This window comes from Streptomyces sp. NPDC006997, assembly GCF_040635175.1.
Taxonomy (GTDB): Bacteria; Actinomycetota; Actinomycetes; order Streptomycetales; family Streptomycetaceae; genus Streptomyces.
On sequence record NZ_JBEYHH010000009.1, the window covers coordinates 169,536 to 227,206 of the forward strand.

Annotated in this window: 46 protein-coding genes and 2 tRNA genes (2 of these 48 cut by a window edge); 7 read left to right on the forward strand and 41 right to left on the reverse strand. The window is 71.1% G+C overall.

The features are described from left to right. The 4 genes from ABZ659_RS11760 to ABZ659_RS11775 all read right to left on the reverse strand — a co-directional run. A protein-coding gene (locus ABZ659_RS11760) for an LCP family protein (protein ID WP_360216753.1) crosses the window boundary here: on the reverse strand, nucleotides 1-1,315 show its 5' portion. The gene continues 359 nt to the left of window position 1, outside the view; only the first 1,315 of its 1,674 coding nucleotides appear in the window; its start codon is at nucleotides 1,313-1,315; the stop codon falls past the left edge of the window. 16 nt (nucleotides 1,316-1,331) lie between these two features. Next, nucleotides 1,332-1,967, reverse strand: a complete 636-nt coding sequence (gene nadD / locus ABZ659_RS11765; RefSeq protein WP_360216756.1) for a nicotinate-nucleotide adenylyltransferase — start codon at nucleotides 1,965-1,967, stop codon at nucleotides 1,332-1,334. Nucleotides 1,968-2,022: 55 nt separating this feature from the next. Then, complete coding sequence (locus tag ABZ659_RS11770; protein WP_360216759.1) at nucleotides 2,023-2,187, reverse strand: hypothetical protein; 165 nt, start codon at nucleotides 2,185-2,187, stop codon at nucleotides 2,023-2,025. A gap of 132 nt (nucleotides 2,188-2,319) precedes the next feature. Further along, the gene (locus tag ABZ659_RS11775; RefSeq protein ID WP_360216762.1) at nucleotides 2,320-2,481 is read right to left on the reverse strand and encodes a hypothetical protein; all 162 of its coding nucleotides are present in this window, start codon (nucleotides 2,479-2,481) and stop codon (nucleotides 2,320-2,322) included. A gap of 102 nt (nucleotides 2,482-2,583) precedes the next feature. On the opposite strand from ABZ659_RS11775, the gene ABZ659_RS11780 reads away from it, so the two are divergent. Continuing rightward, nucleotides 2,584-3,732 carry a M48 family metallopeptidase gene (locus ABZ659_RS11780; RefSeq protein ID WP_360216765.1) on the forward strand — a complete coding sequence of 383 codons (1,149 nt, stop codon included), beginning with the start codon at nucleotides 2,584-2,586 and terminating at the stop codon, nucleotides 3,730-3,732. Nucleotides 3,733-3,758: 26 nt separating this feature from the next. Here the strand turns inward: ABZ659_RS11780 and ABZ659_RS11785 are convergent, their stop codons facing one another. The 5 genes from ABZ659_RS11785 to proB all read right to left on the reverse strand — a co-directional run bounded on the left by ABZ659_RS11785 (nucleotide 3,759) and on the right by proB (nucleotide 8,878). Beyond that, on the reverse strand, nucleotides 3,759-4,832 hold the full coding sequence (locus ABZ659_RS11785) for a hypothetical protein (protein WP_360216767.1): 1,074 nt from the start codon (nucleotides 4,830-4,832) through the stop codon (nucleotides 3,759-3,761). Nucleotides 4,833-4,933: 101 nt separating this feature from the next. Beyond that, nucleotides 4,934-5,536: a hypothetical protein gene (locus ABZ659_RS11790; RefSeq protein WP_360216770.1), complete on the reverse strand. Its 603-nt coding sequence runs from the start codon at nucleotides 5,534-5,536 to the stop codon at nucleotides 4,934-4,936. Nucleotides 5,537-5,640: 104 nt separating this feature from the next. Next, the gene (locus tag ABZ659_RS11795; protein WP_360216773.1) at nucleotides 5,641-6,927 is read right to left on the reverse strand and encodes a glutamate-5-semialdehyde dehydrogenase; all 1,287 of its coding nucleotides are present in this window, start codon (nucleotides 6,925-6,927) and stop codon (nucleotides 5,641-5,643) included. A gap of 102 nt (nucleotides 6,928-7,029) precedes the next feature. Next, nucleotides 7,030-7,530, reverse strand: coding sequence for a hypothetical protein (locus ABZ659_RS11800; protein WP_360216776.1), 501 nt, complete (start codon nucleotides 7,528-7,530; stop codon nucleotides 7,030-7,032). A 187-nt stretch (nucleotides 7,531-7,717) separates the two neighbouring features. After that, entirely contained in the window at nucleotides 7,718-8,878 is a 1,161-nt protein-coding gene (proB, locus tag ABZ659_RS11805) for a glutamate 5-kinase (RefSeq protein WP_360216908.1), read from the reverse strand. Between the two features lie 318 nt (nucleotides 8,879-9,196). On the opposite strand from proB, the gene ABZ659_RS11810 reads away from it, so the two are divergent. Then, nucleotides 9,197-10,636, forward strand: a complete 1,440-nt coding sequence (locus ABZ659_RS11810; RefSeq protein ID WP_360216779.1) for a polysaccharide pyruvyl transferase family protein — start codon at nucleotides 9,197-9,199, stop codon at nucleotides 10,634-10,636. A 151-nt stretch (nucleotides 10,637-10,787) separates the two neighbouring features. On the opposite strand, the gene ABZ659_RS11815 is transcribed toward ABZ659_RS11810, so the two are convergent. From ABZ659_RS11815 to ABZ659_RS11915, 21 genes are all read right to left on the reverse strand, one after another. Further along, nucleotides 10,788-12,932, reverse strand: coding sequence for a hypothetical protein (locus tag ABZ659_RS11815; RefSeq protein ID WP_360216782.1), 2,145 nt, complete (start codon nucleotides 12,930-12,932; stop codon nucleotides 10,788-10,790). A 162-nt stretch (nucleotides 12,933-13,094) separates the two neighbouring features. Beyond that, a complete protein-coding gene (locus ABZ659_RS11820; protein WP_360216785.1) occupies nucleotides 13,095-14,378 on the reverse strand; it encodes a glycosyltransferase family 2 protein in 1,284 nt (427 codons plus the stop codon). A 190-nt stretch (nucleotides 14,379-14,568) separates the two neighbouring features. Next, on the reverse strand, nucleotides 14,569-16,656 hold the full coding sequence (locus ABZ659_RS11825; protein ID WP_360216788.1) for a hypothetical protein: 2,088 nt from the start codon (nucleotides 16,654-16,656) through the stop codon (nucleotides 14,569-14,571). 169 nt (nucleotides 16,657-16,825) lie between these two features. Continuing rightward, nucleotides 16,826-18,322, reverse strand: coding sequence for a bifunctional cytidylyltransferase/SDR family oxidoreductase (locus ABZ659_RS11830; RefSeq protein WP_360216791.1), 1,497 nt, complete (start codon nucleotides 18,320-18,322; stop codon nucleotides 16,826-16,828). Between the two features lie 210 nt (nucleotides 18,323-18,532). Beyond that, nucleotides 18,533-19,801 (reverse strand): hypothetical protein, encoded by a 1,269-nt coding sequence (locus ABZ659_RS11835; RefSeq protein ID WP_360216794.1) that lies wholly within the window; start codon nucleotides 19,799-19,801, stop codon nucleotides 18,533-18,535. Nucleotides 19,802-19,877: 76 nt separating this feature from the next. Next, nucleotides 19,878-21,314, reverse strand: a complete 1,437-nt coding sequence (obgE, locus tag ABZ659_RS11840) for a GTPase ObgE (RefSeq protein ID WP_360216797.1) — start codon at nucleotides 21,312-21,314, stop codon at nucleotides 19,878-19,880. 126 nt (nucleotides 21,315-21,440) lie between these two features. Beyond that, nucleotides 21,441-21,695, reverse strand: coding sequence for a 50S ribosomal protein L27 (gene rpmA / locus ABZ659_RS11845; RefSeq protein ID WP_351064556.1), 255 nt, complete (start codon nucleotides 21,693-21,695; stop codon nucleotides 21,441-21,443). Nucleotides 21,696-21,709: 14 nt separating this feature from the next. After that, nucleotides 21,710-22,030, reverse strand: coding sequence for a 50S ribosomal protein L21 (gene rplU, locus ABZ659_RS11850; RefSeq protein WP_004931419.1), 321 nt, complete (start codon nucleotides 22,028-22,030; stop codon nucleotides 21,710-21,712). Nucleotides 22,031-22,281: 251 nt separating this feature from the next. Next, the gene (locus tag ABZ659_RS11855) at nucleotides 22,282-26,553 is read right to left on the reverse strand and encodes an Rne/Rng family ribonuclease (protein ID WP_360216801.1); all 4,272 of its coding nucleotides are present in this window, start codon (nucleotides 26,551-26,553) and stop codon (nucleotides 22,282-22,284) included. 263 nt (nucleotides 26,554-26,816) lie between these two features. Continuing rightward, a complete protein-coding gene (locus ABZ659_RS11860) occupies nucleotides 26,817-27,623 on the reverse strand; it encodes a TIGR03936 family radical SAM-associated protein (RefSeq protein WP_360216804.1) in 807 nt (268 codons plus the stop codon). A 494-nt stretch (nucleotides 27,624-28,117) separates the two neighbouring features. After that, nucleotides 28,118-30,058 carry a TIGR03960 family B12-binding radical SAM protein gene (locus tag ABZ659_RS11865; protein WP_360216807.1) on the reverse strand — a complete coding sequence of 647 codons (1,941 nt, stop codon included), beginning with the start codon at nucleotides 30,056-30,058 and terminating at the stop codon, nucleotides 28,118-28,120. Between the two features lie 70 nt (nucleotides 30,059-30,128). After that, nucleotides 30,129-31,661 (reverse strand): CYTH and CHAD domain-containing protein, encoded by a 1,533-nt coding sequence (locus tag ABZ659_RS11870; protein WP_360216810.1) that lies wholly within the window; start codon nucleotides 31,659-31,661, stop codon nucleotides 30,129-30,131. Nucleotides 31,662-31,751: 90 nt separating this feature from the next. Beyond that, nucleotides 31,752-32,951: a rod shape-determining protein RodA gene (rodA, locus tag ABZ659_RS11875; RefSeq protein WP_360216813.1), complete on the reverse strand. Its 1,200-nt coding sequence runs from the start codon at nucleotides 32,949-32,951 to the stop codon at nucleotides 31,752-31,754. Then, nucleotides 32,948-35,194, reverse strand: a complete 2,247-nt coding sequence (mrdA, locus tag ABZ659_RS11880) for a penicillin-binding protein 2 (RefSeq protein WP_360216816.1) — start codon at nucleotides 35,192-35,194, stop codon at nucleotides 32,948-32,950. Before mrdA ends, rodA begins: the two co-directional genes overlap by 4 nt. Nucleotides 35,195-35,351: 157 nt before the next feature. Next, the gene (gene mreD / locus ABZ659_RS11885) at nucleotides 35,352-36,029 is read right to left on the reverse strand and encodes a rod shape-determining protein MreD (protein ID WP_360216819.1); all 678 of its coding nucleotides are present in this window, start codon (nucleotides 36,027-36,029) and stop codon (nucleotides 35,352-35,354) included. Nucleotides 36,030-36,043: 14 nt separating this feature from the next. Further along, complete coding sequence (gene mreC, locus ABZ659_RS11890; RefSeq protein WP_360216822.1) at nucleotides 36,044-37,033, reverse strand: rod shape-determining protein MreC; 990 nt, start codon at nucleotides 37,031-37,033, stop codon at nucleotides 36,044-36,046. A gap of 150 nt (nucleotides 37,034-37,183) precedes the next feature. Further along, nucleotides 37,184-38,203 carry a rod shape-determining protein gene (locus ABZ659_RS11895; RefSeq protein ID WP_121888712.1) on the reverse strand — a complete coding sequence of 340 codons (1,020 nt, stop codon included), beginning with the start codon at nucleotides 38,201-38,203 and terminating at the stop codon, nucleotides 37,184-37,186. 270 nt (nucleotides 38,204-38,473) lie between these two features. Continuing rightward, entirely contained in the window at nucleotides 38,474-38,887 is a 414-nt protein-coding gene (gene ndk / locus ABZ659_RS11900; protein WP_360216825.1) for a nucleoside-diphosphate kinase, read from the reverse strand. 153 nt (nucleotides 38,888-39,040) lie between these two features. Continuing rightward, on the reverse strand, nucleotides 39,041-39,397 hold the full coding sequence (locus tag ABZ659_RS11905; protein ID WP_360216828.1) for a DUF4233 domain-containing protein: 357 nt from the start codon (nucleotides 39,395-39,397) through the stop codon (nucleotides 39,041-39,043). A gap of 6 nt (nucleotides 39,398-39,403) precedes the next feature. Continuing rightward, nucleotides 39,404-40,906 carry a folylpolyglutamate synthase/dihydrofolate synthase family protein gene (locus ABZ659_RS11910; protein WP_360216831.1) on the reverse strand — a complete coding sequence of 501 codons (1,503 nt, stop codon included), beginning with the start codon at nucleotides 40,904-40,906 and terminating at the stop codon, nucleotides 39,404-39,406. Between the two features lie 183 nt (nucleotides 40,907-41,089). Next, complete coding sequence (locus ABZ659_RS11915) at nucleotides 41,090-43,714, reverse strand: valine--tRNA ligase (protein ID WP_360216834.1); 2,625 nt, start codon at nucleotides 43,712-43,714, stop codon at nucleotides 41,090-41,092. Nucleotides 43,715-43,850: 136 nt separating this feature from the next. On the opposite strand from ABZ659_RS11915, the gene ABZ659_RS11920 reads away from it, so the two are divergent. After that, nucleotides 43,851-44,807: a hypothetical protein gene (locus ABZ659_RS11920; RefSeq protein ID WP_360216837.1), complete on the forward strand. Its 957-nt coding sequence runs from the start codon at nucleotides 43,851-43,853 to the stop codon at nucleotides 44,805-44,807. Nucleotides 44,808-44,870: 63 nt separating this feature from the next. Here the strand turns inward: ABZ659_RS11920 and clpX are convergent, their stop codons facing one another. The 5 genes from clpX to ABZ659_RS11945 all read right to left on the reverse strand — a co-directional run bounded on the left by clpX (nucleotide 44,871) and on the right by ABZ659_RS11945 (nucleotide 49,735). Continuing rightward, nucleotides 44,871-46,157 (reverse strand): ATP-dependent Clp protease ATP-binding subunit ClpX, encoded by a 1,287-nt coding sequence (clpX, locus tag ABZ659_RS11925; protein WP_360216840.1) that lies wholly within the window; start codon nucleotides 46,155-46,157, stop codon nucleotides 44,871-44,873. 179 nt (nucleotides 46,158-46,336) lie between these two features. Then, the gene (locus tag ABZ659_RS11930; protein ID WP_360216911.1) at nucleotides 46,337-46,987 is read right to left on the reverse strand and encodes an ATP-dependent Clp protease proteolytic subunit; all 651 of its coding nucleotides are present in this window, start codon (nucleotides 46,985-46,987) and stop codon (nucleotides 46,337-46,339) included. 163 nt (nucleotides 46,988-47,150) lie between these two features. Further along, on the reverse strand, nucleotides 47,151-47,762 hold the full coding sequence (locus ABZ659_RS11935) for an ATP-dependent Clp protease proteolytic subunit (RefSeq protein ID WP_360216913.1): 612 nt from the start codon (nucleotides 47,760-47,762) through the stop codon (nucleotides 47,151-47,153). Between the two features lie 270 nt (nucleotides 47,763-48,032). Next, on the reverse strand, nucleotides 48,033-49,457 hold the full coding sequence (tig, locus tag ABZ659_RS11940) for a trigger factor (protein ID WP_360216843.1): 1,425 nt from the start codon (nucleotides 49,455-49,457) through the stop codon (nucleotides 48,033-48,035). A 201-nt stretch (nucleotides 49,458-49,658) separates the two neighbouring features. Continuing rightward, nucleotides 49,659-49,735 (reverse strand) — tRNA-Pro (locus ABZ659_RS11945). A gap of 173 nt (nucleotides 49,736-49,908) precedes the next feature. Between ABZ659_RS11945 and ABZ659_RS11950 the strand changes: the two genes are divergently transcribed. Next, nucleotides 49,909-49,979: transfer RNA gene (locus tag ABZ659_RS11950), tRNA-Gly, on the forward strand. 90 nt (nucleotides 49,980-50,069) lie between these two features. Here ABZ659_RS11950 and ABZ659_RS11955 read toward each other — a convergent pair. After that, nucleotides 50,070-50,264: a hypothetical protein gene (locus ABZ659_RS11955; RefSeq protein WP_360216846.1), complete on the reverse strand. Its 195-nt coding sequence runs from the start codon at nucleotides 50,262-50,264 to the stop codon at nucleotides 50,070-50,072. Between the two features lie 221 nt (nucleotides 50,265-50,485). On the opposite strand from ABZ659_RS11955, the gene ABZ659_RS11960 reads away from it, so the two are divergent. Then, nucleotides 50,486-51,610: an acyltransferase family protein gene (locus ABZ659_RS11960; RefSeq protein WP_360216849.1), complete on the forward strand. Its 1,125-nt coding sequence runs from the start codon at nucleotides 50,486-50,488 to the stop codon at nucleotides 51,608-51,610. Nucleotides 51,611-51,632: 22 nt separating this feature from the next. Here ABZ659_RS11960 and ABZ659_RS11965 read toward each other — a convergent pair whose 3' ends face one another. Together ABZ659_RS11965 and ABZ659_RS11970 are read right to left on the reverse strand one after the other, a co-directional pair. Next, entirely contained in the window at nucleotides 51,633-52,112 is a 480-nt protein-coding gene (locus ABZ659_RS11965) for an HD domain-containing protein (protein WP_360216852.1), read from the reverse strand. After that, the gene (locus ABZ659_RS11970; protein ID WP_360216854.1) at nucleotides 52,109-53,341 is read right to left on the reverse strand and encodes a PP2C family protein-serine/threonine phosphatase; all 1,233 of its coding nucleotides are present in this window, start codon (nucleotides 53,339-53,341) and stop codon (nucleotides 52,109-52,111) included. The genes ABZ659_RS11965 and ABZ659_RS11970 overlap by 4 nt, the downstream gene beginning before the upstream one ends. Before the next feature lie 162 nt (nucleotides 53,342-53,503). On the opposite strand from ABZ659_RS11970, the gene ABZ659_RS11975 reads away from it, so the two are divergent. Continuing rightward, the gene (locus ABZ659_RS11975) at nucleotides 53,504-54,775 is read left to right on the forward strand and encodes a GNAT family N-acetyltransferase (protein WP_360216857.1); all 1,272 of its coding nucleotides are present in this window, start codon (nucleotides 53,504-53,506) and stop codon (nucleotides 54,773-54,775) included. 7 nt (nucleotides 54,776-54,782) lie between these two features. Here the strand turns inward: ABZ659_RS11975 and ABZ659_RS11980 are convergent, their stop codons facing one another. The 3 genes from ABZ659_RS11980 to ABZ659_RS11990 all read right to left on the reverse strand — a co-directional run bounded on the left by ABZ659_RS11980 (nucleotide 54,783) and on the right by ABZ659_RS11990 (nucleotide 56,898). Next, nucleotides 54,783-55,592, reverse strand: a complete 810-nt coding sequence (locus tag ABZ659_RS11980) for a DNA-formamidopyrimidine glycosylase family protein (RefSeq protein WP_360216860.1) — start codon at nucleotides 55,590-55,592, stop codon at nucleotides 54,783-54,785. Between the two features lie 34 nt (nucleotides 55,593-55,626). After that, complete coding sequence (locus ABZ659_RS11985) at nucleotides 55,627-56,112, reverse strand: ribose-5-phosphate isomerase (RefSeq protein ID WP_360216863.1); 486 nt, start codon at nucleotides 56,110-56,112, stop codon at nucleotides 55,627-55,629. A 204-nt stretch (nucleotides 56,113-56,316) separates the two neighbouring features. Continuing rightward, a complete protein-coding gene (locus ABZ659_RS11990; protein ID WP_360216866.1) occupies nucleotides 56,317-56,898 on the reverse strand; it encodes a biotin transporter BioY in 582 nt (193 codons plus the stop codon). Between the two features lie 284 nt (nucleotides 56,899-57,182). On the opposite strand from ABZ659_RS11990, the gene ABZ659_RS11995 reads away from it, so the two are divergent. After that, a protein-coding gene (locus tag ABZ659_RS11995) for an amino acid permease (RefSeq protein WP_360216869.1) crosses the window boundary here: on the forward strand, nucleotides 57,183-57,671 show its start. The gene runs 915 nt beyond the window's last position; 489 of the gene's 1,404 nt are visible here — the first part of the coding sequence; it begins with the start codon at nucleotides 57,183-57,185; its stop codon lies off the right edge, out of view.

Consider the following 57,671-nt stretch of genomic DNA (forward strand, 5'->3'; position numbering starts at 1 on the left):
TGCCGTCGTCCTGGACGGGCAGCAGCGCCGTCCTGTGGTCGCCGCCCTTGGCCAGCTCGGACATCTTGGCGAGGAAGGCGCCGAGGTCCTTGTCGGTGAGGGACGGGTCGAGGATCTGCGCCAGCGTCTGCACGGTGACCGTCGCGGCCTGCTGGTCCGACGACATCTTGCGCAGCACGCCTTGCATGACCTGCCCGAACCGCTCCAGCTGGGCGTTCTGGGCCTCGCCGGAGGCGCGGTAGGTGGCGTAGGTGACGGCCATCTTGCCGCTGAGGGTCTGGTCCTCGCCCTTGCTGACCAGCGGCGAGCTGCCCTTCTTCTTGGCGGCCGGATCGGGCACGTCCGCGTTGGTGTCGATGTCGATGTTGCCGACGAGGTCGACGAGGTTCTGGAGGTAGGGGGTGTCGAGGCGCCAGGTGCCCTCGATGTCGGTCCCGAGGGCGCCGTCGAGGGCCTCGCGCGTGCCGGAGGAACCGTCGTCCTCGACGGACTTGGCGAGGGTGGTCGTGGTGCCGTCCTCGCCGGTCAGGGCGAGGGAGTTGGGCAGCAGGACGGTGGTGCCCTGGCCGGTGGTGGTGTTGTCGACGAGCAGCGCCGTGGAGGTGCCGCCCTTCTTGGTGTCGTGCAGGTGGACGACGACCACGTCACGCTTCTGGGCGCCCACCGCGGTCGTACCGCCGGTCTTCTCGTCGGACGAGGACAGCCCGGGCAGCTTCCCGGCGTACCAGAGATAGCCGACGCCGCCGACCGCGGCCAGCGCGAGGACGACGACCAGGGCGATGACGCGGCTGCGGGCGCGGCGCCTGGCCTCCTCACGGCGCTCGGTGCGGTTCTCGGTGAACTTCAGCCAGTCGATGACGTCCTCGGAGTCGCCGTCGGGCTCCTCCACGAACGCGAACTGCTCGGTGCGGTAGTCGCGGTCCTCCCGGCCGTCGCCGGGGTCCTCACCGGTCTCGGGCGGGTACTCCGGCGGGTACTCCGGCGCCGGTCCCGCCTGCTGCGGGATGTAGGCGGTCTGCTCGGCGACCCGGGGCTGCTGGCCGGTGCCCGCGGACTGCCCGTAGGGGTCGTACGGGTCGGGGGTGCCGTACGACGACGGCACGGGCGGCTGCTGGCCGGTGCCGTAGGGGTCGTAGCCCGGGGCGGCGGAGGCGTACTGGTCGTAGCCGTAGTCCTGCTGTGGGGCGTAGGTGTCGTACGCCTGCTGCGGGGTCTGCTGGGCCGGTACCTGCCGGTACACGGGTTGCCCGTACTCGTCGTAGCCGACGAGTTCGTACTGGTCGCCCCCGTAACCAGCGTCGTATCGGTCGTTCACCGGTGCCCCTCTCGGCTCATTCGCCGCGGTACAGCTCACGTTTGGCGATGTAGCGCACGACTCCGTCCGGCACCAGATACCAGATGGGGTCGCCCTTGGCGACTCTCGCACGGCAGTCGGTTGAGGAGATGGCGAGCGCGGGGACCTCGACCAGCGAGACCCCGCCCTCGGGGAGCCCGGCGTCGTTGAGGTGGTGGCCGGGCCGGGTGACGCCGATGAAGTGCGCGAGGGAGAACAGTTCGGCCGAGTCCCGCCAGGTGATGATCTGGGCGAGGGCGTCGGCGCCCGTGATGAAGAACAGGTCCGTGTCGGGGTTGAGCACCCGCAGGTCCCGCAGGGTGTCCACGGTGTAGGTGGGTCCGCCGCGGTCGAGGTCGATGCGGCTCACCGAGAACTGCGGGTTCTCGGCGGTCGCGATGACCGTCATCAGGTAGCGGTCCTCGGCCGGTGAGACCGTGCGGTGGCTCTTCTGCCACGGCTGGCCGGTGGGGACGAACACCACCTCGTCGAGGTGGAACTGCGCGGCCACCTCGCTGGCCGCCACCAGGTGCCCGTGGTGGATCGGGTCAAACGTTCCGCCCATGACGCCGAGGCGGCGCTTGCCGCCGCTCGTGTCACTCGCCGGACCGGTAGGCATGTCCTGCTCTCCCATGCGTGCAGACCCTACCGGCCCGGCCTGTGAGGCCCTGGACGGGCTGGGTGCCGGGTCAGCGGTCGCGGTTGAAGAGGGTCGTGATCCACAGCAGCAGCATCAACGCGAGGAAGGCGCCGCCGCCGGTGACGAGGGGGCTGAGGCTCTCGTGGTTGCCCCCGTGCTCCTCGCCCTCGGCGGCGAGGGTGACCAACTGGGCAGCGGTGCTGTGGAAGCTCATCTTCGGCAGGACCTATCCGGTGGGCGGGATAAAGACGTCGGCTCATGGTAAGCGTGGGCCACGGCGGCGATCACGGCGACTCCGCCATTGGCGCCGGACCCCGCCGGGGGCGTGGGGAACCTTCGCGTCGCCTCAGTCGTCCTTCTGCTTGTAGCCCCGCAGCAGGAACCACGCGGTCAGCGCACAGCCCAGCACCATCACGACGAGTACGACCCGGAGCAGATTCCCGGCGCCCTGCTGCCCAGCGGCGTTCGCGGCCTCGGCGAGCCAGGCGGCGGCGGGGGTGTGGTCCATGGCGCGGGCTCCTTCGGTGTAGTGCCCGTCCACGGTAACTCCGCCTAGGCTGGGCACTGCCTCGGGGGCAGCCAGAGCACTTGAAGACGCTTGGGGGAAGACATGTCCGACGACGGCCACCAGCAGGACGGGCACGAGCACGTGCCGAGCAGGCAGCGCAGGCGCTTCCCCGGAATCTCCTCGCGCGCCTACGAGCATCCGGCCGACCGCTCCGCCCTGGTCGCCCTGCGCAAGCTGAGCGGCTTCGACACGGTGTTCAAGGCGCTCAGCGGTCTGCTGCCGGAGCGCAGCCTGCGCCTGCTGTTCCTGTCCGACTCGGTCCGCGTCTCGGACCGGCAGTTCGCCCACCTCAACGACATGCTGCGGGACGCCTGTTACATCCTGGACCTGGAGAAGGTCCCGCCGATGTACGTCAACCAGGACCCGCAGCCCAACGCGATGTGCATCGGTCTGGACGAGCCGATCATCGTCGTCACCACCGGCCTGGTCGAGCTGCTCGACGAGGAGGAGATGCGGGCGGTCATCGGCCACGAGGTCGGCCACGCGCTGTCCGGGCACTCCGTCTACCGCACCATCCTGCTGTTCCTGACCAGCCTCGCCGTCCGGGTGGCGTGGATCCCGCTGGGCAGCGTCGCGATCATGGCGATCGTGACCGCGCTGCGGGAGTGGTTCCGCAAGTCGGAGCTGTCCGCCGACCGTGCGGGGCTGCTGGTCGGCCAGGACCTGACGGCGTCGATGCGCGGTCTGATGAAGATCGCGGGCGGCAACCACCTGCACGAGATGAACGTGGACGCGTTCCTGGAGCAGGCCGAGGAGTACGAGGCGGGCGGCGACCTGCGCGACTCCGTCCTGAAGATCCTGAACGTGCTGCCCCGCTCGCACCCCTTCACCACGGTGCGCGCGGCCGAGCTGAAGAAGTGGGCCGCCTCCCGCGACTACCAGCGGCTGATGGACGGCCACTACCCGCGCCGCGAGGAGGACAAGGACGCCAAGGTCTCCGACTCCTTCCGGGAGTCCGCCGCGCACTACGCCGGTCAGGTCCGCACCTCCAAGGACCCGCTGATGAAGCTGGTCACCGACATCGCGGGCGGCGCCGGGGACCTGGGCAGCCGGGTACGGCGCGGCTTCGGCGGCTTCACCGGCTCGGCGGGGGCGGACGGCGGCACGGGGACGGGCACGGGCGGCGGCACGGGCAAGACCGGCACCACGGAGGCCCCGCCGAGGGACGAGCCGCCGCGCGACGAGGACTAGGAGCATCCCGGGGTCCGGCGAGCCCGTCAGACCTTCGGCTGGGCCCGGTCCGCCAGCGTCCCGCACAGGGCGGTCGTACCGCCGGTGGCGTACGGGTCGGTGCCCGCCGGGGCGCCGCCGGTCGCCTTCTGTCCCGCGAGCAGCGGGCGCAGGTGGTCGGCGGAGTCGGCGGCGCAGGACAGCGGCCCGGCCTGGGTGGCGGAGCCGACCAGCTGGGTCTGGTGCAGGCGCAGGTCGTCCCGGTCGAAGCGGAAGTGCAGCTCGCGCCGGACGGTGAACAGGGACGCCTCGGCCTTCGCGTCGGCGCCCGCGGGCCGCAGCGCGTAGACGAAGGTGTGGTCCGAGGTGACCTCCAGCGTGGCCGAGTCGGCCTCGCTCACCCGCAGGCTGCCGCGCACCCGGATCTCGTCGTCGGCCAGCTCGGCCAGGGCGGGGTCGAAGCGGACCAGCCAGCCGGTCGGCACGTGCCGTCCGTCGGCGGCCGGGTGCTGGAAGCTGCGGTCGAACTGGTCGAGCTGGTCCCCGTCGACGAGGATCCGGACGGGCCGCACCTGCTTGCCGGAGAGGACCTCCGGGTAGAGCGAGGAGCGGACGATGTAGTCCTTGGCGGTGGTCAGCGCGTTGACGACCTGGCCCTCGGAGAAGTTCGCGGTGCGCCGCGACGGGGGTAGCGCTATGCCTCCGGCGCCGAGCCGGAACTGCGCGGCGGGGCTGCTGGTGAACAGCCGCTCCACGTCGGCGGTGCCGGGCACCGCGCCCCGGGGCGCGAGCGGGACGACGGTCGAGCGCAGCGGCTCCACGGGGTTGCGAGCGGCCCCGGGGTCGCCGTAGGGGTTGCGGACGCCCATGTAGAGGGCGGTGCTGAGGGCGATGACGATCATCAGCACCAGGATCAGCGCCTGCCGGGACAGCCTGCGGTGCGGTTGCGGGCGGCTGCGGACGGCGGGGGCGTGCTCGGTGGTCCGCTCGCGCGCGGAGAACTCCTGGAGGCGGGCAGCCCGGATGAACGACTCGTCGAAGACGACGGATCGGTACTCGTCCTCCGTGCCTGGGGGCACCCCGTCGGGCGTCCCCTCAGGCTGGTCTCCAGGCCCACCCATATCTTCAGGGTAGGTCCGTGGAGCGCACGGTAAACGCCTGGCTACGCGCCAAGTTGTGGCAGGTTCCCATCACTGGCGGCGCCATGCGCCCCCCGGGCCGCTCAGGGGGTGCGGGGCACCGCGGAGACGGGTGGCTGGGAGTGGTCGGCCGATGCGGACGGGGAGACCGCGCCCCCCTGTCCCGGGCTGGTCGAGGCGGGCGGCGCGGGGGGCTGGTCCTGGCGGCTGGCGGAGGCGCTGCGGTAGACTGCGGCGAAGGCCAGCACGACCATGCCGACACCCATGACCAGGGCGAGGAGCCAGGCGACGGGGCGGTGCCAGCGCACCTGCCTGCCGTGGCGGCCGAAGCGGCCGGACCCGTAGGGACCGTCCTCGAAGACGTCGGGGTCGTCCGGGTCGTACTCCGGATCATGGCCGAAACCATCCGGGCCGCGGACGTCGTCGTAGCGCTCGCCCCGGTAGCGGGTGCGGCGGGATTCGGCCTCGCTGGCCTCGGCTCTCGCCTCGGCCGCGGCCAGGAGGCGTTCGACGGCGGTCGGCTCGTGGACCACGGCCGCGCGTACGAAGTCCTCGTCGAAGACCACGGAGGCGAACTCTTCGTCCGACACCCCGCGGTCGTGGTCGTCGTCGGGCATCCAGCCGTCGGGAAACGGCGTGCCCCCCACGTCCTCCGGCACCGTTCCAGAGTAGACCTGGGGGGTCAATTTGGGCAGACCGTATGGAAATTCATCCGCGTGCGCGGATCGGTTCCGGACAGCGCGCGGGCGTACCGGGGGCGCGTGCCGCGCGCATATGCCCCGATCTCGGCTCAGCGTCGTACGTGCCCGTCGCCGGTGACGATGTACTTGGTGCTGGTCAGCTCAGGCAGGCCCATCGGGCCGCGGGCGTGCAGCTTCTGGGTGGAGATGCCGATCTCCGCGCCGAAGCCGAACTGGCCGCCGTCGGTGAACCGGGTGGAGGCGTTCACGGCGACCGTGGTCGAGTCGACCAACTGGGTGAACCGGCGGGCCGCCTGCTGCGAGGTGGTGACGATGGCCTCGGTGTGGCCGGAGGTCCACAGCCGGATGTGCTCCACGGCCCGGTCGAGGGAGTCGACGACGGCGGCGGCGATGTCATGGGAGAGGTACTCCGTCTCCCAGTCCTCGGTTGTCGCCTCCACGACCGTCGCCCGGGAGCCCTTCGCGTACGCCATCACCCGCTCGTCGGCGTGCACGGTCACCCCGGCGTCCGCGAGGGCGTCCAGCGCGCGGGGCAGGAACTCGGCGGCGATGTCCTGGTGCACCAGCAGCGTCTCGGCGGCGTTGCAGACGCTGACCCGCTGGGCCTTGGAGTTGATCAGGATGTCGACGGCCATGTCGAGGTCGGCCTGCGCGTCGACGTAGACGTGGCAGTTCCCGGTGCCGGTCTCGATGACCGGGACGGTGGACTCGCTGACGACGGTGCGGATCAGGGAGGCGCCGCCGCGCGGGATCAGTACGTCGACCAGGCCGCGGGCGCGCATCAGCTCGCGCACGCTCTCCCGGCTCTCGCCGGGCACCAGCTGCACGGCGTCGGCGGGCAGCCCGGCGCCGCCCACGGCGTCCCGGAGCACCCGCACGAGGGCGGTGTTCGACTCGTAGGCGGAGGCGGAGCCGCGCAGCAGGACGGCGTTGCCGGACTTCAGGCAGAGCGCGGCGGCGTCGACGGTGACGTTGGGGCGGGCCTCGTAGATGATGCCCACGACACCGAGCGGGACACGGACCTGCCGCAGGTCGATGCCGTTGGGCAGGGTGGAGCCGCGGACGACCTCACCCACCGGGTCGGGCAGCGCGACCACGTCGCGGACGTCGGAGGCGATGGCGCGCATCCGCTCCGGCGTCAGGGTGAGCCGGTCGACGATCGCCTCGCTGGTCCCGGCCTCGCGGGCCCTGGCCACGTCCCTGGCGTTGGCCTCGATGACTTCGGCCGTCCGTACTTCCAGGGCGTCGGCGATCGCGAGCAGCGCGTCGTCCTTCGCGGACCGCGGCAGCGGGGCGAGGTCGGCGGCGGCGCCCTTGGCCCGGTAGGCGGCCTGGGTGACCGGGGACATGGAGTCGTACGGCGAGAGCGTGGTCATGGGGGAAGGGTAGTGCGCCGATACGGGCCGATTCCGGTCCATCCCAAACCCCGAGACACCCCGAGGCACCCCGACAGACCTCGGGCCGCCTCGGGGAACGCCCTAGAACGGGTGCATCCCGACCGGGGAGGCGGGGGGCGGGCCGTAGCCCTCGGCGACGCGCTGGTGGTAGGTGGTCCGGTCGATGACCTCCAGGCCGACGATCTCCCAGGGCGGCAGCCCGGCGGTCTGCCGGTGCTCGCCCCACAGACGCAGCGCCACTGCGGCGGCGTCGTGCAGGTCGCGGGCCTCCTCCCAGTAGCGGATCTCGGCGTGGTCGCGGGCGTAGCGGCTGGTCAGCAGAAAGGGGTGGTCGTGGGCGAGCTGTTCGAGGGCGCGGCGGACCTCGGGGAGCGGGGTGGCCTCGCCGGAGACGCTGAGGGTGACGTGCCACAGGCGCGGAGTGTCCTCGGGCCGCCCGCCGCCCGAGCCGCTCCCGCCCTCGGTGTCGTACCGGTCGCCCGTGGCGACGCTGGTCAGGGCGCGCTCCTCGCCGGGCGCGCGGCCGTGGCCCCCTCCGGCACCGCCGCGGGAGGCCGCTGCCCCCGGGCGCACTCGTCTCACGGCGGCCTCCTTCGTGCGGTGCCCCGCGGTGCCCGCGAGGCGTCGGCGGAATGTGTCCCTGAGACAAAGTTGAGCAGGCCGCAGGGGTTCGCGGGGCACTTTCGCGGAACGTCCACCTCAGGGCGGTTCCCTTTACGGGCCGTTCTCCCTGTTTTCGGCCGGTGGTCGAAAGCCGGTCCCGCGCGCCTCAGCCGTGCAGGATCACCAGGTCGTCCCGGTGGACGACCTCCCGCTCGTACGCCGGGCCCAGCTCACGGGCGAGTTCGCGGGTGGAGCGGCCGATCAGCCGGGGGATCTCCCGGGCGTCGAAGTTGACCAGCCCGCGGGCGACGGCGTGCCCGTGGCCGTCGCGCAGTTCGACGGGGTCGCCCGCGCTGAAGTCGCCCTCGACGGCGGCGATCCCGGCCGGGAGCAGGGAGGTGCGGCGCTCCACGACCGCGCGCACCGCGCCGTCGTCCAGCATGAGCGCGCCCTGCGGGGCGGAGGCGTGCTGGAGCCAGAGCAGGCGGTCGGCGGAGCGCTTGCCGGTGGGGTGGAAGTAGGTGCCGGTGTCCTTGCCGGTCAGCGCGTCGGCGGCGTGCACGGCGCTCGTCAGCACCACGGGGATCCCGGCGGCGGCGGCGATCCGGGCGGCCTCGACCTTGGTGACCATGCCGCCGGTGCCGACGCCCGCCTTGCCCGCGCTGCCGATCTCCACGTGGTCGAGGTCTGCCGGGGCGCGCACCTCGGCGATGCGGGAGGTGCCGGGCTGGCCGGGGTCGCCGTCGTAGACGCCGTCGACGTCGGAGAGCAGCACCAGCAGGTCGGCGCGGACGAGGTGGGCGACGAGCGCGGCGAGCCGGTCGTTGTCGCCGAAGCGGATCTCGTCGGTGGCGACGGTGTCGTTCTCGTTGACGACCGGCAGGGCGCCCATCGCGAGCAGTTTGTCGAGGGTGCGGGAGGCGTTGCGGTGGTGGGCGCGGCGGCTCATGTCGTCGCTGGTGAGCAGGACTTGGCCGACGCGGACGCCGTAGCGGGCGAAGGAGGCGGTGTAGCGGGCGACGAGCAGGCCCTGCCCGACGCTGGCGGCGGCCTGCTGGCGGGCGAGGTCCTTGGGCCGACGGCGCAGCCCGAGAGGCGCGAGTCCGGCGGCGATGGCACCCGAGGAGACGAGCACCACCTCCCGCTCGCCGCCGCCCCCCCGTCTCCCGCCACCACCCTCAACCGAGGCGCTGCGGGCCGCCCCCTCGTTTCGGCTCTTGGCGAGGACGTCCACGAGCGCGTCGACGCGGTCGGCGTCGAGGCCGCCGGACGCGGTGGTCAGCGAGGAGGAACCCACCTTGACGACGATCCTGCGGGCCTCGGTCACGGCCTGCCTTGCCCCTGCCACCTTGCTCCTCGTCCCCTTGCGTCGCTGCGGCTGCCCGTCCGGCAATCTACGCGAACGCGGCCGGACGCCGTGTGCCTGTTTCACCCGTTGAACGGGCCGGTGATCATCCGCGGGTCAACTCGCACCCGCGGCCAGGGCAATTGTGCTAAGGGGGTCGCTCTGCGTGTTCATGCTAGGATCCCCGCTGATGGTCGCAGTAGTTGAGGATTGTTGGACTGTATTGATGCGACTGCCAACACTGTGAATCCACCTCTGCTCCGTCGCGACTCGCCAGTCTCCATCAAGCAGAGGATCAATATGAAGCGCATTCTCATTCAGGCCGGTAACAACCCGTTCGACGTGCCCAGCGTCGAAAGCACCCTGGTACGCAACAGCATCCGGGGCAACGTCGGCAACCTGATGTACACGAATGCCGCCCTCAAGCACCTGTCCGTGCCCGACGCCGAGATACAGGTCGACACCACGCATTTCGCGGAACTCACCGTCGCGGACGCGGACCGGATCAACAACGAGTGCGACGTCTTCGTGATCCCGATGGCGAACGCCTTCAAGAAGAAGTTCATCCGGCACCTGGGCATCCTGGCCGACGTGGTCGGCAAGCTGAAGGTGCCGGTGGTCGTCTTCGGCGTCGGCGCCCAGGCCACCCTGAGCTACGACACCGAGTTCCTGGCCCCCGTGAACTCCGCCGTCAAGCGGTTCATCGGCGCCGTACTGGACCACTCCGCTTCCATCGGTGTTCGCGGTGAGTTCACCAAGGATTACCTCGGCGAACTCGGTTTCAAGGACGTCGACGTCATCGGCTGTCCGTCGGTGTACTTCCGCGGGCCGGACTTCCGGATGGACAACCCGGCCGGCCGGGACCTGCCCGCCGACGCCCGGATCGCCCTGTCCACCGCACTGCGGCTGGCCAACGCCGAGCACGCTTCGGCGATCAACGCCGCGATCCTCGAACAGCACCCCGACCTCACGTACTTCGCGCAGGAGGGCCGCGACCTCCAGACCCTGTACTGGGGCGACACCGCGGAGGCCGCCGGGCGCCACACGCCGATGCCCGACCTCAGCAACCACCCGCTGATGCGCTCGGCCGACGTCTGCGTGCCGCTGGAGCCGCACAGCTGGATGGACGCCCTGGCGGAGTTCGACTTCGCTCTCGGTACGCGTATCCACGGCAATATCGCCGCACTCGTGGCCGGAACTCCGGCCTATGTGTTCGCTCATGACTCGCGCACTCTTGAGCTGTCCCGCTACCACCACCTCCCGCACAAGGTCCTCACCGACATTCCGGCGGACGTCAAGGTCGCGGACCTCTATGCCGACGCCGACTACTCCTCGTTCAACAAGCACTATGACGAGGGTTTCCAGCGGCTCCTCGACTTCATGACGAAGAACGGCCTCAAGAACGCGTACGAGCACGGCGACGGTGGCGCCGGGTACGACCGCAGGATCGCCGCCACGGAATTCACGGAGCCGTACCGGCGTACCGAGAACTACGACCAGGCCGATCTGCTCTTCCGGATCACCATGCTCAAGGAACAGAACAAGGCCGCGGCGGACGCCGCCGCCCGCGCCGAGAAGAAGGCCAACGCGCAGGCCGCCCGGATCAAGAAGCTGGAACTCGCGCTCGCCGAGGAGCGCAAGTCCGCCGACGCCCGCCTTTCGGCGATCGAGGCCCAGCTGAAGAGCGGGAATTCCGGCAGCCGGGCCCGCGGACTCGTGAAGCGGCTGTCGTCGAAGTAACCGACCCGAGCCGTTGAAGCCCGAAGGCCGGGCGCCGCAGGTGCGGCGCCCGGCCTTCGGTGTCGGACCAGCAGGCCCGTCGGGCCAGGAGGTCCGTCGAACCAGGAGGTCCGTCGAACCAGGAGGAACGACGGACCAGGAGGAGCGACGGTCACCCCGCGGGGTCGACCAGTCCCACCAGGTCGGCCGGATCCGTCTGCTCGCTGGGATCGGAACCGTTCTGCTGGTAGGCGGACGCCTCCACCGAGTCGGACATGTTGAACGAGTCGGTGCGCTGCGAGGGGACGACCACCCGGGGGCGCTGTCCCTCGACCTCGTCCTCCGCGAGTTCCGCCCGGCCCTTGGCGGCGAGGGCGATCGCGGCGGCGTTGAACCGCTCCATGGAGGTGGGACGGTCCGGGCCGAGCACGTACTCCTTGAGGGTGCGGCGGTGCGGAGCCATCGGGTCGTGACGCGGCTCGCGCACCGACCGCAGGATCTCCGGCAGCCGGGCGCAGGCGCTGTCCAGCAGGTAGGCGCCGCCCGCGGTGGTGTACGCGGCCCGGAAGTCGTCGTCGGGGAGGTCGTGCGCGTTGGTCAGCACGTACGGCTTGAGGCTGGCGACGAAGTCGGCGACCACGGAGGAGACGTCGCTGATGAGGATGTCGGCCTGGTTGAAGCACTCGTACAGCGTCGGCAGCCGCTTGAGGATGACGTGGTGCCGGGCGGCGGCGTGGCTCTCCCAGAAGACGCGGTGCCACTCGGCGTGCAGGTCCTGCCACTCGGTGCCCTCGTCCCGGTCGGGGACGCGGGCGTCACGGGTCTGCTCGGCGTCGTCGCCGTCGTGCTGCCCCGCCATCTCGTCGAGCCTGGCCTCGATCTGCTGGAGTCGCGCCCTGGCGGCGTTGGCGACGGTCGCCGCCCCGCGCCGCTCGTTGTCCTGCTCCAGCAGGGCCTGGATGGCCTGGTCCGCGGCGGCGGCCTCCGCCGAGCGCTTGCCGGTGAGCGGGTGCGGCTTGTAGACGACCCGTACGTTCTCCTCAAGGAGCTTCTGGACCAGCGTCACGCCCATCGGGATCAGGGACGTGTGGCAGTCGTCGTCGCTCCAGCCCTCCCAGGTGGGGGCGTACAGGACGACCGGGTCGGGGCCCGGCGTGTGGTCGTCGTGCAGCCGGATGGGGGCGAGCTGCGGACGGCCCACCTCGACGATGGCGCTGTCGCTGATGGCGTGCCGGACCCGCTGGTAGCGGTCGCGGCCCGCGCGGCCGGCCACCCAGATCTCGTCGTACACCTTGCTGACCCGGTTGCTGCTCGCGAGCTTGTCGCTGTCGCCGTGGCCTATGAAGACGTGCTTGGCCTCCGCGACGCGCAGCATGTGCACGTTCTTGCCCGCGTTGCCGGGGTAGAGGACGACCCGGACCTCGGGCAGCTCCAGCTGGGCCACGTCGTCCGCCTTCGGCACGCAGACGACGGGTATCCAGGTGCGGCTCAGGTAACGGAACGACGCGCGCTCCCGCAGGATGATCAGCGGGCGCATATCGAGCTGCTCCAGCGTCTCGATCCACATGTTGACCTGGTACATGAAGTCGCGGGACACCGCGGCGAAGCTGAAGTAGAGCGCCACCTCGGGCCGGTACCCGGCCAGCTGCTCGTTGAGCGCGGCGATCATCTCGTCCGGTCCCGGCGTCCGGGCCGCACGGCGCAGCTGCCACAGCAGGGCCACCAGCGCCAGCGCCGCCAGCGCGGTCATCAGCGCGAAGCCCGCGTAGGCGGGGTACGTGTGGTCCACCACCAGCGCCGCCAGCAGCCCGGCCTGTGCCGGCACGTCGAGGTGGAGCAGCTTGCGCAGGAAGCGGCGGTAGAGGTAGGCGGGCGGCTGCTTCGGTATGCCCGCGCCGCTCATGTCGAGGTTGCGGACCATCACCGGCAGCGTCCGGCGCACGCGGATGCCGCGGTGCACCGCCGAGTACAGCATCACGATCGCGAAGTGCACGCTGAACGCGGCCAGCCCGAGGACCAGGACCGTGGCCGAGGCGCCCATCCGCTGGGCGAGGGCGAGGAGCATGACCATACGGGCGGCGAACCGCATGGTGCGGGTGAGTTGCAGCGTCGCCAACCGGCGGATGAACCCGGGAGCGCGGGAGTGCAGCATCTCGTCCGTGACATAGCTCACGGCGGCCGCGGCGACGAACCCCCACAACGACGGCAGCAGAGCGAACACGGGCAGGGCCGCGAAGCTGGCGCCGAACAGGAACACCAGCAGAAGGTCGGCCTTCCCGCGCACGCGCAGGACAGTGCACAACCAGCGGATCATCATGGGCAAGGATTCCTCTTCACGGTATACGTGCGGCAGCGCGGGTGCCGCGGTACTCCTGTTTCGACGTGCGGGGGAGACCAATGGTTGTACATCACCGCGACAGACCAAATCTACCTTCAGTTGGGGGAACCGCTACCCTCGCCCAGCCCCGCGGCCGCCCCGTCAGGAGGACCGTCCGCCCACCGTCTCCGGGCGCCTGCCGCGGATCACCCGACGCGCCAGGGAGCCCGCACGACGCCGGGCTTTCAAGACCACCGCGGACTTCGGCCGAGACTTCGACGCGGGCTTCGACGGCGACTTCGGTCTGCCTCCGGCGCCGACCTCCCGGTAGCCGGGAACGCCGCGTGCCTCGGCGGGCTCGGCCAGGTACACGGCGTCCGGTACGCGCGCCCACCACCTACGGAAGTGCGGGTAGGCGAGGTAGACCCGGGTGCCCTCCCCCTCCAGGCGGGCCTCGGGCTCCTTCTCCGCCGCGACGAACCTCACGACGTCCAGGAGGAGGCGGGGCCGCCGCTCGGCGACCAGGTGCAGCCGCAGCCTCTCCTGGACCCGGAGGCGGCGGGCGACGCCCTCGGTCCAGTAGGCGTCCAGCAGCGGACCGGCGAGTTCGAGCTTGTGCCGCCGGACCTCCTTGCCGTCCTCCAGGTACCGGGGGCCGAACTGGGGCAGCAGGGTGACGCGGAACGGACGCACCATGAGCTGGTCACGCCGCTCGCCCTCGGGGACGTGCTCGGCGATGAGCCGCATCAGGGCACGGGCGGAGTCGAAGCGCGGGAGGTGGCCCCCGGTCCTCGTCACGTGCTTGCCGTCACTGCGGCCCACGAGGTAGTAGCAGGTGTAGTCGGCGACCACGGAGACGCCGTCCGCCCTCAGGTAAGCCTCCATGGTGAACAGGGCGTCCTCGCCGGTCCACAGGGACTCGTCGAACCGCATTCCGTGGCGCTCCAGCAGGGAGCGGCGGAACAGCTTCTGCGCGCTGAGCGTGTACTTGATGGGGGAGGAGAAGACGTCGGCGCGCTCCACCGTCCGGCGCCACATCGACTGGGGGGCGCCGCGGTTGACGCCCTCGACCCGGCCGAGGACGACATCGGTGCCCGCCCGGTCGCCCATGGCCACCAGCCGCTCCAGCGCCTCGGCACCCAGCCGGTCGTCAGCGTCGAGGAAGAAGACGTAGCGTCCGGTGGCCAGGCTCAGGCCGACGTTGCGCGGGCCGCCGGGGCCGCCGGAGTTCCGCTGCCGGATCACCGTCACCGGCATCGCGGCGCGGGCGGCGAACTCCTCCAGGTACTCCCCGGTGCCGTCCGTCGACCCGTCGTCCACCGCGACGACCTCGACACGCTCCGGGCCGATGCTCTGCGCCTCGACGGAGGCCAGGCAGTCGATCAGGTACGGCATGGCCTCGTACGCCCCGATGACCACCGTCACATCCGGCTGCGTACCGCTCACGTCTCCCCCTCGTCCACAGGAGTTCCCTCCTGTGTTCCCTCCCGGATACCTTCTAGACGGACGGGTGCGACGGAGCGTTGCCCCTCCCCCGCAACGGTGACGGGGATCACAGCGGACTCGGCGGCCCCACGTGTCTCAGCCCCCGGGGAGCAGCCCCGGGGGCTGCTCCCCGGGGGCCCGGAGCGGCTGGTCAGCCCGCTGCCACACCGTCCGCGGGTTCGGCGGTGTCGGCCCCCTCGGGCGCCTCGGTGGCCTGTGCCGCCGCCCGGGACTCCTGGCCCAGGTTGCGGGTCCGGGCCTTGAGGGCGAGCTGGGCGACCGCCGTGTTGAACTGCTCGATGGAGGTCGGCTCGTCCGGGCCCAGCAGGTACCGCTTCAGTTCCCTGCGGTCCTCCGCCAGCGGGTCGGCCGCGGGGTCCCGTATCGCGGCCAGCAGTTCACCCAGCTCGGTCGCCTTGTTGGTGAGGATCACCGCCGCGCGGACCGCGGTGTTCCGCCGCTTGAACTCCTCGGCGCCCAGCCCCGCGGAGTCCGTCACCGCGTACGGCTTGCCGCTGGCGATGAAGTCGGAGACCACGGAGGAGATGTCGGAGACCATCGCGTCGGAGACGTTGAAGCAGTCGTACAGCCGTGGCTCGGGACCGGTGATGACCCGGTGCTCGAAGTCGGGGAGGGAGCGCCAGTAGGCGTCGTTCCACTCGGCGCGCAGCCGGGCGATCTCCGCGTGCTGTGCCACGTCGGTCAGCCCGTCCCGGGTCGCCACGGCCTCGTCGCCCTTCTCGGCGCCGTTCCCGGTCAGCTCCGCGATCCGGGCCTCGACGCGGGCCAGCTCGGCCTGGGCGGCGGCCAGCTCGGCGGGGTCGGCCTGGAAGCGTTCGTCAGCGGAGCGCTGGGCGGTGGCCTTCTCGACCAGCGCCGTGATCCGCCGGTCGGCGGCCCGTGCGGCGGAGCTGCGGGTGCCGGTGAAGGGGTGCGGCTTGTACAGGAGACGGACCGGGGGGTCGGCCTTGAGCAGTTGGCGGACGATGTTCTCCCCTGCGCGCAGCAGGGAGGTGTTGCCGGGGTTGTCGTCCCAGCCCTCCCAGGTGGGCGCGTACAGCACGGTCGGCATCCGGCCCTCGGGCACGTCGTGCCGGCCCTTGATCGGCGCCAGTTGCGGGCGGCCGACCTCCACGATGGCGTCGTCGCGGACCCCGACGTCGGCGACGGCGTACCGGTCGCGGCCCGCGCGTCCGGCGGTCCACACCTCGTCGTACACCTTGCTGAACGGGTTGACGCTGGCCACCTTGTCGCTGTCGCCGTGGCCGATGAAGACGTGCTTCATGGTCGGTACGCGCAGCAGGTGGATGTTCTTGCCGACGTTCGCGGCGTACAGGGCGACCCGCACCGTGGACAGGTCCAGGTTCATCAGGTGCACCCCACCGGGCACGCAGACGACCGGGACGGTGGTGGGTTCGAGCCTCTCCAGGACGGCGCGCTCACGCAGGATGACCAGCGGCCGGGTCTCCAGCTGCTCCATGGTCTCCAGCCACATGTTGACCTGGTACACCGCGTCCCTGGAGCCCGAGAAGTACAGCACCGTCTCCGGCCGGTACTCGCCCAGCCAGTCGTCGACCGCCTTCAGGATCACCGTGGGGCTCGGCGGTATCTTCGCGCCCCGGACGTAGGGCGTCAGCGCGGCCACGTACAGGCAGCCCGCCAGCAGGGTCAGACCGATGCCGGTGAAGCCGGGGACCGGGGAGTCCAGTTGGGCGGAGAGCAGTATGCCCGCCACCGCGGCGACGTCGAGGTGGAGCATCTTCTCGGCGGAGCGGTGCAGCAGGGGTCTCGGCGGCGCGTCGGGGATGCGGACCCGGGAGGTCAGGTCGATGTTCCGGGTGGCGACCGGCATCTTGCGGCGGTTGCGGATGAGGGTGACCAGGGCGCCGTGCGGTGCCTGAAGCGCGTAGAAGGCGATGAAGCAGGCGATGGCACCGTAGTAGATCAGGTTGTCCGCGAGGGAGAGCCGGGCCAGGAGCAGGACCAGGAGCAGCTGCCGGATCAGGAAGCGGATCGACAGGCCGGCGCGCACTCTGCTCAGGCAGCTGATGAGGTAGCTGCCCTTGTGGTGCAGGTAGTGGTCGGAGAGGTAGGTCGTCGCGGCCGCGACCGCGAAGACGGGAACGCTCGGAACGAGCGCGGCCAGCATGAGGCAGCAGTAGCCGAGCATCATGAGGACCGCTGCGACCAACTCGGCCGCGCTGCCCACCCGGGCGACGCGAATAGCGGTGGATATCACGGAGAACCTGCTCTTGGAGGGGATGCCAGTCTTTGTGACGGTGCAAGCTCAGGATGTGAATAATATGAGAAATGCGGCTTAGGACGGATTCAGGCCCCTGCGGACCCCCGGCGCCGAGCGGCGGGGAACCCACAGAGGCCTGAAAGGCGAGGCTCTATTGCGGCGATTATTACACGTCGTCGTGGCGGTCGAGCACCAGCGCCAGCGCCTGCTCGAAACCGGACGCCTTGTTGGCGCTGGCGGTCGGGTCCTGCTGGCGGACGTCGATCACGTGTCCGGTCAGCTCGGAGAGCAGCACGTCGAGCGAGGTACGGGCCACCGCCTCGGAGGACAGCAGGCTGCCCGCGGGCTCCTGGCCGAACGCCTTGGTGCGCATCGGGGTCGCGGTGCGCTCGGGGTTGACGCAGTTGACGCGGATGCCGTCCCCGGCCCACTCGTCGGAGAGCGCCTGGGTCAGGTTGACCATGGCGGCCTTGGTGGAGGAGTACAGGCTGTACTCGGCACGCCCGCGGGTGTAGCTGCTGGAGGTGTAGAGCAGCAGCTGGCCCTTGGTCTCCGCCAGGTACTTGTACGCCGAACGAGCGATCTGCACCGGGGCCAGGTAGTTGACCTTCAGCGCCTCCTCGATGGTGGCGTTGTCGGTCTCCGCGAGCTTGCCGATGCGCAGCACGCCCGCGGTGTTGACGACGTAGTCGATCCGGCCGGTCTCCGCGTACGCCTTGGACAGCGCGTCGTCGACCTCCTCGGGGTTCTCCACGTGGGTGCCGGTGGTGGAGCGGCCCAGGGCGTAGACCTTCGCGCCGTAGGACTCGGCGAGTTCGGCGATGTCCTTGCCGATGCCGTAGGACCCGCCGAAGACGACGAGCGTCTTGCCGGTGAGGAGTTCGCGGTAGACCTCCTCGCCGTTCTGCTCGGGGGTGGCGGTCGAGGCGAGCTGGAACAGCTTGTCGGCGATGAAGACGTCGACGGGCTGAGTGACCTTCATGTTGTACTCGTCGCCCGCGACGACGTGGATCGGCACGTCCGGCAGGTACTTCAGGACGACGGAGCAGTCGTCCGTGGCCTGGAAGTTGGGGTCGCCGGACGCGACCTGGTAGGCGCGGCGGATCGTGGACAGCTTGAACGCCTGCGGCGTCTGGCCGCGGCGCAGCCGGGCGCGGTCCGGGATCTCGGTGATGAACTCGCCGTCCTCGCCGTGGGTGCGGGTCACGATGATCGTGTCCGCGGACGGGATCGCCACGTCGACCGCCTGGTAGCGCTCCAGCGCCGCCACGCAGTCGTCGATGACGCGCTGCGACAGCAGCGGCCGTACGGCGTCGTGGAAGAGGACGTTGACGTCCTCGCCCTCGGCCAGGCCCTCGCCCAGGGCGCTGATGGCCCGCTCGGTGGTCTCGTTCCGGGTGGCGCCGCCCTCGATGATCCTGCTGACCTTCTGGAACCCGGCCTTGGCGACGATCTTCTCGATGTCCGGCACGTAGCCCGGCGCCATCAGCACGATGACGTCGTCGATGGAGTCGGCCTTCTCGAAGGTGGTCAGGGTGTGCTCGATGACTGCCTTGCCGGCGATCTTCAGCAACTGCTTGGGGATCGACAGACCCACCCGCTGGCCGGTGCCACCGGCCAGGATCACTGCGGTGGTACGGGGCTTGGCTATGTGCTGGGACACAGGTGACCTACCTTGGGGCGTCAGGGAACGGGGAAATGGTCCCACTTCGGGTTACCGACATGCAAGGTGAGTGCCCCCCAGCGCATATGTGCGCGCAACCTGCCATTCACCTCCCACCCACGGTGGTTGACGTCGACTTCGCGGGAGGCCGCCGCGAACGCTGTGAGTGACCCCACAGGCCACCGGCACCCGAAACGGCGGCGGAGCCGCTCAGCGCAGCCGCAGCCGCCTCAGGCAGCGGTACCCGAGCACCCTGACCAGCTCCTTCGACGACGTCTGGTGGACGCTCCGCGACCGGGGCGCCTGCCGCGGCGCGGCCACCGGCTTCGGCGGGGGCGTCGCCGCCACCGCGGCCAGCGCCCCGTACAGCGCGTGGGCGGCGGCCTCCGGCGCGAGCCTGGCCACCCCCTCCGGGCGCCGTTCAGCACCCCGTTCCGGCACCTCGGACAGCAGCGCGACATCGCCGACGACCCGCGCGCCCGTCGCGCTGATCCGCCCGGCCATCTCCGCGCCGATGCCCGCGGCGGCCTCGACGGCCCAGCGCGGTGTGAAGATCTTCATGTCCTCGGGTGTGGGCTCGTACACACTTTTCATGTGCATGACGGCCCCATACCGGATAAGCCGTGAATACAGCTCCTCGGGCAGCTCGTGTGCGCGGAATTCCGCATTGAGACACCGGAGCATTTCGGCCTCGGCGAGACCGAGGGAACGGTTCGCCGTATCAATGGTCGGCTGAAGGAAATGCTCCGGAAGTCCGAGGAGCCCCTCGAACGTCCGCATCAGGCCATCGCGGTCGCGGTCGTCGACCACCACGACCGTCACCCGCTCCGCGCCCACCGCCCGCACCCACCGCTCGACCAGCCGGTCATGCCGGTGCCGACGCCAGAAACTCGGGTTGGGCCTGTCGTAGGGCGGCTTGCGCAGCATGTGTTCCAGCCAGGCCTCGTAGTCCATCCGCAGCCCGTTCTGCACGTACTGCTGCCACTGCGACGGCATGATCCTGGCCAGCGGGCGCAGGGTGACCAGCACGTGCACCCGGTCCCGCCCGCCGAGTTCCCCGACGATGCGCGCGACGGTCCCGTCGTCCTCGGCGTCGGCGAAGAACTCGCTGCTCACCACCGACGTGCGCGCGCCGGTCGCCCGTACCTGTTCCAGCAGCCGCGTCCACTGGGCCGCCCGGGGCTTGGCGTCACCCAGCATCCCGGGCCTGGCGCAGGCGGCCAGCACCGCGCCCATCGGGTGCCTGCTGTCCGCCGGGAACGCCACACCGTGCTCCGGCAGCCGGTCCCGGGCCGCGAACAGGGCGCCCTGGATGGCGGTGGTGCCCGTCTTGTGGGGGCCTATGTGCACCAGCCGGGTCCCTGGCGGCAGCGGGGCCACCCGGGCGGCCGAACGGTTCGGCTGGGCGGGAACGGCGGGCAGCGAGGTGCCACCCGCGCCGTTCACTCCGACTTCGTCTTCCGTCCAGTCTGTCTCCATGGCCACCGGATGGTAGGAGACCACTCTGAGTACCGCCTGAGAAGGACCGGGAACCGCGCCGGTCCGGCCGTCCGCGTCAGAACGGCTCGAAGTCGTCGAACTCGCGCTGCGCGTCGTCGCGTTCGGCCTGCCGGTCACGGCGGCGCTGCGCCGCCGGACGCTGCTCCTCCAGACGGTGGTCCTCACCGCGGCGGCCCAGCATCTCCGCCCCGGCCATCACCGTCGGCTCCCAGTCGAAGACGACCGCGTTGTCCTCGGGTCCGATCGCGACCCCGTCCCCGGCCCGCGCGCCCGCCTTCACCAGCTGCTCCTCCACCCCGAGGCGGTTGAGCCGGTCGGCGAGGTAGCCCACGGCCTCGTCGTTGTTGAAGTCGGTCTGCCGCACCCAGCGCTCCGGCTTCTCGCCGCGCACCCGGAACAGCCCGTCCTCCTCGCGTTCGACGGTGAAGCCCGCGTCGTCCACGGCCTTGGGCCGGATGACGATCCGCGTCGCCTCCTCCTTGGGCCGCGCCGCACGCGCCGCGCCGACCAGCTCCGCGAGGGCGTACGACAGCTCCTTCAGCCCCATGTGCGCCACCGCCGACACCTCGAAGACGCGGTAACCGCGCGCCTCCAGGTCCGGCCGCACCATCTCGGCGAGGTCCTTGCCGTCCGGGACGTCGATCTTGTTCAGCACGACCAGCCGCGGCCGGTTGTCCAGGCCGCCGTACTGCCGCAGCTCCTCCTCGATGACGTCGAGGTCGGAGACCGGGTCGCGCTCGGACTCCAGCGTCGCCGTGTCCAGCACGTGCACCAGCACGCTGCACCGCTCCACGTGGCGCAGGAACTCGAGGCCGAGCCCCTTGCCCTGGCTGGCCCCGGGGATCAGTCCGGGCACGTCGGCGATGGTGTAGACGGTGGAGCCCGCGGTCACGACGCCCAGGTTCGGCACCAGCGTGGTGAACGGGTAGTCGGCGATCTTCGGCTTGGCCGCGCTCAGCACCGAGATCAGCGACGACTTGCCCGCGCTCGGGTAGCCGACCAGCGCCACGTCGGCGACGGTCTTCAGCTCCAGTACGACGTCCCGCAGGTCCCCCGGCTCACCGAGCAGCGCGAACCCGGGCGCCTTGCGGCGGGCGGAGGCCAGCGCGGCGTTGCCGAGGCCGCCCCGGCCGCCCTGCGCGGCGACGAACGACGTGCCGTGGCCGACCAGGTCGGCGAGGACGTTGCCCGCCTTGTCCAGCACGACGGTGCCGTCCGGCACCGGCAGGACCAGGTCCTGGCCGTCCTTGCCGGAGCGGTGGCCGCCCTCGCCGGGCTTGCCGTTGGTGGCCTTGCGGTGCGGGGAGTGGTGGTAGTCCAGGAGCGTCGTCACCGACTGGTCGACGGTGAGGATGACGTCGCCGCCCCGGCCGCCGTTGCCGCCGTCCGGGCCGCCGAGCGGCTTGAACTTCTCCCGGTGGACGGAGGCACAGCCGTGGCCCCCGCTACCCGCGGCGACGTGCAGCTCGACGCGGTCCACGAAGGTGGTCATGGGATGTGCCTCCAGATACGTACGCAATGTCTTGGCGTGAATGCCTTGGGTGTAACACGCGAAAGGCGGACCCGCTTCCCCGGAGGGAAGTGAGGTCCGCCTCGCGTTGGTGTCCGGTCAGACTGCTCAGGCGACCGGGACGATGTTCACGACCTTGCGGCCGCGGCTGGTGCCGAACTCCACCGCACCGGCCTGGAGGGCGAACAGCGTGTCGTCGCCACCGCGACCGACGCCGGAGCCCGGGTGGAAGTGGGTGCCACGCTGGCGGACCAGGATCTCGCCCGCGTTGACGACCTGACCGCCGAAGCGCTTCACGCCGAGGCGCTGAGCGTTGGAGTCACGACCGTTGCGGGTGGACGATGCGCCCTTCTTGTGTGCCATCTCTCCTCAGTCCCTTACTTCGCAGCCGCGGGGATCTCAGTGACCTTGATCGCCGTGTACTGCTGGCGGTGGCCCTGACGACGGCGGTAGCCGGTCTTGTTCTTGTAGCGCAGAATGTCGATCTTCTGGCCCTTGTGGTGGTCCACGACCTCGGCCTGGACCTTGATACCGGCCAGCACCCACGGGTCACTGGTCACGGCGTCGCCGTCGACAACGAGCAGGGTCGAGAGCTCGACCGTGTCGCCAACCTTGGCGGTGGAAATCTTGTCAACCTCAACGATGTCACCGACAGCAACCTTGTGCTGGCGGCCACCGCTGCGCACGATGGCGTACACGCGGATCTCACTCTCTCGCTCGGGAACGGCACCCCCGCAGTCCAGCCGCCCGACCGAAGCGAACAGCCTCTCCCGGCCCACCGGAGTCCGGACGCCCGGGAGGAAGAGGTTTACGGGGATGTGGCGTGTCTCTGTGGACGGACATGCCGACGGTCAAGGTTACGGGGCGGCGGCCGAAGGGGTCAAACCGGGCCGGGCTCCCCGGGTGTGCGGCCGGTCACGCCGACCGCACACCCGGGGCGTCCCGCGCGTCAGCCCTCGTCAGTGGAGGCCGAGACGGAGGGCAGGGTCTGCTCCGCCGCCACGGTCTTCTTCGCGGTGGTCTTCTTGGCCGCCGACTTCGTCGTCTTCGCCGCCTTCTTGGCCGTCGTCTTCTTCGCCGCCGTCTTCTTGGCGGCGGTCTTCTTGGCCGTGGTCTTCTTCGTGGCGGCCTTCTTCGCCGTGGCCTTCTTCGCCGTCTTGCGGGCCGTCTTCTTGGCGGCGGCCTCGGCTTCGGGGGCCTCGGCCTCGGAGGTCTCGGCGGCCTCGGGGGCTGCCGGGGCCTCGGACGCCTCGGCGGCCGGTTCCGCCGTCTCCGTGGGGACGACCAGGACGGCCGCCTCCGCCGGGGCGGTGGGCGCGGTGGCCTTGCGCACGGCGCGGCGGCGCGGACGGGCGGGCGGCGCGGGGCTCTCCGCCGCGGGCTCGGCCGGAGCCTCGGGCTCCGGGGTGACCGGCGTGTCCTCGGCCGACGGCGCGGACGCCGCGGGCTCGGTCACCGTCACCACGGCCGCCTCCGCCGCCGTCGGCGAACCGGCCGGGGCGGACGCCCTGCGGGTCGCCCGGCGCCGGGTACGGCCCTTGGGCGCGGCCTCCTCGACCGTACGGCCCTCGAAGACCGGGTCCTCGACGGCGGCCGGCTCGGACTTCACCTCGGCGGCGGCCTCCGGGGTGACCGGACGCGCGACCTCCTCGGCGACGGTGACGTCCTGCGCGGTCGGCGCCACGACGACGGCCTCCTCGGCCCTGGGCGCACCGGCCGGAGCGGACGCCCGGCGGCTCGCCCGGCGCCGCGAACGCCCGCGCGAGACCGCGGCCTCCGCCTCGGCGACGCTGCTGTACAGCTCCTCGTCCGGCGCGAACTCGGGGGCGGGCAGCGCCACCGGCTCCGCGATCTCGGCGGCGACCTCGACGGCCTCCGCCTCCGCCTCCTCCTCCGGCGTCACGGCGGAGATCTCGGCGGCGACCGCGGGCTCCTGCTCGGCCGCACCGGCCCGCGCCCGCTTCTTGCGCTTGCCGCCGCCCCCGCCGCCCGCACCGGCGGCGTGGTCCAAGTGCACGATCACACCGCGGCCGTTGCAGTGGACACAGGTCTCGGAGAACGACTCCAGCAGGCCCTGCCCGACCCGCTTGCGGGTCATCTGCACCAGCCCCAGCGAGGTCACCTCGGCGACCTGGTGCTTCGTACGGTCCCGGCCCAGGCACTCCAGCAGGCGGCGCAGCACGAGGTCCCGGTTGGACTCCAGCACCATGTCGATGAAGTCGATGACGATGATGCCGCCGAGGTCGCGCAGCCGCAGCTGGCGGACGATCTCCTCGGCCGCCTCCAGGTTGTTCCTGGTGACGGTCTCTTCCAGGTTGCCGCCCTGACCGGTGAACTTGCCGGTGTTGACGTCGATGACGACCATCGCCTCGGTCCGGTCGATCACCAGCGAACCGCCGCTGGGCAGCCAGACCTTGCGGTCCAGCGCCTTGGCGAGCTGCTCGTCGATCCGGTACGTGGCGAAGACGTCGACCTCGCTGGTCCAGCGGCTGAGCCGCTCGGCCAGGTCGGGGGCCACGTGGGAGACGTACCCGTGGATGGTCGACCAGGCGTCGTCACCGCTGACGATGACCTTGGTGAAGTCCTCGTTGAAGATGTCGCGCACGACGCGGACCGTCATGTCCGGCTCGCCGTACAGCAGGCTCGGGGCGTTGCCGCTCTTGGCCTTCTTCTGGATCTCCGTCCACTGCGCCTGGAGCCGCTCGACGTCGCGGCGCAGCTCGTCCTCGCTGGCGCCCTCGGCGGCGGTGCGCACGATGACGCCCGCGTCCTCGGGGACGATCTTCTTCAGGATCGTCTTCAGCCGGGCCCGCTCGGTGTCGGGCAGCTTGCGGCTGATGCCGGTCATCGAGCCCTCGGGCACGTACACGAGGTAGCGGCCCGGGAGGGATACCTGGCTGGTCAGGCGGGCGCCCTTGTGCCCGATCGGGTCCTTGGTGACCTGCACCAGGACCGACTGCCCGGACTTCAGCGCGGACTCGATACGGCGCGGCCCGTGCGCCATGCCGAGCGCCTCGAAGTTCACCTCACCGGCGTAGAGCACGGCGTTGCGGCCCTTGCCGATGTCGATGAAGGCGGCCTCCATCGACGGCAGCACGTTCTGCACCTTGCCCAGGTACACGTTGCCGACGTACGACGTCGCCTGCTCCTTGTTGACGTAGTGCTCGACGAGCACGCCGTCCTCCAGGACGCCGATCTGCGTACGGTCGCCGTACTGGCGGACGACCATCACGCGCTCGACGGCCTCGCGGCGGGCCAGGAACTCCGCCTCGGTGATGATCGGCACGCGGCGGCGGCCCTGCTCACGGCCCTCGCGGCGGCGCTGCTTCTTCGCCTCCAGACGCGTGGAGCCCTTGATGGACTGCACCTCGTCGGACGGCTCGGCCTGCTTGCGCGGCTCACGCACCTTGACGACGGTGCGCTCGGGGTCGTCGGCGGACGGCTCGGCGTCGGGGGAGCTGTCACCGGCGCGACGGCGACGACGGCGGCGACGGCGGGTGCTGGAGCTGGAACCCCCGGCGTCCTCGCCACGGCCCTCGGCGTCCTCGTCGTCGGCGTCTTCCTCGGCCTGCTCGGCGGTGCCCTCGGCGTCCCGCGCGGCCTGCTCGGTGGCGGTGTCCTCGCCCTCGCCGTCGGCGCCGTCACCGGTCTCGCCCCGGCGACGGCGACGGCCGCCCCGGCGACGGCGGCGGCGCGAGCCGGTCTCCTCGCCGTCGTCCTCGTCGGCGTGCTCCGCGGACTCCTCGACCTCATCGGGCTCCTCCTCCGCGGCGGGCGCGACGGCGGTCTCGGCGGGCTGCGCCTCGGCCTCGTCGGCGGCACCGCGGCGCCGGCGACGGCGGCGCGAGGGGGTCTGCTCCTCCACGGCTTCCGCGCCCTCGGCGGTCTCCTCGGTCTTCCTGGCCTTCGTGGCCTTCGTGGTCTTGGCGGTCTTCGCCACCTCGGGCTCCGGCTCCGTTTCCGGTTCCGCTCCGGTCGCGGGCTGTCCCGCCGCCTCGGCGGCGGCTTCGGCGGCGGCCCGCTGCGGCGTCTGGAACTGGAACTGCGGCTCGGTGAAGACCGGCGGCTGGAACACGGCGACCGCGGGCCGCGCGGGGCGGCGCGAGGACTCGGGCTCGGCGGCGGGCTCCGCGGGGGTCTGCGCCGTGGGCTGCGCGGGCTCGGCGAAACCGGTGGCGGCCTTGCGCACGCTGCGGCGGCGGGCCCGGCGCGGGGCGGCCGCCTCGGAGACGGTCGCCTGCTCGCTCTCGGCCCGCGGCGCGGTGGCCCGCTCGTCGGGGCTGCCGGGCTCGGTGACGGGCTTCTCCTCGCTGGTGGTCGGCTCGGCCGCGGTCTGCTCGGCCGTGGTGCCGGTGGCCGCGGGCTCGGCGGTGGCGCTGGCGTCGTCCGTGCCGGTCACCGCGGCGGTCGCGCGCCGGGTGGCCCGACGCCGCGTGCGACGCGGGGCGGCCTCTTCGGCGGGGGCGGGGGCTTCGGCCTTCTCAGCGGCAACAGGCTTCTCAGCCGTTACCGCCGCCTCGGCCGTCTCGGCTGCCTCAGGCGCCTCGGTGACCTGCGCGGTCTTGGCAGGCGCGGACGCCTTCCGGGTCGCCCGGCGGCGCGGACGCGCGGCGGGCGCGGCCTCGGGCTCCGTCACCGGAGCCTCCGCGACCTCGGCCGCGACCGTCTCCGTCGCGTCCGTGGTCTCCGGCGCCCCGGCGGGCGCGGACGCCCGGCGGGTGGCGCGGCGGCGGGTGCGCGGGGGCGCGGGCTCCTCGGCGGGCGCCTGCGCGGCCACCGGTTCCGCGGCGGTCGCCGTCTCGGTGGGAGCGTCGTCGGCGGGGGTGGCCGCGGGCAGTACGGTCTCGGCGGCCTCCACGGGCGCCACGGCCCCGGCGGGCGCGGACACCTTCCGGGTCGCCCGGCGACGCGGACGCGCGGCGGGCGCGGGCTCGGGCTCCGTGACCGGGGCCTCCTCGGCCTCGGCCGCGACCTCGGTCTCCTCAGCCACGTCCGTCACATCCCTCACGTCCGCCGCATCAGCAGCGTCGGTCTCGTCCGCCGCGATCGCGGCGGCCTCCGCGGCCGGTATGGCCGGGGTGACGGTCTCCACCGGGGCGTCGGCGGAGGCGACGGGCGGGCCCGCCGGGCGGGACGCGGCACGGCGCCGACGGCGCGGCGGCAGGGTGTCGCTGGGGGTGTTCAGTTCGGAACCCTCAGTGGGCTCGGTCGGTTCAAGCATCCGGGCGTTTCTCCCGTCAGGCTCCCGGGCGCCGCACCTGGTCCGGCGTATGCCGGTGACGTCCGCGGCTCGCGCGCTGCGCGTGTGCCGCCGTCCGGGGCGCGAGCGCCACTCGGGAGCTTTCTGTGTCCTGTCTCGCCGGTTCCGTACGCCGTGTTGCGAACGGCCTGGCGAAAGTCTTGTGGTCGGTGGCGCTGCCCGACCCAGGTGGCTCCCGGATACGAGGGCGGCGCTTCGACGTCCGTCCTTACGCGGGACCTTCCTTACCCGGGCGCCTTCGCGGCGGCAGCGGGTGCGGCCATCGGGAAGAGGGCCTCCGCCGCCTCGCGGTCGGGCGCGAGCGGGTCGGTCACCGTGCCGGTCTCTTCATCGAACAGCCCCTGCGCCAGCCTGGTCACCGCTGCGGGGACCGGCGGCGCCAGGTCGGCCACGGCGCGGAGACCGGACAGGACGTCGTCGGGTCGTACGGCAGGCGTCACGTGCCGAACAACCAGCCGCAGTATCGCACAGGGCTGGTCGCTCGGCCTATCAGCCCGCGAACTGTGCGTTTCCGTGCTGTCCGGGCCGGGTGAGCCCATGGAGTGACTTTCCAGGCTGACGACGGCCGGGCGGGCGTCGAAGGTACGGACGCCGTTCTTGGTGCGGCGCTGGACCTCGACCGTCCCGGCGGCGTTGAAGGCGTCCACCGCTCGGCGGGCGTCCTCGGCCGGGACCCCGGTCAGCCGCAGCTCCCACACGGAAGCCGTCAGCCGGTCCGCGAGGCCCGAGGTGCGGGCCTCGACCGCCTCGATCACGTCGAGCCCGGGGGGCATCGACTCGTCGAGGAGGGCGCGCAGCCGCTCGGGATCGCGCGCTTCGGTGAGCGCGATCTCCAGGTACTCCGCCTCACTGCCCGTGCCGGTGGGTGCGGCATTGGCGTACGACACCTTCGGGTGCGGGGTGAACCCCGCCGAGTACGCCATGGGCACCTCGGCGCGGCGCAGCGCACGCTCGAAGGCGCGCTGGAAGTCGCGGTGGCTGGTGAACCGGAGGCGGCCGCGCTTGGTGTAGCGCAGTCGGATGCGCTGCACCGCTGGTGCGGGCGGCGGGCCTTCGGGCTGTCGCTTGCCCAGTGTCCTTGTCCTTCGTGAGAGCGGTCGTACTCCTACCAAGAGTACGTGTCCCGGCCCCGGGAGGTTCCCGCCGGTCCGGTGGGAACCTCCCGGACGCGCGCGCCCGCTTCCCCACGAGACCGATCCCCCACCGCCCGTTTCCCCTGAGCGACCCTGGCAGGCACTTCCCGGGGGAGGAACCGGGGGGCAATGCGGACCCGGCTGATGACCAAGGGCGACGAGCAGGCGTTGACGGAGCTGCGGGCGCGACTGGGCCGCGATCCCGGCACGGCCGGGGTGCCGGTCGAGACGGTCACCAGGGACGGCCCCACCATGAACGCCCTTCCGAGGTCGGCGCCTCTGCACGGAGGCCAACCTCCCCGTGGGCCCGACCCTGTGCCAGCAGGCCCTCGACTTCCTCGCCGCGGGGGGCAGGGAGGCCGAGGGCCTGCGGGACGACTGAGCCCGCCGGATCAGCCCGCGTTCTTCACGGTCAGCGGGAGCAGCTTCTTGCCGGTGGGGCCGATTTGTATGGCCGTGTCCATCTGAGGGCACACCCCGCAGTCGAAGCACGGGGTCCAGCGGCAGTCCTCGACCTCCGTCTCGTCGAGGGCGTCCTGCCAGTCCTCCCAGAGCCAGTCCTTGTCGAGGCCGGAGTCGAGGTGGTCCCAGGGGAGGACCTCCTCGTAGGAGCGCTCGCGGGTGGTGTACCAGTCGACGTCGACGCCGAGGGGGGCCAGGGCCTTGTCGGCGCAGGCCATCCAGCGGTCGTAGGAGAAGTGCTCGCGCCAGCCGTCGAAACGGCCGCCGTCCTCGTAGACCGCGCGGATGACGGCGCCGATGCGGCGGTCACCGCGGGAGAGCAGGCCCTCGACGATGCCGGGCTTGCCGTCGTGGTAGCGGAAGCCGATGGAGCGGCCGTACTTCTTGTCGCCGCGGATCTTGTCGCGGAGCTTGGCCAGGCGGGCGTCGGTCTCCTCGGCGGAGAGTTGCGGCGACCACTGGAAGGGGGTGTGGGGCTTGGGGACGAAGCCGCCGATGGAGACCGTGCAGCGGATGTCGTTGGAGCCGGAGACCTCACGGCCCTTGGCGATGACCCGCGTGGCCATGTCGGCGATCTGCAGGACGTCGTCGTCGGTCTCGGTGGGCAGGCCGCACATGAAGTACAGCTTCACCTGGCGCCAGCCGTTGCCGTAGGCCGTCGCGACCGTCCTGATCAGGTCGTCTTCCGAGACCATCTTGTTGATGACCTTGCGGATGCGTTCGGAGCCGCCCTCGGGGGCGAAGGTGAGGCCGGAGCGGCGGCCGTTGCGGGTCAGTTCGTTGGCGAGGTCGATGTTGAAGGCGTCGACGCGGGTGGAGGGCAGGGACAGGCCGACCTTGTCCTCCTCGTAGCGGTCGGCGAGGCCCTTGGCGATGTCGCCGATCTCGGAGTGGTCCGCGGAGGAGAGCGACAGCAGGCCGACCTCCTCGAAGCCCGTCGCCTTCAGGCCCTTCTCCACCATGTCGCCGATGCCGGTGATGGAGCGCTCACGGACCGGGCGGGTGATCATGCCCGCCTGGCAGAAGCGGCAGCCGCGGGTGCAGCCGCGGAAGATCTCCACCGACATGCGCTCGTGGACGGTCTCGGCGAGGGGGACCAGGGGCTGCTTGGGGTAGGGCCACTCGTCGAGGTCCATCACGGTGTGCTTGGAGACGCGCCACGGGACGCCGGAGCGGTTCGGGACGACGCGGGCGATCCGGCCGTCCGGGAGGTACTCGACGTCGTAGAAGCCGGGGACGTAGACGCCGCCGGTCTTCGCGAGGCGGAGGAGGACCTCCTCCCGGCCGCCGGGGCGGCCCTCCGCCTTCCAGGCGCGGACGATGTCGGTGATCTCCAGCACGGCCTGCTCGCCGTCGCCGATCACGGCGCAGTCGATGAAGTCCGCGATCGGCTCGGGGTTGAAGGCCGCGTGGCCGCCCGCCAGCACGATCGGGTCGTCGAGGCCGCGGTCCCTCGCCTCCAGCGGGATGCCGGACAGGTCGAGCGCCGTGAGCAGGTTGGTGTAGCCCAGTTCGGTGGAGAAGCTCACGCCGAACACGTCGAACGCCTTCACCGGACGGTGCGAGTCGACCGTGAACTGCGGGACCTGGTGCTCGCGCATCAGGGCCTCCAGGTCCGGCCAGACGCTGTAGGTGCGCTCGGCGAGGACGCCCGCGCGCTCGTTGAGGACCTCGTAGAGGATCATGACGCCCTGGTTGGGCAGTCCCACCTCGTACGCGTCCGGGTACATGAGCGCCCAGCGCACGTCGCACGCGTCCCAGGGCTTGACGGTGGAGTTGAGTTCACCACCGACGTACTGGATCGGCTTCTGCACATGCGGGAGCAGAGCTTCAAGCTGCGGGAACACCGACTCAGCTGGCTCGACAGACATCATGGGACTTTCGCGTGAGCTGACAGGGGTGACCCTCAAGACTAACGCGGGCCGCGAGCGCCCCGGCACGTCAGCCTTTCCGACGCCTTCCGACCTCCGTCCACAGCCGCGGCAGCTCGGCCTCCGCGGTCGCCGCCCGCTGCTCCTCCCTGCCGTAGAGCAGTCCGTAGGTGAAGGCGTTCTCGCCCGCCGCGTGGGCCTGGGCGGCCAGGTCGCGCAGGGCCTCGCGGGACATCACGCTGTCCTGGTGGTCGCCCAGCAGTCCCTGGAGCGCCTTCATCGACTTCGTCAGGGCGGCCATCGGGTCGCCCAGCGCGGGCGTCGCCGCCTCCGCCGCGTACCGGGCGCGCTTGGCCTTCTTGCGGGCCTCGTGCAGGGCCAGGTCGCGGTCCGGTCCTGGCGGCAGGGCGAGGGCCCGCTCGACGAGGGCGGAGACGGCCGCGAAGTCCTTGTCGACCGCCTTGGCGACCGCCTTCTCCGGCGCGGCCCCGGCCGCCTTGAGCAGCGGCGGGTCGGCGAGCAGCGCGTCCAGGGTGTCGAGGAGGGCGAGATAGCGCCTGCCGTCGAGTACGGCGGTCATGCGGCGCCGGGAGCCGGAGCGGCGCGCGTGCGACCAGGTGCGCAGCCGGGTGCGGACCGGGCCGGTGACCAGCGGGCGGGGCAGTTCGGCGAGGAGGGTCGTCAGGCGCTCGGTGAGGACCTCCTGGTCGCGGCCCGCGCCCAGCTCGCCCGCGAGCCACTTCAGCTCCTCGCCCACCGGGTCGGTGACCGTACGGTCCAGGATCCTGCCGTAGCTGCGGAAGGCGCTGCGTGCCCGCCGGGTGGCGACCCGCATGGCGTGCACCGAGTCGTACACGTCCCGGCGCACGGCGGGGTCGAGCCCGACGATGGCGTCCCGCTGGGCCCGCAGATAGGCCAGGACGTGCTCACCGCTGGTGCCGGGGCCCGGGGCGTCGGGCTGGCCCTTCTTCGTCCCGCGTCGGCTCTTCTTGCCCGGCTTCCTGCCCGGTGCCGTCGCCTTCAGGGCGCGGGCCAGTTTGGACGACGACTTCGACGGCCGTACGCCCGCCTTGCGCAGACGTCTCTCCACCTGGTCCAGGAGCGCCGGGTCGCCGCCGTCGGCCAGCTCCACCTCGATCTCGGTCCACTGCGCCGCGCCCGCTCCCCCGGCGAGCCGCTCCGCGTGTACGGCGTCCACGCTGACCTCGGCGAGTAGCGTGCCGTCGGCGTCGACGAGGTGGCGGAGGTCCCGGGCGGAGCGCAGCCGGACCACGGGCAGCAGTTCGGCGCCGCGCACCCGGGAGCGGACGAGCCCGGCGAGGGCGCGGGGCAGGGCGCCGGAGAGCGGGGCCTGGATCTCGTCCCGCACTCCGGGGCCGACCGGGAACTTCAGGTGCCAGCCCGCGTCGGAGCCGCCGGTGCGGCGGCGCAGGGTCAGCGAGTCCGCGGCGAGGCGCTCGTCGGCGGTGTCGTAGTACACGGCGTCGAGTTCCACGACGCCCTTGTCCAGGACCGCCGCGACCCCGGCGACTGCTGTCAGGTCGGGCAGTCCACTCTCGTCGGATTCGTACTTGCGTTCGATCTCGCGTTTCGTCTCCGCCATGACCTGAATCTAGTGGCAGACGGAGCACGGCGGCAGGGCCAACTACCGCTGAATCACGGACCAACGACCGCTTCCCCCGCCACGGTGACGCTACGCCGACATCGGCCGTTGCACCCGGATCGACTGCAACAGCCCCACCGCCACCCAGGTCGCGAACATCGACGAGCCTCCGTAGGACACGAACGGCAGGGGCAGGCCGGTGACCGGCATGATGCCGAGGGTCATCCCGATGTTCTCGAACGCCTGGAAGGCGAACCAGGCGACGATCCCCGCGGCGACGATCGTGCCGTACAGCTCGGTGGTCTCCCGGGCGATCCGGCAGGCCCGCCACAGCACGACGCCCAGCAGCAGGATGATCAGTCCACCGCCGACGAAGCCCAGTTCCTCACCGGCGACGGTGAAGACGAAGTCGGTCTGCTGCTCGGGCACGAACTGCCCGGTGGTCTGGGAGCCCTGGAACAGCCCGGAGCCCGTCAGCCCGCCGGAGCCGATGGCGATCCGGGCCTGGTTGGTGTTGTAGCCGACGCCAGCCGGGTCCAGCTCGGGGTTGGCGAAGGCGGCGAAGCGGTTGATCTGGTACTCGTCGAGGATGCCGAGCTGCCAGACGGTGATGGCGCCGAGCGCGCCGCTGCCGATCAGCCCGAGGACCCACCGGTTGGAGGCGCCGGATGCCAGCAGCACTCCCAGCACGATGATGACCATGACCATCACCGAGCCGAGGTCGGGCATCAGCATCACGATCAGCATGGGCACGGCGGCCAGCCCCAGGGCCTGGAGCACCGTCCGGTGGTCCGGGTAGGGTCTGTCGCCCGCGTCGACCCGGGCCGCCAGCAGCATCGCCATCCCCAGGATGATCGTGACCTTCACGAACTCCGAGGGCTGGAGCGAGAAGCCGCCGGCGAGCTGGATCCAGGAGTGCGCGCCGTTGACGGTGGAGCCCAGCGGGGTGAGCACCAGCAGGATCAGGAAGACCGAGATGCCGTACAGGATCGGCACCGCCGTGCGCAGGGTGCGGTGGCCGAGCCAGACCGTGCTGATCATCAGGGCGAACCCGATACCGGTGTTGAGCAGGTGCCGGATGAAGAAGTAGTACGGGTCGCCCTGGTTCAGTTCCGTACGGTTGCGGGTCGCGGAGTAGACGAGGACCGAGCCCATCAGGGACAGGGCGATGGCCGCGAACAGTATCGGCCAGTCGAGGCGGCGGGCCAGCGAGTCACGGGCGAACAGCCGCGTCCAGCCCGCGCGGTCGGGTCCGTAGCCGGAGACATGGAAGCTGTTGGCGCCGGTCATGCCGCTGCCGCCCTTCGCTTGCCGCGCCGCTGCCGCCTGCGGGTGAGCCGGTTGCCCGTGCCGGTCTGCTCGACGGTGGCCGCCACCTGCTCCTGGGCCGGGGCCTCGGGGCCCTTCTGGTAGGCCTGCTGGTCCTTCGCCGGGTCCTTGGACATCTTCGGGGCGGCGATCGAACCGTCCGCCTTGATCTTCGGCAGGCTCTTCTGCGGGGTGGGCAGGAGGGCCTTCTTCTTGTTGATGGTGCCGTCGTCGGCGACGCCGTACAGCGCGTCGTAGATGTTGCGGACGGCCGGGCCTGAGGCACCGGAGCCGGTGCCGCCCTGGGAGATCGTCATGACGATCGCGTAGTCCTTGGTGTAGGTGGCGAACCACGACGTCGTCTGCTTGCCGTAGACCTCCGCCGTACCGGTCTTGGCGTGCATCTCGATCTCGTCCTGCGGCCAGCCGCCGAACCGCCAGGCCGCGGTGCCCCGGGTGGCCACGCCCGCGAGGGCGTCGTCCATCTTGGTGAGGGTCGCCTTGTCGATGGGCAGCTTGCCGTGCGCCTCGGGCTTGATCTCGGTGACCTGCTTGCCGTCGGGGCTGATGACCGCCTTGCCCACGGTCGGGTCGTAGAGCGTGCCGCCGTTGGAGATCGCCGCGTAGATGGTGGCCATCTGGATCGGCGTCACCAGGGTGTCGCCCTGGCCGATGGAGTAGTTGATCTCGTCACCGGCGCGCATCTTGTTGCCTTCGAGGCAGTTCTCGTAGGAGATCCGCTCGACGTAGTCGCCGTTCTTCTTGCCCGTCTTGCACCAGGCGTCCTTGTTGGCCTTCCAGTAGTCCTGCTTCCACTGCCGGTCGGGGACGCGGCCGGTGACCTCGTTGGGCAGGTCGATGCCGGTCTCCTTGCCGAGGCCGAACTGGTGGGCGGTCTTGAAGAACCAGTCGCCGGGCTTCTTCTTGGGGTTGATCCCGCCGTCCCGCTGCCACTCGCTGTGCGCCAGCCGGTAGTAGACGGTGTCGCAGGAGACCTCCAGGGCGCGGCCCAGGCTGATCGCGCCGTGGTTCTGCGACTCGAAGTTCTTGAAGACCTGACCACCGACGGAGTAGGAGCTGGAGCACTCGTAGCTGCCGTCGAAGTCGTACCCGGCCTGTACCGCGGCGGCCGAGGAGACCACCTTGAAGATGGAGCCGGGCGCCGCCTGACCCTGTATGGCGCGGTTCAGCAGCGGGTAGTTGGACGACTTGCCGGTGAGCTTCTTGTAGTCCTTGGCGGAGATGCCGCCCACCCACGCGTTCGGGTCGTAGGTCGGGTTGGACGCCATGGCGACGACCCGGCCGGTCCTGGCCTCCATCACGACGACGGCGCCCGCGTCCGCCTTGTACCGCTCGTTGGTGTTGCGGTCCCACTCCTTGCGGGCGGTCTTCATCGCCTCGTTCAGCTCGTACTCGGCGACCCGCTGGACGCGGGCGTCGATGCTGGTGACCAGGTTGGAGCCGGGCTGGGCGTCGTCGGCCTCGGCCTCGCCGATGACCCGGCCGAGGTTGTCGACCTCGTAGCGGGTGACGCCCGCCTTGCCGCGCAGTTCCCTGTCGTACTGCCGCTCCAGGCCGTTGCGGCCGACCATGTCGGAGCGCAGGTACGGCGAGTCGGTGTCCTGCGCCTGCTTGATCTCCTCGTCGGTGACCGGGGAGAGGTAGCCGAGGACCTGGGCGGTGTTGGCCTGGCCCGGGTTCGCGTAGCGGCGCACGGCCTGCGGTTCGGCGGTGATGCCGGGGAAGTCCTCGGCGCGCTCCCGGATCTGGAGGGCCTGCTTGGGGGTGGCCTCGTCGGTGATGGGGATGGGCTGGTACGGCGAGCCGTTCCAACAGGGCTGCGGGGTGTCGGCGTCGCACAGCCGGACCTTCTCCATGACCTCCTTCGGCTCCATGCCGAGGACGCCCGCGAGCTTGGTGAGGACGGCCTTGCCGTCGTCCTTCATCTTCAGCAGGGCGGTACGGGAGGCGGAGACCACCAACCGGGTCTCGTTGTCGGCGAGGGCCACCCCGCGGGCGTCCAGGATGGAGCCGCGGACGGCGGGCTGGACGACCTGCTGGACGTGGTTGCCGGACGCCTCCTTGGCGTACGCGGCGCCCTCCCGGATCTGCAGGTACCAGAGCCGCCCGCCGAGGGTGGCGAGCAGGGAGAGGACGAGGATCTGGACGATGACGAGCCGGGTCTGGACCCGTGGGGTCCGACCGGTCTCGGGGATGTTGGTCACTGCGGTGCCTCCCCCTCTCAGAGTGCGAACGAGCGGCCGGACCTACAGGCGACCGAAAGCCGTGCGAGCGATGTGTGCGTGTGTACGAATGAGGAACGACCGACCCGCGGGCCCGGGTTCCGCCCGCCCTCACCCGTCCGGGTGAACTCCCCCGACCTCACAGCCGCTTGACCCCCTTGATGCGTCCGGCGCGCGCCACCCGCGCCCGTGCCGCCTTCACCTTCAGCCCGCCGAGCCCGCCGCGCTGCGCGCCGATCCGCAGACCGGTCCCGGAGGACAGCCAGCCGGAGGAGATGTCGGAGGCGCTGGACGCGGAGTTGGCCTCCAGCGGGTCGTTCTCGGCGCGCCGGGCGAGCGCCATCACCCCGGGGACGACGAACGGCGCCAGCAGCAGGTCGTACAGCGCGGCCGTGAACAGCAGGCCGCCGAGGCCCACATGGCGGGCGGCGGTGTCACCGACGAGGGCGCCGACACCCGCGTACAGCAGGGTCGTACCGACGGCGGCGGCGACGACCACGGCCATCGGACCCGTCGCCGACTTCAGCCGTCCGTTCTCCGGTCTGACCAGCCCGGCGAGGTACCCGACCACGCACAGCACCAGCGCGTACCGTCCGGCGGCGTGGTCGGCGGGCGGGGCCAGGTCGATCAGCAGCCCGGCGCCGAAGCCGACGAGGGCGCCCCCCACATGGCCGTACACCAGGGCGAGGCCCAGCACGGTGAGCAGCAGCAGGTCGGGCACGGCGCCCGGCAGGTGGAGCCGGGCCAGGACGCTCACCTGGAGCACCAGGGCGACGACGACGAGCGCGGAGGCGAGCAGGATCCGGTTGACGCGCATGAGTGACAGTCCCCTTACTGCTCTTGCTCTTGCTGGACCCCGCCGTCGGCGGGTGCCCCCGTGTCCCCGGTGCCCTCGGTACCTTCGGCGTTCTCCGCCCCCGGCGTCACCGTCACCGTCACGGTCGGCGTCGGAGTGGGCTTCGGCCGGGGCGGCAGCACCGTGTCGCGCGGGTCCTTCGCGGGGGCCTGCACGACCACGCCGACGATGTCGAGCTTGCTGAAACCGACGTACGGCGTCACGTACAGCGTCCGCGTCAGGTCGCCGCCGGACGGGTCGACGCGGGACACCACACCGACCGGCACGCCCGGCACGAACGGCCTGTCGGCCTGCGAACCGAAGGTGACCAGCCGGTCGCCCTTCTTCACCTCGGCCTTGCCGTTGAGGAGTTCCACGCGCAGCGGACGGTCGCCCTGCCCGGAGGCGAAGCCCAGCTCGTCGCTGTTCTCCATCCGGGTGCCGACGGTGAAGTCCGGGTCGCTGGCCAGCAGCACGGTGGCGGTGCTCGGTCCGACGGTGGTGACCCGGCCGACCAGCCCGTCCCCGTTGAGGACGGTCATGTCGCGCTGGATGCCGTCGTCGGCGCCGACGTCGATGGTGATCGTCCAGGAGAAGCCCTGCGCCGCCCCTATGGCGATGACCTCGGCACCCTTGATGCCGTACTGGCCCGCGCCCGCCGTCTTCAGCATCCTGTCGAGCTGCCTGGCCCTGCTGCGGTTGCGGTCGTCGCTGCCGAGCTCCGCCTTCAGCTCGGCGTTCTCCCGCTCCAGTTCGGCGAGCCGGTCGTGCCGGTCACCGGAGTCACGGATCGCGGAGACCGCGTTCCCGACCGGGTCGACCGCGGACGACACCCCGTCCTGGATCGGGCCGAAGACGGTGGCGGCGGCCTGCCGGGCACCGTCGACCGGTGAGTCCTCCCCGCCGCGGATGTCCACCGTGATCAGCGCGAACGCGGTGGCGACCAGCAGCACAAGAAGCAGCCGGCTCTCTCGTGTGTCCCTCACGTGCGGCGGCCGTGCCCTTCCTCATCGAATTCAGGAGTGAAACGAGATAAAGCGGTAGCTGGAGATCGATCTGTCGCAGCTTATGCCTCTGAACCAACGATCCGCCGCACGAGAGGAGATCATCTCGTACGGCGGAATCGACCACTCACGTCATCTGCGCGGCTGGGCGTCCAGCACCTGCTGGAGCGCCTCGAACTCCTCGACACACTTGCCGGAACCGAGCGCCACGCTGTCCAGCGGGTCCTCGGCGATGTGGATCGGCATACCGGTCTCCCGGCGCAGCCGCTCGTCCAGCCCGCGCAGCAGCGCCCCGCCGCCGGTCAGAACGATGCCGCGGTCCATGATGTCGCCGGACAGTTCCGGCGGACACTTGTCGAGGGTCGTCTTCACCGCGTCGACGATGGCGTTGACCGGCTCCTCGATCGCCTTGCGCACCTCCCCGGCGGAGATGACGACGGTCTTGGGCAGGCCGGAGACGAGGTCCCGGCCACGGATTTCGGTGTGCTCGTCGGAGTCGAGGTCGTACGCCGAACCGATCGTGATCTTGATCTGCTCGGCCGTGCGCTCACCCAGCAGGAGCGAGTACTCCTTCTTGATGTGCTGGATGATCGCGTTGTCCAGTTCGTCGCCCGCGACCCGGATGGACTGGGCGGTGACGATGCCGCCGAGGGAGATGACCGCGACCTCCGTGGTGCCGCCGCCGATGTCCACCACCATGTTGCCCGTGGCCTCGTGGACCGGCAGGCCGGAGCCGATGGCCGCGGCCATGGGCTCCTCGATGATGTGCACCTGGCGGGCGCCAGCCTGGGACGACGCCTCGATGACGGCGCGGCGCTCGACGCCCGTGATGCCCGACGGCACACAGACGACGACCCGCGGGCGAGCCAGATACCGCCGCTTGTGGATCTTCAGGATGAAGTAGCGGAGCATCCGCTCGGTGATCTCGAAGTCGGCGATCACACCGTCCTTCAGCGGACGTACGGCAACGATGTTGCCGGGCGTGCGCCCGATCATCTTCTTCGCTTCGGCGCCGACCGCGAGGATGCCACCGGTGTTGGTGTTGATCGCGACGACGGACGGCTCGTTGAGTACGATCCCGCGACCCCTGACGTACACCAGCGTGTTGGCGGTCCCGAGGTCGACAGCCATGTCACGGCCGATGAACGACATTGAGTTCCCCATCAGGATTCGTCTGGCCTTCCCACGAGCTTTTGAGAGCTTTTCAGGTTGGCGAGGTGGGTGCGGTGACGTGAAGGCTTCCATCGTAGACGCGCCTTCCCGAACACTGCGGGAGGGTCTTCGCCATTGTCAGCAGATGCGCCGCGGGTTCGCTTGTGGAGACGAGCGTTCGGGGACACTCGTTCCCTCGATCGCCTCGCCTATGCCGGGAAGCCCGGGACGAGGGAGCCCGCTCCCGGGACTTCCGGTCACGCTACCGGGCTACGCCCGGCCAGGGAAGAAGATCTTCACCTCACGCTCGGCGGACTCCTCGGAGTCGGAGGCGTGGATCAGGTTCTCGCGGACGATCACACCGTAGTCACCGCGGATGGAACCGGGCTGCGCGGCGATCGGGTCGGTGGGACCGGCGAGTTGCCGCACGCCCTCGATGACCCGCTCACCCTCGACGATCAGCGCGACGACGGGGCCGGAGGCCATGAACCCGACGAGGGGCTCGTAGAAGGGCTTGCCCTTGTGCTCGCCGTAGTGCTGCTCCAGCGTGTCCTGGTCGAGGGTGCGCAGTTCCAGCGCGGTGATCTGCCAGCCGGCCTTGCGCTCGATACGGCTGATGATCTCGCCGGTCAGGCCCCGCCGGACGGCGTCGGGCTTGAGCAGCACGAGGGTGCGCTGGGTCACGAGGTGCTCCTTGGAATCAAAGGATGTGCGGGAGGACGAAGATTACCGGGCGTGTCCCCCCACCCGTTACGCAGCGTCAGGCTGACGGCCCACGCCGCGCGTCGGCATCGGTCTGGACCCCACGCCGCGCGTCGGCCGCCGACCTGACGGGCCTCACACCGCGTCGGGCTGGTCCGCCTCGGTGGCCGCCGCGAATCTCGCCTTCGCCTCGTCCACCTTCCGCCCGAAGTGCACCGAGGACCACCACAGGCCCGCGAACAGCACGCCCACCACGAACATCATCGGCACGAAGAACCCGGAGGCGACGAGCCCCACCTGGAGCACCCAGCCCAGGGCGACCCCGCCCGGCCGGGTGAGCAGCCCGCAGAGCAGCAGGCTGAGCAGCATCCCGGCGCCGCACACCGCCCACACCGTGCCCGTGGACAGGTCGTCGTCCTTCATCGCCACCAGACCGGCGAAGCCGATGATGAGGAACTCCGCGATCAACGTCCCAGAACAGAGCGTACGCATCAGAAATCAGCCCCTCCCCAGAAGCAGCCGGGCCTCGCCGACCGTGATGACGGAACCGGTGACCAGCACACCGCCGCCCGCGAACTCGCCCTCTTCCTCCGCGAGCGTGATCGCCTCCTCCAACGCGTCCGGCAACCGCGGCTCGACCTGCACCCGCTCGTCCCCGAACACCTCCACCGCGACCGCCGCCAGCTCGTCCGCGTCCATCGCGCGGTGACTGGAGTTCTGCGTCACCACGATCTCCGCGAACACCGGCTCGAACGCCTCCAGCAGCCCCCGCACGTCCTTGTCCCCGCTCGCGCCGACCACCCCGATCAGTCGGCTGAACTGGAACGCCTCCCCGATCGCCTCGGCCACCGCCCGCGCGCCCGCCGGGTTGTGCGCCGCGTCCAGCACGACCGTGGGTGACCGCCGTACGACCTCCAGGCGGCCCGGCGACGCCACCGCGGCGAACGCCTTGCGCACCGTGTCGACGTCCAGCGGCTCGGCGCGCTGCGCGCCCACCCCGAAGAACGCCTCCACGGCGGCCAGCGCGACGGCCGCGTTGTGCGCCTGGTGCGCTCCATGCAGCGGCAGGTACACCTCGGTGTACTCACCGCCGAGCCCGCGCAGCGTCAGCAGCTGCCCGCCGACCGCGACCTGCCGGTCCACGACCCCGAACTCCAGGCCCTCCCGGGCCACCGTGGCGTCCACCTCGACAGCCCGCTTCAGCAGCACCTGCGCCGCGTCCACCGGCTGCTGCGCCAGGATCACCGTCGCGCCCTGCTTGACGATGCCCGCCTTCTCCGCGGCGATCTCCCCGGGCGTGGACCCGAGCCGGTCGGTGTGGTCGAGGTCGATCGGCGTCACCACGGCCACGTCACCGTCGATCACGTTGGTGGCGTCCCAGCTGCCGCCCATGCCGACCTCCACCACGGCCACGTCCACCGGCGCGTCCGCGAAGGCGGCGTACGCCATCCCCGTCAGCACCTCGAAGAACGACAGCCGGTAGTCCTGCTGGGCGTCGACCATCTCGACGTACGGCCTGACGTCCCGGTACGTCTCCACGAACCGCTCGGCGCTGATCGGCGCGCCGTCCAGGCTGATCCGCTCGGTGATCGACTGCACGTGCGGGGACGTGTAGCGGCCGGTGCGCAGGTCGAAGGCGCCGAGGAGCGCCTCGACCATGCGGGCGGTGGAGGTCTTGCCGTTGGTGCCGGTGATGTGGATCGACGGGTACGTGCGCTGGGGGTCGCCCAGGACGTCCATCAGCGCGGCGATCCTGCCGACCGACGGCTCCAGCTTGGTCTCGCCCCAGCGGGTCGCCAGCTCGGCCTCCACCTCGCGCAGGGCCTGGTCGACCTCGGGGTCCTCCGGGCGCGCGGGCACGTCGGACTCCGGGGGGCCGCCCTGGGTGCGGAGGGTGCGGCTGCCGGCCTCGATCACGGCGAGGTCGGGGTCGCGCTGGGTTTCGGCCTCGATGATGTCTTCGAAGGAGTCGAGGGGGTCGGGCTCGTTCTGGTCGGTCACGGGGCCAGTCTACGGAGCGGGGGTGACATCGGGTGGGGGTGGCTTGTGTCGTCGGGTGAGTGCGGCGTCGTCGTGGCTTGTCGCGCCCACGCGGCGGAGCACGTTGACACAACCCCGCGCCCCTTGAGCACGTGAGGGCCCCGGCGCCTCCCAGCACCGGGGCCCTCCCAGCCGTACGGACCGCTACGCCTGCGGCAGCTTCTCCAGCTGGGCGGAGATGCGGGCGATGTCCTCCTCCGCCTTGGACAGGCGGCCCCGGATCTTGTCCACGACGTTGTCCGGTGCCTTCGCCAGGAACGCCTCGTTGCCGAGCTTGGCCGCGGCCTGGGCCTGCTCCTTCTCGGCGGCGGCGAGGTCCTTGGCGAGCCGCTTGCGTTCCGCCGCCACGTCGATCGTGCCGGACAGGTCCAGCGCGACCGTCGCCCCGGCGACCGGCAGGGTGGCCGTCGCCGCGAAGGCGTCGCCCTCCGGCTGGAGCCGCAGGAGCTGCCGGATGGCGGCCTCGTGCGCGGCGAACGGCGTGCCGTCCAGCGTGAGGCGGGCCGGGACCCGCTGGCCGGGCTGGAGGCCCTGGTCGGCGCGGAAGCGGCGGACCTCGGTGATCACCGACTGGAGGTCGGCGATCTCCCGCTCGGCGGCGGCGTCGCGGAACCCGGAGTCGCCCGGCCAGTCGGCGATGACCAGCGACTCACCGCCGGTCAGCGTCGTCCACAGGGTCTCCGTGACGAACGGGACGACCGGGTGCAGCAGCCGCAGCGTGACGTCGAGGACCTCGCCGAGGACGCGCTTGCTGACCTCGGCCGCCGCGCCGCCCGCCTGGAAGGTGGTCTTGGACAGCTCCACGTACCAGTCGAAGACCTCGTCCCACGCGAAGTGGAACAGGGCGTCGGAGACCTTCGCGAACTGGTAGTCCTCGTAGAACGCGTCGACCTCGGCGACCACCGAGTTCAGCCGGGAGAGGATCCAGCGGTCCGTCGACGACATCGCGGAGGCGTCCGGCAGCGGGCCCTCCACCGTGGCGCCGTTCATCAGGGCGAACCGGGTGGCGTTCCAGATCTTGTTGGCGAAGTTCCGGGAGCCCTGGACCCAGTCCTCGCCGATCGGGACGTCCACGCCCGGGTTGGCGCCGCGCGCCAGGGTGAAGCGCAGGGCGTCGGAGCCGTACTTGTCCATCCAGTCCAGCGGGTCGACGACGTTCCCGAAGGACTTCGACATCTTCTTGCCGTTCTGGTCACGGACCATGCCGTGCAGGGCGATGGTGTGGAACGGCGGGGTGCCGTCCATCGCGTAGAGGCCGAACATCATCATCCGGGCGACCCAGAAGAAGAGGATGTCGTAGCCGGTGACCAGGACGGAGTTCGGGTAGAACTTCGCGAGCGACTCGGTCCGCTCCGGCCAGCCGAGGGTGGAGAAGGGCCACAGGCCGGACGAGAACCAGGTGTCGAGGACGTCGGAGTCCTGCCGCCAGCCCTCGCCGCTCGGCGGCTGCTCGCCGGGGCCGACGCAGACGACCTCGCCGTCCGGGCCGTACCAGACGGGGATGCGGTGGCCCCACCACAGCTGGCGGGAGATGCACCAGTCGTGGAGGTTGTCGACCCAGTCGAAGTACCGCTTCTCCATCTCCTGCGGGTGGATCCTGACCCTGCCGTCGCGGACGGCGTCACCGGCGGCCTTCGCCAGCGGGCCGACCTTGACCCACCACTGCATGGAAAGCCGCGGCTCGACGGTGGTCTTGCAGCGCGAGCAGTGGCCGACCGAGTGGACGTAGGGCCGCTTCTCGGCGACGATCCGGCCCTCGGCGCGCAGCGCGGCGACGATCGCGGAGCGGGCCTCGAAGCGGTCCAGGCCCTGGAAGGGGCCGTGGACGGTGATGACGGCGTGCTCGTCCATCACGGTGATGGCGGGCAGGCCGTGGCGCTGGCCGATCTCGAAGTCGTTCGGGTCGTGCGCCGGGGTGACCTTGACGGCACCCGTGCCGAACTCGGGGTCGACGTGGGTGTCCGCGACGACCGGGATGGAGCGGTCGGTCAGCGGCAGCCTGATCTGCTTGCCGATCAGGTGCCGGTAGCGCTCGTCGTCGGGGTGGACGGCGACGGCGGTGTCACCGAGCATCGTCTCCGCGCGGGTGGTGGCGACGACGACGGTGTCCTCGCCCTCCCCGTACTTCATGGAGACCAGCTCGCCGTCGTCGTCCTGGTACTCGACCTCGATGTCGGAGATCGCGGTGAGACAGCGGGGGCACCAGTTGATGATGCGCTCGGCGCGGTAGATCAGCTCGTCGTCGTAGAGCCGCTTGAAGATGGTCTGGACGGCCTGGGACAGGCCCTCGTCCATCGTGAAGCGCTCACGCGACCAGGCGACGCCGTCGCCGAGGCGGCGCATCTGCCCGGAGATCTGCCCGCCGGACTCGGCCTTCCACCGCCAGACACGCTCGACGAACGCCTCCCGGCCGAGGTCGTGCCGGGACTTGCCCTCCTTGCCCAGCTCCCGCTCGACGACGTTCTGCGTGGCGATGCCCGCGTGGTCCATGCCGGGCTGCCACAGCGTCTCGTGGCCCTGCATCCGCTTGCGGCGGGTCAGGGCGTCGATGAGGGTGTGCTCGAAGGCGTGCCCGAGGTGCAGGCTGCCGGTGACGTTCGGCGGCGGGATGACGATGGTGTAGGGCGGCTTGTCGCTCTTCTCGTCCGCCTCGAAGTAACCGCGTTCTACCCAGCGCTCGTACAGCGCCCCCTCTACCTCGGCCGGCGCGTACTGGGTCGGCAGTTCGGTGGTGGGCGCTGGTTGCTGCTGCTGAGTGTTCTCGGTCACGAGCCCAGTTTAGGGGTGTCACCACGCGGTCCCGAAACGCGATTCCTTTGTAACGGCTGGCACCCCGGTGCGGTGTGGGGGTCCGGGCTGGGCCAGGATGTCAGGAACACTTAAGCATCTGGAGGGGAACCCAGTAATGAGTCACAACCAGCCGGGCCCGTACGGCGGGCAGCCCCAGCAGCCCGGGCCGTACGGTCAGCCGGGTCCCTACGGTCAGCAGCCGCAGGCCCCCCAGCCCGGCTACGGCTACCCCCAGCAGCCGCCCGCCCAGCCGCAGCCCGGCTACGGCTACCCGCAGCAGCCCGGCCAGCCCGGCGTGCCCCCGCAGCAGCCCCCGTACGGCCAGCAGCCCCAGCAGCCCTACGGGCAGCAGCCGTACGGTGTTCCGCAGCCCCCGGCGCCCGGCGGCGGCAAGAAGAAGACCGGCATCGTCATCGGCGCGGTCGCCGTCGTCGCGGCGATCGCGGTCGGCGCGTACTTCGTCATCGGCGGCAGCGACGGCAGCGGCTCCGTCGCCGACGACGGCCCGCACAAGCTGACGACGCCCGCCACCGTCCTCGACGGCGAGTACAAGAAGGGCGAGAGCGACGGCGACGGCATGACGGAGAGCGACGTCAAGGACGCCGAGAAGTGGGGAGTGAAGAACCCCACCGACGTCGAGGCCCAGTACACCTCCGGCAACGAGGACAACCCGCTGTCGCAGAAGATGCTCAACTTCGGCGGCGTGTACGGCGAGATCGAGGACCCCGAGGCGGTCGTCGACGCCTTCCTGGCCCACATGGAGAAGGAGGCCGGGAAGGATGAGGACGACGACATGAAGGTCACCTTCGAGGGCGATCCCACCTCGTACGACGACGCCGACGGCGCCGTACTGAAGTGCCAGGACGCCAAGATGGAGCCGACCGACGACTCGTCGTCCAGCGGTGGCCCGAGCGAGATGTACGTGACCTTCTGCGCGTGGGGTGACTACAGCACGCTGGGTCTGGTGATGCCGATGGACCTCGCGAACATCGCCGCGGAGAAGAAGTCGGACCAGGCCGCCGCCGCGGAGATCACCGCCAAGCTCCGCGAGGAAGTCCGCGTCGAGTCCTGACGGCCCGTAACGGCGAAGGGGCCCCGGCCGGTTGGCCGGGGCCCCTCCCCATGTGTACGACGGCTACGCCGACTTCTGCTCGCCGTTGCCCCGCCCCCGCGCGTCCCTCGGGATCAGCGTCGGGTTGACGTGGGAGTGGACGACGTCGGCGGTGATGACGACGCGGGCGACGTCCTTGCGGGACGGCACCTCGTACATCACCGACATCAGCACCTCCTCCATGATGGCGCGCAGACCGCGGGCGCCGGTCTGGCGGAGGATGGCCTGGTCGGCGATGGCCTCCAGCGCCTCCCGCTCGAAGTCCAGCTCCACACCGTCGAGTTCGAACAGCCGCTGGTACTGCTTCACCAGCGCGTTACGCGGCTCGACGAGGATCTGGAGCAGCGCCTCGCGGTCGAGGTTGTGCACGGAGGTGATGACAGGCAGACGGCCGATGAACTCGGGGATCATCCCGAACTTGACCAGGTCCTCCGGCATGATGTTCTCGAACTGGTCCTTGGACTCCAGCTCCCGCTTGGAGCGGATGGTGGCGCCGAAGCCGATGCCCTTCGCGCCCGCCCGGGACTCGATGATCTTCTCCAGGCCCGCGAAGGCGCCGCCCACGATGAACAGCACGTTCGTCGTGTCGATCTGGATGAACTCCTGGTGCGGGTGCTTGCGCCCGCCCTGCGGCGGCACCGAGGCCGTGGTGCCCTCCAGGATCTTCAGCAGGGCCTGCTGCACGCCCTCGCCGGAGACGTCACGCGTGATGGAGGGGTTCTCGCTCTTCCGCGCGACCTTGTCGATCTCGTCGATGTAGATGATCCCGGTCTCGGCCTTCTTGACGTCGTAGTCAGCGGCCTGGATCAGCTTGAGCAGGATGTTCTCGACGTCCTCGCCCACGTACCCCGCCTCGGTGAGCGCGGTGGCGTCGGCGATCGCGAACGGGACGTTCAACATGCGGGCCAGGGTCTGCGCGAGGAGGGTCTTGCCGGAACCCGTGGGGCCGAGCAGCAGGATGTTGGACTTCGCCAGCTCGATGGCGTCGTCACGGCCCTGCGCGCCGCCGTTCTCCCCCGCCTGGACCCGCTTGTAGTGGTTGTAGACCGCCACGGACAGGGCCTTCTTCGCGGGCTCCTGCCCGACGACGTACCCCTCCAGGAACTCGTAGATCTCCCGGGGCTTGGGCAGTTCCTCCCAGCGGACCTCGCTGGACTCCGCCAGTTCTTCCTCGATGATCTCGTTGCAGAGATCGATGCACTCGTCGCAGATGTACACACCGGGACCTGCGATGAGCTTCTTGACCTGCTTCTGGCTCTTGCCGCAGAACGAGCACTTGAGCAGATCGCCGCCGTCACCGATGCGTGCCACGGTGTGCTTCCCCTTCGCCTGGGAGCGCCTGGACGCCTGAGTCCAGCGGCTCCTGGTGCTGCCTTATGTCCGACGGTACCTTGCCGAGCCCCCCGTTCGGGCCCCCCTTGGCACGGTTCACTTTGACGTGGACCGTGCCAGAGCCGTACCAAGGGGCGGCAGACGCTACCGGATCCGCGTCAGCGGACGTCAGCGTTGTTCATCTTCCGGGTGGAGATGATCTGGTCGATCAGACCGTACTCCAGGGCGTCCTCAGCGGTGAGGATCTTGTCGCGCTCGATGTCCTCGCGGATCTTCTCGATCGGCGTGGTGGAGTGCTTGGACAGCATCTCCTCCAGCTGCGAGCGCATCCGCAGGATCTCGTTGGCGGCGATCTCCAGGTCCGAGACCTGGCCGCGGCCGGTCTCGCTGTAGGGCTGGTGGATCAGCACGCGCGCGTTGGGCAGCGCCATCCGCTTGCCGGGCGTGCCGGCGGCCAGCAGCACGGCCGCGGCGGAGGCCGCCTGCCCCATGCAGACCGTCTGGATGTCCGGCTTGACGAACTGCATCGTGTCGTAGATCGCCGTCAGCGCGGTGAAGGAGCCACCGGGGCTGTTGATGTAGACCGAGATGTCCCGGTCGGGGTCCATCGACTCCAGGCACAGCAGCTGCGCCATGACGTCGTTGGCGGAGGCGTCGTCGATCTGGACGCCGAGGAAGATCACCCGCTCCTCGAAGAGCTTCGCGTACGGGTCGTACTCGCGGATGCCCTGCGAGGTGCGCTCGACGAAGCGCGGGATGACGTAGCGGGACTCGGCCTGGGGGCCGGTGTAGCGGCCCTGGGCGCTCATGTCCTGCGCGGCGTCCACACGGCCGTAGAGGCCGCTGCCGGGGAAGTGGTTCACGGTGTCTCCTGGAAAGGGGCTGGGGCGGTGACTGGGGGCTTGGCCGGGGCCGTCGCTCCTCGGGGGGAGCGTGGGGTCTGCCGGGGCCTGTAAGGGGCCGCTACGGCCCTCAGGAGGCCGCCCCGGTACCGCCGCCGCCCGGCATACCGGCGGCCGTCGGGATCACGTCGTCGATGAGCCCGTACTCCTTGGCCTCGTACGCGTCGAACCAGCGGTCGCGGTCGGAGTCACGGGTGATCTGCTCGACGGACTGACCGGTGTGCAGCGAGGTCAGTTCGGCCATGCGCTTCTTGGTGTGCAGCAGCCGCTCGGCGTGGATCTTGATGTCCGAGGCGGAGCCCGCCAGGCCCGCGGAGGGCTGGTGGATCAGGATCTCGGCGTTGGGCAGCGCGAAGCGCTTGCCGCGGGTGCCCGCGCTGAGCAGGAACTGGCCCATGGAGGCCGCGAGGCCCATGGCGATGGTGACCACGTCGTTCTTGATGAACTGCATGGTGTCGTAGATCGCCATACCGGCCGTGATCGAGCCGCCGGGGCTGTTGATGTAGAGGTAGATGTCCTTGTCCGGGTCGGCGGCAAGGAGCAGCAGCTGTGCGGTGATCTTGTTCGCGATATCGTCGTCGACCTGCTGGCCGAGGAAGATGATCCGCTCGTTGAGCAGCCGGTTGTAGACCTGGTCGCCGAGGCCACCACCGATGGAAGGCTCGCCGGCGGCGGAGGGCATCAGATTCGTCACGTATCCACCTGCTCGTCTTGCGACGGCGCCGGGCCGTCGGGCCGTCTTGCTTTCTGCCGTATTCATGGACCCTAACGCCGTGGCCCGCCCGGGGAATCCCGGTAAGGGGGGTGTTCGCCGGGGGCGTAGTCGCTCCGCCGGGTGGGCGGAGGTCCCACTCGCCGTGGTGGTGGCCGGGGACGGCGACGGGCCCTGGGTCACCTACGTACCCAGGGCCCGTCGTGGATCACTCGTGGATCACCGGGGGTGCCGTACGGCTCAGGCCTCGGGCTTGGCCTCGGGCTCGGCGGCCTCGGCCCCGGCCTGGTCGGCGGTGCCCTCGGCGGCCTCGACCGTCTCGGTGGCGGACTCGGTCTTCTCGACCTCGTCCTCCTCGTCGTCCAGGTCGACGACCTCGCCGTTGGTGTCCTTGACCGTGGCGGCCTCGACGACGACGGCCAGCGCCTTGCCGCGGGCGACCTCGCCGACGAGCAGCGGGACCTGGCCCTGCTCGACGACGGCCTGCGCGAACTGGTCGGGGGACATGCCGGAGGAGGCCGCGCGCCGCATGAGGTGCTCGGTCAGCTCCTCCTGGTTGACGTTGAGCTTCTCCACCTTGACCAGCTCGTCGAGGACGAACTGGGTCTTGATGCCCTTGACCGCGGCCTCGCGGGTCTCCTCGTCGAACTCCTCGGCGGTCTTGCCCTGGAGCTCCAGGTACTTCTCCAGGTCCAGGCCCATCTGGCCGAGCTGGTGGTGCTCCAGGTTGTGCTTGCGGGTGTTGACCTCGTCCTCGAGCAGCTTCTCGGGGACGGGCACCTCGACCAGTTCGAGCAGCTTCTCCAGGACGCGCTCCTGGGCCTGCGTGGCCTGGTCGTACTTCTTCATGTTCTCGAGGCGCCCACGGCTGTCCGCCTTCAGCTCCTCCAGGGTGTCGAACTCGGAGGCGAGCTGCGCGAAGTCGTCGTCCAGCTCGGGCAGTTCGCGCTGGGCGACCTGGGTGACCTTGACGGTGACCTCGGCCTCCCGGCCCGCCGCGGAGCCGCCCTTCAGCTCGGAGGTGAAGGTGGCCTCGCCACCGGCCTCCAGGCCCTTCACGGCGTCGTCGATGCCGTCCAGCAGCTCGCCGGAGCCGATGGTGTAGGAGACGCCGCTCGCGACGCCGTCCTCCAGGACCTCGCCGTCTACCTTGGCCTCCAGGTCGAGGGTGATCACGTCGCCGTCCTCGGCGGCACGCTCGACCGGGGTGGTCGAGGCGAAGCGCTCGCGGAGCTGCTCGACGGACTTGTCGACGTCCTCCTCGGTGACCTCGACCGCGTCGACCTCGACCTCGATGCCGGAGTAGTCCGGGATCTCGATCGTCGGGCGGATGTCGACCTCGGCGGTGAAGTTCAGCGTGTCGCCGTCCTTCAGCTCGGTGATGTCGACCTCGGGCTGGCCCAGAACGCTGACCTCGGCCTCGTTCACCGCGCGCTCGTAGAACTTCGGCAGCGCGTCGTTGACGGCCTCCTCCAGCACGGCGCCGCGGCCGAACCGCTGGTCGATGACCCGGGCGGGGATCTTGCCCTTGCGGAAGCCCTTCACCGTGACCTGCTGGTTGATCTTCTTGTACGCCGCGTCGAGGCTGTCCTTGAGCTCCTCGAAGGGCACCTCGACAGTGAGCCGAACCCGGGTCGGGTTCAGGTTCTCCACGGCGCTCTTCACGGTTCGGTCTCCTTGTGGCTGACTTCACGGGTTCTGCCGGAGCCAGACCGGCCCGGCGGATGTCGTCGCCCGGAGGACTACTGTGCGACTTCACTTTCACTGCGGAGACACACGGAGACACGGGCGCGCAGCTTGCATAGTAGCCGCAGCGGCGGACCCGCCCAAAAGGCGATCACCGAGGTGATCGAGGGAAAGGGTGGTTGGTCGGGGTGGCGGGATTTGAACCCACGGCCTTCCGCTCCCAAAGCGGACGCGCTACCAAGCTGCGCCACACCCCGTCTGGTGCGACACGTAGGGTACATGCCCGCAGGCCGTGCGGCCGCCGCATTACCCGACCGGTCCACCGGGACGGTCGCGCACGGCGGCGGCGGGAAACGGGGTGTGCGACGAGGGGGCGCGACCCGCTACGATGCCTGTGGTGCCGCGGTCGGCTGACCTGCGGCGCTTCTGCGCGGGCGTAGCTCAATGGTAGAGCCCCAGTCTTCCAAACTGGCTACGCGGGTTCGATTCCCGTCGCCCGCTCTGTCTCGCCCTTGGGCCCGGTTCCGTGGAACCGGGCCCGAGGCGTTTCGCGGGCCCGGCCGGCCGACGAGGTCCAGTGGTCGTCGGCGGCTAGAACTGGATCGAGTTGATGGTCGTCGCTATCGAGTCGAGGAAGCGTTGGATGTCGTCGGCCATGCCCGTCGAGGCGAGGAAGAAGCCGAAGAGCACGGCGACGATCGCGGGGCCGGCCTTGAGCGAACCGCCTCGGATCAACACCACCATGATGATCGCCAACAGCAGCACCACTGACAGCGAAATGGCCACAACTGATCACACCCTCGGTCGGTCCGCTCTCCCGGCGAGGATGCAGCCCCGGCACCCCCGCCAGACCATCGTGCCACCAACAGCCGCGTCATATGCGGCGCGTGACGGTTCGTTGGCAACGGCAAAAGCCGCAAAGGCGAATATTCGACTGAAGTTGGAAATGTCCAACCGTGGAATGAGAGGTTTTGCGTATCGTCACAGCCGCCGCTAGGGTGCCTCAAATGTTTCAGGCTGCATCGTCTTCACGGCCCGCCAAGACGACTTCCGGCCGGCAGCGCGACGCTTTCTTCGACAACGCAAAGTACCTCGCGATCGTACTGGTCGCGGTCGCCCATTCCTGGGCGCCTCTGCGGAACGAGAGCCGAACCCTGGATGCCGCGTACGTCCTCGTGTACGCCTTCCACATGCCGGCGTTCATCGTTATCTCCGGTTTCTTCTCGCGCAGCTTCGACATGCGCCCGGACCGGCTGAAGCGCCTGGTCACGGGGCTCGTCGTGCCGTACGTCGTCTACGAGGTCGCCTACTCCCTGTTCCGACGGCACTTCGGCGACCAGCCGGACCTGGCGATCAGCCTCCTGGACCCGCTCTTCCTGGTCTGGTTCCTGGCCGCGCTGTTCGTGTGGCGGCTGACGACCCCGCTGTGGAAGCTGGTGCGCTACCCCCTGCCCCTGGCCCTCGTCCTCGCGATGCTGGCGTCCGTCAGCCCGAGGATCGGCGAGGACCTGGACATGCAGCGGGTCTTCCAGTTCCTGCCGTTCTTCGTCCTCGGTCTCATGCTGAAGCCCGAGCACTTCCAGTGGGTCCGCCGACGGGCGATGCGGATCGCGGCCGTCCCGGTGTTCCTGGGCGCGGCGGCGGTCGTCTGGTGGGCGACGCCCCGGTTCGACACCCGGTGGGTGTACCACCGTGACGCCGCCCAGGCCATGGACCACCAGTGGTGGACCGGGCCGCTGATGACGCTCGTCATGTTCGGCGCCGCGCTGGTGCTGACCGCCTGCTTCTTCGCCTGGGTGCCGGGCCGCAACACCTGGTTCACCTCGCTCGGCGCGGGCACCCTGTACGGCTTCCTGCTGCACGGCTTCGTGCTGTGGGGCTCGGAGTACGCGGGCTGGTATGACGCCGCCTGGCTGCGCCGCCCGTACGGCGAGATCTTCGTGACCGTGGTCGCGGTCACCGTCATCACCCTGCTCTGCACCGCGCCCGTACGCCGTGTGTTCCGGTTCTCCATGGAGCCGAGGATGGAGTGGGCGTGGCGTCGGCCCCCCGCCACCACCGCCGAGGGCGGCGACGGGAAGCGGAGCGAGGACGGCGGGCAGGCGAACGTGCGCGAGAGCGTCGGCGCCTAGCCAGCCACCGGGGCGAACCGCCTCATGTCCCCTGGTTCAGGCCGAGGAGTGCGTGCATCCGCGCGTACTTCTCGGTGAGCCGGGCGCGGGTGGCGTCGTCGAGGCGGGCGAGGCGCGCCGGGTCGGCGTTGTGCGCGAGGTCGGCCTGTTTGACCAGGAGGGCGCCCGGGGTGGCGAGGACGCGCCCCGCGTACGCCTCCGGGGGCTCGCCGGGCCGTTTGGTGACCGCCAGCACGATGTCCTTCGTACGGCCGCTCAGGGGCGCCTCGTCGAGCCACCGCGCGGACAGGGCGTCGTCCTCCACGGCGTCGTGCAGCCAGGCGGCGGCGATCTGGTCGCTGTCGCCGCCCCGGGTGCGGACGCCCTCGGCGACGGCCCGCAGGTGCTCCGCGTAGGGCCGGCCCGCCTTGTCGGTCTGCCCCGCGTGCGCGGCACGGGCGAGGGCCTCCACCTCGGCGAGTCCGAGCGGCACCGCGTACCCCTGCCCCTCCCCCGCCGTCACCGCAGCCCGTCCGCTCCGGCCGCCGCCGCCCTGGCCGCCGCCGCCGCGGCCGTTGCCGCCGCCGTCGCGGTGGGGCCCTCGCGGCAGATCAGCAGCAGGGCCCGGTCGTCGTTGACGTCCTTGGCGACCGCCTCGATGAGGTGCCAGGCGGCGCCGTGGAAGCCGCCGGTGACATAGCGGTCGGCCTCGCCGGTGAGACGGTCGATGCCCTCGACGATGTCGCGGTCCGAGGTTTCGACCAGACCGTCCGTGAACAGCATCAACACGTCTCCGGGGCGCAGCGACCCCTTCACGGGGTCGAACTGGGCGCCCTCGTACACACCGAGCAGCGGCCCCTCCGCGGCCTTCTCCTCCCAGCGACCGCTGCCCGCGCTGAGCTGGAGCCCCGGCGGATGGCCCGCGGAGTACAGCTCGTAGTCGCCGGAGTCCAGGTCGAGGACCAGGTGGATGGAGGTCGCGAAGCCCTCCTCCCAGTCCTGGCGGAGCAGGTAGCCGTTGGCGGCGGGCAGGAAGGCGTGCGGGGGCAGGCTGCCGAGGAGGCCGCCGAACGCGCCGGACAGCAGCAGCGCCCGGGAGCCCGCGTCCATGCCCTTGCCGGAGACGTCCGTGAGGACGACCTCAAGCGTGCGCCCGCCGTTCGTACGGGCCGCGACGACGAAGTCACCGGAGAACGACTGGCCTCCCGCGGGCCGCAGCGCCATCTCCCGGTGCCAGCCCTGCGGCAGACCGGGCAGCTTGCTCTGCACCCGGATGCGTTCACGCAGGTCGAACAGCATGGTGCCGCCGCGCCGCCAGGGCACGCCGACCCGGCTGCGGAACTGCGCGATCAGCAGCCCCGTGAACCCGCAGGCCGCCACCACCAGCACCACGCCCGGCGTCACCCGGGACGGGCCCTCGGTGTACGGGCCGAGTTGTATCGACTCCACGATCAGCGCGGTGGCCGCCGCCGCGTACAGCCCGAGCAGGCTGGCCGGGCGCAGCAGCAGCCCGCCCGCGACGATCGGCAGGACCAGCGCGGCCGGTGAGCACCACACCGAGTTGGCCATCGTGCCGACGGCGATCAGCGGGATGGTGATCAGCAGTCCGGCCAGCGCGATCCAGTCGGAGCCGTCGCCACGGAAGTAGTCCACGGCGCTTCTGCGCACGCCGACGCGGGCCCGGTGCCACTTCATCCTCAACCGGGCCGGGAACGTCTCGGCCGCCGCGCGCCGCTCTCGTCCTGCTGCCATTAGTTCGGGACCCTATCCATCCGACCAGCCCCTTGGCACGGGAGGCCCCACTTGTCCCCCGTCCGGGGCCGACTTCACAGTGAACTTCACGCGGAGCCGTCGCGCCGCCACCCGGCAGAAATCCCCTCGCCCCTCCCGCGACCCGCTGGTAGGCATGGGCCTATGGCTTCTGACTTCGCGACACCGTCCGGCCCCGATCGGGCCGGTCGGATCGACCTGCGCACCCTCCAGCAGGATGAATGGGACATCTGGTACGACAATCTGGTCCGGGCCTTCGGTGGGGTGCCGGAGTCGGCGGAGGAGCGGGGGCTGTGGCGCGACATCACGCAGTTCGACCGTTCCGTCAGCGCCTGGGACGGTGACCTGTGCGTCGGTACGGCGAGCGCCTTCCGGTTCCGGCTGACGGTGCCCGGGGGCGCGTCGGTGCCCACGGCGGGCGTGACGATGGTGAGCGTCGCCGGGACGCACCGCAGGCGCGGCGTCCTGACGTCGATGATGCGGCGGCAGCTGGACGACGTCCGGGCCTGGGGCGAGCCGCTGGCGGCGCTCACCGCGTCCGAGCCCGCCATCTACGGCCGGTTCGGCTACGCCGTGGGCACGTTCTCGGTCGGCGCCGAGATCGACACCTCCCGCGTCCGGCTGTCCGTGCCGCCCGGCACCGATGACGTACGGCTGCGGTACGCGGCGCCCGCCGACGTGCTCGACGCGTGTGAGGCGGTGTACGCGCGGCTGGTACCGGGACGGCCCGGGATGCTGGCCCGGCAGCCGCACTGGGAGCGCTTCGGGCTGCTGGACCCGGAGAGCGAGCGGGACGGGGCGTCGCCGTTGCAGTGTGTGGTGGCCGAGCGGGACGGCGAGGTCACCGGGTACGCGCGCTTCCGGGTCCGGCCCGGCTGGGGGCCCGGCGGGCACAGCGGCACGGTGCTGCTGACCGAGCTGACGGGTCTCGACCCGGCGTCGGAGGCGGCGCTGTGGCGGTTCCTGTTCGACCTGGACCTGACGACGACGCTGGTCGTGCGGTCCCGCCCGGTCGACGACGCCTGGCAGCACCAGGTGACCGACGTCCGGCGCTGCCAGCCCCGGCTGAAGGACTCCCTGCACGTGCGCCTCGTGGACATTGGCGTGGCGTTGGAGGCGCGGACGTACCAGACGCCGGTGGACGTGGTGTTCGAGGTCGAGGACGCCTTCTGCCCCTGGAACACGGGCCGCTGGCGGCTGTCCGGCGACCCGAAGGGCGCGACCTGCGCCCGCACCACGGACCCGGCCGACCTCGCCCTGACGGTGCGGGAGCTGGGCGCGGCCTACCTCGGCGGGGTGGGCCTGGCCTCGCTGGCGGCGGCCGGGCGGGTGCGGGAGTTGCGGCAGGGGGCGCTGGCGGAGGCGGCGGTGGCGTTCGGGTCGGCGGTGGCGCCGTGGCTGCCGCACGGCTTCTGACGGCTGGTCAGCCGCCTTGGCACCCCGGGCACCAGAACAGGTTGCGGGCGGCGAGGCCGGCGGTGCGGATCTCCGTGCCGCAGACGTGGCAGGGCAGGGTGGCCCGGCGGTAGACGTAGACCTCGCCGCCGTGGTCGTCGACGCGCGGCGGTCGGCCCATCGCCTCCGGGGTGTGTTCCGGGCGGACGGTGTCGATGCGGTTGTCGCGCACGCCCTGCCGCATCAGCGCGACGAGGTCCGCCCAGATCGCGTCCCACTGGGCGGGCGTGACGTCCCGCCCGGTGCGGTACGGGTCGACGCGGTGCCGGAAGAGGACCTCGGCGCGGTAGACGTTGCCGACGCCCGCGATGACCTTCTGGTCCATCAGCAGCGCGGCGATGGTCGTACGGCTGCGGCGTATCCGCGCGTAGGCGAGGCCCGGGTCGGCGTCCGGGCGGAGCGGGTCGGGGCCGAGGCGGGCGTGGACGGCGTCCTTCTCGGCGTCGGTGACCAGGGCGCAGGTCGTCGGTCCGCGCAGGTCGACGTAGGACGCCTGGTCGGCGAGGCGCAGCCGGACGGTGTCGGTGGGCGGCGGTGCCGGGGCCGGGCCGAAGGCGACCTTGCCGAAGAGGCCGAGGTGGATGTGGACCCAGGACTCGGCGAAGCCCAGGAAGAGGTGCTTGCCGTGGGCCTCGGTACCGGTCAGCGGTGAGCCGTCGAGGAGGGCGGCGGCGTCGGAGAACTTGCCCTGGGGGCTGCTGACCCGGACCGGGCCGCCGGTGCCGAAGCGGGCGGCGTAGTCCTGGGCCAGCCGGTGGATGGTGTGCCCCTCCGGCACGGGTCCGCCCCCCTCGTCCTCGTCCGTCCCCCGCCTACTGCTGGGGGTGGTGGGGCGGGATCGGCGGGAGGTCGCCGGTGGTCTCGTAGGCGGCGAGCATGTCGATACGGCGGACGTGGCGCTCGTCGTCGGAGAACGGGGTGTCCAGGAACGTCTCGACGAACTTCGTCGCCTCGTCCTGGGAGTGCATCCGGGCGCCGACCGCGATGACGTTGGCGTTGTTGTGCTGGCGGCCCAGCGCCGCCGTCTCCTCGCTCCAGGCCAGGGCCGCGCGGACGCCCTTGACCTTGTTGGCGGCGATCTGCTCGCCGTTGCCGGAACCGCCGATGACGATGCCGAGGGCGTCGCTGTCGGCGGCGGTGCGCTCGGCGGCGCGCAGGCAGAACGGCGGGTAGTCGTCCTGGGCGTCGTAGAGGTGCGGCCCGCAGTCGACGGGCTCGTGTCCCGCCGCCTTCAGCCAGTCGACGAGGTGGTTCTTGAGTTCGTAGCCCGCATGGTCGGAGCCGAGATACACGCGCATGGCATCGAGTGTGACACGCGGGTTCCCGGCGGGCGGCGCCGGGGCTCGCAGGACCACAGGACCGTTGAGCCGTCCCCGACCTCCTCGTGACGCGGTACCCGCCCGCTCCTCGGCACCGGCGACCGGGCTGTGGTGGACGCGACAGGGGAAGGGCCGGGGTGCTCGCACGCACCCCGGCCCTTCCCCTGGGTTCCCCCGCCCGCGTCAGCGCCTGCCGGCGAGCTTCCAGGCGGTCGGGAGGGCGCCCATCGCCAGGGCCGCCTTCAGGGCGTCCCCGAGCAGGAAGGGCGTCAGGCCCGCGGCGATGGCGGCGGAGGCGCCCATGCCGGTGGCGAGGGCCAGGTAGGGCACGCCGACGGCGTAGATGACCGCCTCGCCGAGCAGCATCGCCCCGGCCGTCCGCAGCACGGAGCGGTCGGCGCCGCGGCGGGCGAGGGCGCCGACGAGGGTGGACGCCAGGATCATGCCGAGGACGTAGCCGAAGGACGGCGCGGCGGCACCGGAGCCGCCCTCCGCGAACCACGGCACGCCCGCCATGCCCACCAGCGCGTACAGCGCGAGGGAGAGGAAGCCGCGGCCCGCGCCGAGGGCGGTGCCGACGAGCAGCGCGGCGAAGGTCTGCCCGGTCACGGGCACCGGCGAGCCCGGCACCGGCACGGCGATCTGCGCGGCGACGCCGGTCAGCGCGGCACCGCCGACGACGAGCGCGACGTCACGGACACGGGAGGCCGGGATCAGGTCGGCGAGGACCTGTCCCGTGCGGACGGGAACGGCGGCGGTGCTCATGGGGACTCCGCTGAGGTGAGGGGCACTCGGGACACCGTGACGCTATACCGGCGCCCTCGCGCCGATCACCGTCACCGCTCGACAAAGGCTGGACCGGCGACTTGGTGCGCTTCACACAACGCCCGCTGGAGGTACGACCTGTCCGGCGACCGGCGTGACCGACGTCCTACCGTGCGTCCCGCAAACGTCCGTATGGTGGTCGCCATCCGTCTACGTGGTCTTCGACCCCGGACACTGTGGACGTTTTTGCTATCGCACCGACTCACGTACTGGACGAGCCGCGCATGTCCCGCACCACCCCCACCGAGGCTCACGACGAGTCCCGTCCGCTCGCGGATCCCTCCCTCTCCCACGGTCTGAAGCAGCGCCACCTGTCGATGATCGCCCTCGGCGGCGTCATCGGCGCCGGGCTGTTCGTCGGCTCCGGCGCGGGGATCGCCGCCGCCGGTCCGTCGATCGTCGTCGCCTACGCCCTCTCCGGCCTGCTGGTGATGCTGGTGATGCGGATGCTGGGCGAGATGTCGGCGGCGTACCCGTCGTCGGGTTCGTTCTCCGCGCACGCCGAGCGGGCGATCGGCCCCTGGGCGGGCTTCACCGCGGGCTGGTCGTTCTGGGTGCTGCTGTGCACGGCGGTCGGCCTGGAGGGCATCGGCGCCGCGAAGATCGTCAGCGGCTGGCTGCCGGGCACGCCCGAGTGGGCCTGGGTGGCGCTGTTCATGCTGGTGTTCTGCGGCACCAACCTGGCCGCCGTGAAGAACTTCGGCGAGTTCGAG

Coding starts and splice junctions, on each gene's coding strand:
- nadD (WP_360216756.1), bottom strand. CDS start 1,967: ATGGGAGAGCAGGACATGCCTACCGGTCCGGCGAGTGACACGAGCGGC.
- ABZ659_RS11770 (WP_360216759.1), bottom strand. CDS start 2,187: ATGAGCTTCCACAGCACCGCTGCCCAGTTGGTCACCCTCGCCGCCGAG.
- ABZ659_RS11775 (WP_360216762.1), bottom strand. CDS start 2,481: ATGGACCACACCCCCGCCGCCGCCTGGCTCGCCGAGGCCGCGAACGCC.
- ABZ659_RS11780 (WP_360216765.1), top strand. CDS start 2,584: ATGTCCGACGACGGCCACCAGCAGGACGGGCACGAGCACGTGCCGAGC.
- ABZ659_RS11785 (WP_360216767.1), bottom strand. CDS start 4,832: ATGGGTGGGCCTGGAGACCAGCCTGAGGGGACGCCCGACGGGGTGCCC.
- ABZ659_RS11795 (WP_360216773.1), bottom strand. CDS start 6,927: ATGACCACGCTCTCGCCGTACGACTCCATGTCCCCGGTCACCCAGGCC.
- ABZ659_RS11810 (WP_360216779.1), top strand. CDS start 9,197: ATGAAGCGCATTCTCATTCAGGCCGGTAACAACCCGTTCGACGTGCCC.
- ABZ659_RS11815 (WP_360216782.1), bottom strand. CDS start 12,932: ATGATGATCCGCTGGTTGTGCACTGTCCTGCGCGTGCGCGGGAAGGCC.
- ABZ659_RS11835 (WP_360216794.1), bottom strand. CDS start 19,801: ATGGAGACAGACTGGACGGAAGACGAAGTCGGAGTGAACGGCGCGGGT.
- obgE (WP_360216797.1), bottom strand. CDS start 21,314: ATGACCACCTTCGTGGACCGCGTCGAGCTGCACGTCGCCGCGGGTAGC.
- rpmA (WP_351064556.1), bottom strand. CDS start 21,695: ATGGCACACAAGAAGGGCGCATCGTCCACCCGCAACGGTCGTGACTCC.
- ABZ659_RS11855 (WP_360216801.1), bottom strand. CDS start 26,553: ATGCTTGAACCGACCGAGCCCACTGAGGGTTCCGAACTGAACACCCCC.
- ABZ659_RS11865 (WP_360216807.1), bottom strand. CDS start 30,058: ATGTCTGTCGAGCCAGCTGAGTCGGTGTTCCCGCAGCTTGAAGCTCTG.
- ABZ659_RS11870 (WP_360216810.1), bottom strand. CDS start 31,661: ATGGCGGAGACGAAACGCGAGATCGAACGCAAGTACGAATCCGACGAG.
- rodA (WP_360216813.1), bottom strand. CDS start 32,951: ATGACCGGCGCCAACAGCTTCCATGTCTCCGGCTACGGACCCGACCGC.
- mreD (WP_360216819.1), bottom strand. CDS start 36,029: ATGCGCGTCAACCGGATCCTGCTCGCCTCCGCGCTCGTCGTCGTCGCC.
- ABZ659_RS11895 (WP_121888712.1), bottom strand. CDS start 38,203: ATGTCGTTCATCGGCCGTGACATGGCTGTCGACCTCGGGACCGCCAAC.
- ABZ659_RS11905 (WP_360216828.1), bottom strand. CDS start 39,397: ATGCGTACGCTCTGTTCTGGGACGTTGATCGCGGAGTTCCTCATCATC.
- ABZ659_RS11920 (WP_360216837.1), top strand. CDS start 43,851: ATGAGTCACAACCAGCCGGGCCCGTACGGCGGGCAGCCCCAGCAGCCC.
- ABZ659_RS11930 (WP_360216911.1), bottom strand. CDS start 46,987: ATGAGCGCCCAGGGCCGCTACACCGGCCCCCAGGCCGAGTCCCGCTAC.
- ABZ659_RS11935 (WP_360216913.1), bottom strand. CDS start 47,762: ATGCCCTCCGCCGCCGGCGAGCCTTCCATCGGTGGTGGCCTCGGCGAC.
- ABZ659_RS11960 (WP_360216849.1), top strand. CDS start 50,486: ATGTTTCAGGCTGCATCGTCTTCACGGCCCGCCAAGACGACTTCCGGC.
- ABZ659_RS11970 (WP_360216854.1), bottom strand. CDS start 53,341: ATGGCAGCAGGACGAGAGCGGCGCGCGGCGGCCGAGACGTTCCCGGCC.
- ABZ659_RS11975 (WP_360216857.1), top strand. CDS start 53,504: ATGGCTTCTGACTTCGCGACACCGTCCGGCCCCGATCGGGCCGGTCGG.
- ABZ659_RS11985 (WP_360216863.1), bottom strand. CDS start 56,112: ATGCGCGTGTATCTCGGCTCCGACCATGCGGGCTACGAACTCAAGAAC.
- ABZ659_RS11990 (WP_360216866.1), bottom strand. CDS start 56,898: ATGAGCACCGCCGCCGTTCCCGTCCGCACGGGACAGGTCCTCGCCGAC.